The 57082-nt window shown below is 71.8% G+C and carries 50 protein-coding genes and 1 pseudogene (1 of these 51 cut by a window edge); 18 read left to right on the top strand and 33 right to left on the bottom strand.

Features of this window, described 5'->3' with window-relative positions:
- Positions 1-118: 118 nt before the first annotated feature.
- The 7 genes from truB to rimP form a co-directional block, all read right to left on the bottom strand.
- Entirely contained in the window at positions 119-1018 is a 900-nt protein-coding gene (gene truB / locus ACWD0Y_RS00005; RefSeq protein ID WP_450258205.1) for a tRNA pseudouridine(55) synthase TruB, read from the bottom strand.
- A complete protein-coding gene (gene rbfA / locus ACWD0Y_RS00010; RefSeq protein WP_450258206.1) occupies positions 1015-1485 on the bottom strand; it encodes a 30S ribosome-binding factor RbfA in 471 nt (156 codons plus the stop codon). Before rbfA ends, truB begins: the two co-directional genes overlap by 4 nt.
- A 27-nt stretch (positions 1486-1512) precedes the next feature.
- Entirely contained in the window at positions 1513-1806 is a 294-nt protein-coding gene (locus ACWD0Y_RS00015; RefSeq protein ID WP_450258207.1) for a DUF503 domain-containing protein, read from the bottom strand.
- A gap of 181 nt (positions 1807-1987) precedes the next feature.
- Complete coding sequence (infB, locus tag ACWD0Y_RS00020; protein ID WP_450258208.1) at positions 1988-5128, bottom strand: translation initiation factor IF-2; 3141 nt, start codon at positions 5126-5128, stop codon at positions 1988-1990.
- 147 nt (positions 5129-5275) lie between these two features.
- Positions 5276-5554 carry a YlxR family protein gene (locus ACWD0Y_RS00025; RefSeq protein WP_450258209.1) on the bottom strand — a complete coding sequence of 93 codons (279 nt, stop codon included), beginning with the start codon at positions 5552-5554 and terminating at the stop codon, positions 5276-5278.
- Positions 5555-5629: 75 nt separating this feature from the next.
- A complete protein-coding gene (gene nusA, locus ACWD0Y_RS00030) occupies positions 5630-6625 on the bottom strand; it encodes a transcription termination factor NusA (RefSeq protein ID WP_093798755.1) in 996 nt (331 codons plus the stop codon).
- Between the two features lie 2 nt (positions 6626-6627).
- Positions 6628-7125 (bottom strand): ribosome maturation factor RimP, encoded by a 498-nt coding sequence (gene rimP / locus ACWD0Y_RS00035; protein WP_450258210.1) that lies wholly within the window; start codon positions 7123-7125, stop codon positions 6628-6630.
- 154 nt (positions 7126-7279) lie between these two features.
- Here rimP and ACWD0Y_RS00040 point away from each other — a divergent pair, with 154 nt between their 5' ends.
- Genes ACWD0Y_RS00040 through ACWD0Y_RS00050 form a run of 3 tightly spaced genes read left to right on the top strand, consistent with a single transcriptional unit; the run spans position 7280 to position 9184 of the window.
- Complete coding sequence (locus ACWD0Y_RS00040; RefSeq protein WP_450258211.1) at positions 7280-7792, top strand: hypothetical protein; 513 nt, start codon at positions 7280-7282, stop codon at positions 7790-7792.
- Between the two features lie 17 nt (positions 7793-7809).
- Positions 7810-8250 (top strand): ferritin-like domain-containing protein, encoded by a 441-nt coding sequence (locus ACWD0Y_RS00045; protein WP_450258333.1) that lies wholly within the window; start codon positions 7810-7812, stop codon positions 8248-8250.
- Positions 8251-8284: 34 nt separating this feature from the next.
- On the top strand, positions 8285-9184 hold the full coding sequence (locus ACWD0Y_RS00050; protein WP_450258212.1) for an aminoglycoside phosphotransferase family protein: 900 nt from the start codon (positions 8285-8287) through the stop codon (positions 9182-9184).
- Between the two features lie 6 nt (positions 9185-9190).
- Here the strand turns inward: ACWD0Y_RS00050 and ACWD0Y_RS00055 are convergent, their stop codons facing one another.
- Positions 9191-10072 (bottom strand): NAD(P)-dependent oxidoreductase, encoded by an 882-nt coding sequence (locus ACWD0Y_RS00055; protein ID WP_450258213.1) that lies wholly within the window; start codon positions 10070-10072, stop codon positions 9191-9193.
- A gap of 89 nt (positions 10073-10161) precedes the next feature.
- On the opposite strand from ACWD0Y_RS00055, the gene ACWD0Y_RS00060 reads away from it, so the two are divergent.
- The gene (locus ACWD0Y_RS00060; RefSeq protein WP_450258214.1) at positions 10162-10767 is read left to right on the top strand and encodes a TetR/AcrR family transcriptional regulator; all 606 of its coding nucleotides are present in this window, start codon (positions 10162-10164) and stop codon (positions 10765-10767) included.
- Between the two features lie 60 nt (positions 10768-10827).
- Here ACWD0Y_RS00060 and ACWD0Y_RS00065 read toward each other — a convergent pair whose 3' ends face one another.
- The 7 genes from ACWD0Y_RS00065 to ACWD0Y_RS00095 form a co-directional block, all read right to left on the bottom strand.
- On the bottom strand, positions 10828-12534 hold the full coding sequence (locus ACWD0Y_RS00065) for a proline--tRNA ligase (protein ID WP_450258215.1): 1707 nt from the start codon (positions 12532-12534) through the stop codon (positions 10828-10830).
- Positions 12535-12604: 70 nt separating this feature from the next.
- Positions 12605-13177: a GNAT family N-acetyltransferase gene (locus ACWD0Y_RS00070; RefSeq protein WP_450258216.1), complete on the bottom strand. Its 573-nt coding sequence runs from the start codon at positions 13175-13177 to the stop codon at positions 12605-12607.
- A 25-nt stretch (positions 13178-13202) separates the two neighbouring features.
- A complete protein-coding gene (locus ACWD0Y_RS00075; protein WP_450258217.1) occupies positions 13203-14048 on the bottom strand; it encodes a GNAT family N-acetyltransferase in 846 nt (281 codons plus the stop codon).
- Positions 14049-14172: 124 nt separating this feature from the next.
- The gene (ispG, locus tag ACWD0Y_RS00080) at positions 14173-15351 is read right to left on the bottom strand and encodes a flavodoxin-dependent (E)-4-hydroxy-3-methylbut-2-enyl-diphosphate synthase (protein WP_093798762.1); all 1179 of its coding nucleotides are present in this window, start codon (positions 15349-15351) and stop codon (positions 14173-14175) included.
- 139 nt (positions 15352-15490) lie between these two features.
- The gene (locus ACWD0Y_RS00085) at positions 15491-16792 is read right to left on the bottom strand and encodes a M50 family metallopeptidase (protein WP_450258218.1); all 1302 of its coding nucleotides are present in this window, start codon (positions 16790-16792) and stop codon (positions 15491-15493) included.
- Positions 16789-18042, bottom strand: a complete 1254-nt coding sequence (gene dxr, locus ACWD0Y_RS00090; protein WP_450258219.1) for a 1-deoxy-D-xylulose-5-phosphate reductoisomerase — start codon at positions 18040-18042, stop codon at positions 16789-16791. Before dxr ends, ACWD0Y_RS00085 begins: the two co-directional genes overlap by 4 nt.
- Positions 18043-18089: 47 nt before the next feature.
- Positions 18090-18833 (bottom strand): hypothetical protein, encoded by a 744-nt coding sequence (locus ACWD0Y_RS00095; RefSeq protein WP_450258220.1) that lies wholly within the window; start codon positions 18831-18833, stop codon positions 18090-18092.
- A gap of 158 nt (positions 18834-18991) precedes the next feature.
- On the opposite strand from ACWD0Y_RS00095, the gene ACWD0Y_RS00100 reads away from it, so the two are divergent.
- Positions 18992-19498, top strand: coding sequence for a DinB family protein (locus tag ACWD0Y_RS00100; RefSeq protein ID WP_450258221.1), 507 nt, complete (start codon positions 18992-18994; stop codon positions 19496-19498).
- 50 nt (positions 19499-19548) lie between these two features.
- Here ACWD0Y_RS00100 and aroA read toward each other — a convergent pair whose 3' ends face one another.
- From aroA to ACWD0Y_RS00125, 5 genes are all read right to left on the bottom strand, one after another.
- Complete coding sequence (aroA, locus tag ACWD0Y_RS00105) at positions 19549-20787, bottom strand: 3-phosphoshikimate 1-carboxyvinyltransferase (protein WP_450258222.1); 1239 nt, start codon at positions 20785-20787, stop codon at positions 19549-19551.
- A gap of 205 nt (positions 20788-20992) precedes the next feature.
- Positions 20993-22933: an acyl-CoA dehydrogenase family protein gene (locus tag ACWD0Y_RS00110; RefSeq protein ID WP_450258223.1), complete on the bottom strand. Its 1941-nt coding sequence runs from the start codon at positions 22931-22933 to the stop codon at positions 20993-20995.
- A gap of 195 nt (positions 22934-23128) precedes the next feature.
- Complete coding sequence (locus tag ACWD0Y_RS00115) at positions 23129-24574, bottom strand: aldehyde dehydrogenase family protein (RefSeq protein ID WP_450258224.1); 1446 nt, start codon at positions 24572-24574, stop codon at positions 23129-23131.
- Positions 24575-24819: 245 nt separating this feature from the next.
- Positions 24820-26448: a PucR family transcriptional regulator gene (locus ACWD0Y_RS00120; RefSeq protein ID WP_450258225.1), complete on the bottom strand. Its 1629-nt coding sequence runs from the start codon at positions 26446-26448 to the stop codon at positions 24820-24822.
- 85 nt (positions 26449-26533) lie between these two features.
- Positions 26534-28927, bottom strand: coding sequence for an ATP/GTP-binding protein (locus tag ACWD0Y_RS00125; RefSeq protein ID WP_450258226.1), 2394 nt, complete (start codon positions 28925-28927; stop codon positions 26534-26536).
- 298 nt (positions 28928-29225) lie between these two features.
- Between ACWD0Y_RS00125 and gabT the strand changes: the two genes are divergently transcribed.
- Together gabT and ACWD0Y_RS00135 are read left to right on the top strand one after the other, a co-directional pair.
- Positions 29226-30560, top strand: coding sequence for a 4-aminobutyrate--2-oxoglutarate transaminase (gene gabT, locus ACWD0Y_RS00130; protein ID WP_450258227.1), 1335 nt, complete (start codon positions 29226-29228; stop codon positions 30558-30560).
- A gap of 83 nt (positions 30561-30643) precedes the next feature.
- A complete protein-coding gene (locus ACWD0Y_RS00135) occupies positions 30644-31504 on the top strand; it encodes a phosphatase PAP2 family protein (protein ID WP_450258228.1) in 861 nt (286 codons plus the stop codon).
- Positions 31505-31568: 64 nt separating this feature from the next.
- On the opposite strand, the gene ACWD0Y_RS00140 is transcribed toward ACWD0Y_RS00135, so the two are convergent.
- From ACWD0Y_RS00140 to ACWD0Y_RS00170, 7 genes are all read right to left on the bottom strand, one after another.
- Positions 31569-32987 carry an NAD(P)/FAD-dependent oxidoreductase gene (locus tag ACWD0Y_RS00140; RefSeq protein WP_450258229.1) on the bottom strand — a complete coding sequence of 473 codons (1419 nt, stop codon included), beginning with the start codon at positions 32985-32987 and terminating at the stop codon, positions 31569-31571.
- Positions 32988-33008: 21 nt separating this feature from the next.
- The gene (locus ACWD0Y_RS00145; protein WP_450258230.1) at positions 33009-33815 is read right to left on the bottom strand and encodes an ABC transporter permease; all 807 of its coding nucleotides are present in this window, start codon (positions 33813-33815) and stop codon (positions 33009-33011) included.
- A complete protein-coding gene (locus ACWD0Y_RS00150) occupies positions 33815-34750 on the bottom strand; it encodes an ABC transporter permease (protein WP_450258231.1) in 936 nt (311 codons plus the stop codon). The genes ACWD0Y_RS00145 and ACWD0Y_RS00150 overlap by 1 nt, the downstream gene beginning before the upstream one ends.
- Positions 34747-35919 (bottom strand): ABC transporter ATP-binding protein, encoded by a 1173-nt coding sequence (locus tag ACWD0Y_RS00155; protein WP_450258232.1) that lies wholly within the window; start codon positions 35917-35919, stop codon positions 34747-34749. Before ACWD0Y_RS00155 ends, ACWD0Y_RS00150 begins: the two co-directional genes overlap by 4 nt.
- Positions 35920-35974: 55 nt before the next feature.
- The gene (locus ACWD0Y_RS00160) at positions 35975-37222 is read right to left on the bottom strand and encodes an ABC transporter substrate-binding protein (RefSeq protein ID WP_450258233.1); all 1248 of its coding nucleotides are present in this window, start codon (positions 37220-37222) and stop codon (positions 35975-35977) included.
- 59 nt (positions 37223-37281) lie between these two features.
- A complete protein-coding gene (locus ACWD0Y_RS00165; RefSeq protein ID WP_450258234.1) occupies positions 37282-38796 on the bottom strand; it encodes a gamma-aminobutyraldehyde dehydrogenase in 1515 nt (504 codons plus the stop codon).
- A 402-nt stretch (positions 38797-39198) separates the two neighbouring features.
- Positions 39199-39921, bottom strand: coding sequence for a DUF4190 domain-containing protein (locus ACWD0Y_RS00170; protein WP_450258235.1), 723 nt, complete (start codon positions 39919-39921; stop codon positions 39199-39201).
- Between the two features lie 120 nt (positions 39922-40041).
- Between ACWD0Y_RS00170 and ACWD0Y_RS00175 the strand changes: the two genes are divergently transcribed.
- The 6 genes from ACWD0Y_RS00175 to ACWD0Y_RS00200 all read left to right on the top strand — a co-directional run bounded on the left by ACWD0Y_RS00175 (position 40042) and on the right by ACWD0Y_RS00200 (position 45240).
- Positions 40042-41070, top strand: a complete 1029-nt coding sequence (locus tag ACWD0Y_RS00175) for an adenosine deaminase (RefSeq protein ID WP_450258236.1) — start codon at positions 40042-40044, stop codon at positions 41068-41070.
- A gap of 19 nt (positions 41071-41089) precedes the next feature.
- Positions 41090-41806, top strand: a complete 717-nt coding sequence (locus tag ACWD0Y_RS00180) for a glycerophosphodiester phosphodiesterase (RefSeq protein WP_450258237.1) — start codon at positions 41090-41092, stop codon at positions 41804-41806.
- A 30-nt stretch (positions 41807-41836) separates the two neighbouring features.
- On the top strand, positions 41837-42040 hold the full coding sequence (locus ACWD0Y_RS00185; RefSeq protein ID WP_450258238.1) for an SAM-dependent methyltransferase: 204 nt from the start codon (positions 41837-41839) through the stop codon (positions 42038-42040).
- Entirely contained in the window at positions 42040-43269 is a 1230-nt protein-coding gene (locus ACWD0Y_RS00190) for a sensor histidine kinase (RefSeq protein WP_450258239.1), read from the top strand. The genes ACWD0Y_RS00185 and ACWD0Y_RS00190 overlap by 1 nt, the downstream gene beginning before the upstream one ends.
- Complete coding sequence (locus ACWD0Y_RS00195) at positions 43266-43997, top strand: response regulator (protein WP_450258240.1); 732 nt, start codon at positions 43266-43268, stop codon at positions 43995-43997. The genes ACWD0Y_RS00190 and ACWD0Y_RS00195 overlap by 4 nt, the downstream gene beginning before the upstream one ends.
- 73 nt (positions 43998-44070) lie before the next feature.
- A complete protein-coding gene (locus ACWD0Y_RS00200; protein ID WP_450258241.1) occupies positions 44071-45240 on the top strand; it encodes a serine hydrolase domain-containing protein in 1170 nt (389 codons plus the stop codon).
- Between the two features lie 10 nt (positions 45241-45250).
- On the opposite strand, the gene ACWD0Y_RS00205 is transcribed toward ACWD0Y_RS00200, so the two are convergent.
- A complete protein-coding gene (locus ACWD0Y_RS00205; RefSeq protein ID WP_450258334.1) occupies positions 45251-46414 on the bottom strand; it encodes a polyamine ABC transporter substrate-binding protein in 1164 nt (387 codons plus the stop codon).
- A gap of 105 nt (positions 46415-46519) precedes the next feature.
- Positions 46520-47959, bottom strand: coding sequence for a gamma-aminobutyraldehyde dehydrogenase (locus tag ACWD0Y_RS00210; RefSeq protein ID WP_344499797.1), 1440 nt, complete (start codon positions 47957-47959; stop codon positions 46520-46522).
- 165 nt (positions 47960-48124) lie between these two features.
- Between ACWD0Y_RS00210 and ACWD0Y_RS00215 the strand changes: the two genes are divergently transcribed.
- The 5 genes from ACWD0Y_RS00215 to ACWD0Y_RS00235 all read left to right on the top strand — a co-directional run bounded on the left by ACWD0Y_RS00215 (position 48125) and on the right by ACWD0Y_RS00235 (position 53372).
- Positions 48125-48631, top strand: a complete 507-nt coding sequence (locus tag ACWD0Y_RS00215) for an Lrp/AsnC family transcriptional regulator (protein WP_093798784.1) — start codon at positions 48125-48127, stop codon at positions 48629-48631.
- Positions 48616-49995, top strand: coding sequence for an aspartate aminotransferase family protein (locus tag ACWD0Y_RS00220; protein WP_093798785.1), 1380 nt, complete (start codon positions 48616-48618; stop codon positions 49993-49995). Before ACWD0Y_RS00215 ends, ACWD0Y_RS00220 begins: the two co-directional genes overlap by 16 nt.
- Before the next feature lie 208 nt (positions 49996-50203).
- Complete coding sequence (locus tag ACWD0Y_RS00225; RefSeq protein ID WP_450258242.1) at positions 50204-50932, top strand: ABC transporter ATP-binding protein; 729 nt, start codon at positions 50204-50206, stop codon at positions 50930-50932.
- A complete protein-coding gene (locus ACWD0Y_RS00230; RefSeq protein ID WP_450258243.1) occupies positions 50914-52086 on the top strand; it encodes a hypothetical protein in 1173 nt (390 codons plus the stop codon). Before ACWD0Y_RS00225 ends, ACWD0Y_RS00230 begins: the two co-directional genes overlap by 19 nt.
- Positions 52087-52232: 146 nt before the next feature.
- On the top strand, positions 52233-53372 hold the full coding sequence (locus ACWD0Y_RS00235; protein WP_450258244.1) for an LOG family protein: 1140 nt from the start codon (positions 52233-52235) through the stop codon (positions 53370-53372).
- Between the two features lie 111 nt (positions 53373-53483).
- On the opposite strand, the pseudogene ACWD0Y_RS00240 reads toward ACWD0Y_RS00235, so the two are convergent.
- The 4 genes and pseudogenes from ACWD0Y_RS00240 to ACWD0Y_RS00255 form a co-directional block, all read right to left on the bottom strand.
- Positions 53484-53882: pseudogene (locus tag ACWD0Y_RS00240) on the bottom strand (glycosyltransferase); the annotation flags it as partial.
- 222 nt (positions 53883-54104) lie between these two features.
- Positions 54105-55205 carry an ABC transporter ATP-binding protein gene (locus ACWD0Y_RS00245; RefSeq protein WP_450258245.1) on the bottom strand — a complete coding sequence of 367 codons (1101 nt, stop codon included), beginning with the start codon at positions 55203-55205 and terminating at the stop codon, positions 54105-54107.
- Positions 55206-56825: an ABC transporter permease gene (locus tag ACWD0Y_RS00250; RefSeq protein ID WP_450258335.1), complete on the bottom strand. Its 1620-nt coding sequence runs from the start codon at positions 56823-56825 to the stop codon at positions 55206-55208.
- 38 nt (positions 56826-56863) lie between these two features.
- On the bottom strand, positions 56864-57082 hold the 3' portion of the coding sequence (locus ACWD0Y_RS00255) for a thiamine ABC transporter substrate-binding protein (protein ID WP_450258246.1). It continues 885 nt past the right edge of the window; the window shows 219 of its 1104 coding nt (coding positions 886-1104); its start codon lies beyond the right edge, outside the window; the stop codon is at positions 56864-56866.

Here is a 57082-nt window from a genome sequence, read left to right on the forward strand (position 1 = left end):
GGCCTCGACTTCAACGCCCAGCGCCGCGCGGTGCTGGACAACCACGCACGGCGTACGGAAGAGCTCGCCGAGGACGTCGAGGCCCCCGGGCGGGCCGCTCCACGGTGACTTCGACGCGTCAGGCGAATACGGCGAGGCTCTTCGCCTTGCCCCGGCTCTCCTCGACGAGCGCGAGGAAACGCCCCTCGGGCCCGAAGACAGCGACCGGGCTGGTGTCGTACGCCGGCATGTCGAGCCGTACGCCGTTGGTCACCAGGCCCGCGCGCCTCTGGTCCACGTCCCAGCGCGCGAACGCGGCGGCCGCCGCGTCGGCGATCGGCATGACCGTGAGCTCCTCCTGGAGCTGCTCCAGCGTCTTCGCCGCGTCGAGCCCGTACGGGCCGACCCGGGTCCGGCGCAGCGCGGTCAGGTGCCCGCCCACGCCGAGCCCCGCGCCGAGGTCACGGGCGAGGGCGCGGATGTACGTACCGGAGGAGCAGACCACGGAGACGACGAGGTCGACGACGGGCGTCCCGTCCTCGGCCACCGCCTCGCGCACGTCGTACACCTGGAAGGACGAGACGGTCACCGGCCGGGCCGGGATCTCGAACTCCTCGCCCTCGCGCACCCGCGAGTACGACCGCTTGCCGTTGATCTTGATGGCGCTGACCTTGGACGGCACCTGCATGATGGCGCCGGTCAGCCCGGCGACGCCCGCGTCGATGCCTTCCCTGGTCACGCCGGACGCGTCGGTGGACGTGGTGATGTCGCCCTCCGCGTCGTCGGTGACCGTGGTCTGGCCGAGCCGGATCGTGCCCAGGTACTCCTTCTCGGTCAGTGCGAGGTGACCGAGGAGTTTCGTGGCCTTCTCGACGCCGAGGACGAGGACGCCCGTCGCCATGGGGTCGAGCGTGCCCGCGTGGCCGACGCGGCGGGTCTTGGCGATCCCGCGCATCTTGGCGACGACGTCGTGCGAAGTGAAGCCGGACGGCTTGTCGACGATGACAAGGCCGTCCGGCGTCGTGGTGGTGCGCTTCATCCCGCGGTTTCGCCCTCGTCCTCGTCGTCGGCGCCTTCGTCGGCGTCGTCCTCGGGCTTGCGGTACGGGTCGGCGTCGCCGGCGTACGTCTTGCCCGTCGAGACCTGGCGCACCTCGGCGTCCTTGGCACGCGCCTTGTCGAGGAGGTCCTCGATCGTGCGCGCGGTGTCCGGCAGTGCGTCCGCGACGAACGTCAGCGACGGCGTGTGACGCACCCCGGTCTGCCGGCCGACCTCGGAACGCAGGACGCCCTTGGCGCTCTCCAGCGCGGCGGCCGAAGCGGCGCGCGCTTCGTCGTCGCCGTAGACCGTGTAGAAGACCGTGGCCTCCCGCAGGTCACCGGTGACCCGGGCGTCCGTGATGGTCACGAACCCCAGTCGCGGATCCTTGATTCGCCGGTCCAGGGTCTCCGCGACCACGACCTGGATGCGATCGGCCAGCTTGCGGGCCCGCGCTTTGTCGGTCACCGGTCCGTCTCCTCTTTCTGCTGAACGTCAGTCTTCGTCACTGTGCAGCCGCCGTCTCACCGACAGCAGCTCCACCTCGGGCCGGGCGGCGACCATGCGCTCGCACCGGTCCAGTATGTCTGTGAGATGCCCCGTATCCCCTGAGACCACCGCCACGCCGATCTCGGCTCTGCGATAGACATCCTGGTCGCCGACTTCCGCCACGCTCACTGCGAATTTGCGGTGCAGCTCGGCGACGATCGGGCGTACTACGGAGCGCTTCTCCTTCAGCGACCGTACGTCGCCGAGGAGCAGGTCGAAGGACAGTGTCCCCACGTACATGTGTGTCCGGATGTCCCGCCGGTACGGGTTCGGGGGCCCGGGGGTCGTCCCCCGGACTGGCACGGCCGTGTCCCGCCGACCACTCGGCAGGGACACAAGAACCGTACACGCAACGGCCGGGGCCGCTCGACGGAAATAATCTCCGCCGAGCGGCCCCGACTGTACTGCGCAGCTACACGGCTCAGCCGCGCGGCTTCTCGCGCATCTCGTACGTCGCGATGACGTCGTCGATCTTGATGTCGTTGAAGTTTCCGAGGTTGATACCGCCCTCGAAGCCTTCGCGGATCTCGGTGACGTCGTCCTTGAAGCGGCGCAGACCCTGGATGTTGAGGTCCTCGGCGATGACCTTGCCGTCGCGGATGAGGCGCGCCTTGGTGTTGCGCTTGACCTCGCCCGAGCGGACCAGGACACCGGCGATGTTGCCCAGCTTGGACGAGCGGAAGATCTCGCGGATCTCCGCCGTGCCGAGCTCGACCTCTTCGTACTCCGGCTTGAGCATGCCCTTGAGGGCCGCTTCGATCTCTTCGATCGCCTGGTAGATGACCGAGTAGTACCGGACGTCGACGCCCTCGCGGTCCGCCATCTGCGCGGCGCGGCCGGCAGCTCGGACGTTGAAGCCGATGACGATGGCGTCGGAGCCCATCGCCAGGTCGATGTCGGACTCGGTGACCGCACCCACACCGCGGTGCAGGACCCGGATCTCAACCTCTTCACCGACGTCGAGCTGGAGCAGCGAGGACTCGAGAGCCTCCACCGAACCGGACGCGTCGCCCTTGATGATGATGTTGAGGTCCTGGACCAGACCGGCCTTGAGCACCTTGTCGAGGTCCTCGAGGGACACCCGGCGGGTGCGCTTGGCGAAGGCCGCGTTGCGCTCGCGCGCCGCACGCTTCTCGGCGATCTGGCGGGCCGTACGGTCCTCGTCGACGACCAGGAAGTTGTCGCCGGCGCCGGGGACGTTGGTGAGACCCAGGACCAGGACGGGGGTCGACGGACCCGCTTCCTCGACGTTGTTGCCGTGGTCGTCGAGCATCGCCCGGACTCGGCCGTACGCGTCACCGGCGACCATCGTGTCACCGACGCGGAGCGTTCCGCGCTGGACGAGCACGGTGGCGACGGCGCCGCGACCGCGGTCGAGGTGGGCCTCGATCGCAATACCCTGCGCGTCCATCTCCGCGTTCGCCCGGAGGTCGAGCGAAGCGTCCGCGGTCAGGACCACGGCCTCCAGCAGCTGATCGATGTTCAGCTCCTGCTTGGCGGAGATGTCGACGAACATCGTGTCGCCGCCGTACTCCTCGGCCACCAGACCGAACTCGGTGAGCTGACCGCGCACCTTGGTCGGGTCGGCACCCTCGACGTCGATCTTGTTGACCGCGACCACGATCGGCACGTCGGCCGCCTTGGCGTGGTTCAGCGCCTCGATCGTCTGCGGCATCACACCGTCGTTCGCCGCGACCACGAGGATCGCGATGTCGGTGGACTTCGCACCACGGGCACGCATGGCGGTGAACGCCTCGTGACCGGGGGTGTCGATGAAGGTGATGGCGCGCTCTTCACCGTTGACCTCGGTGGCGACCTGGTACGCACCGATGTGCTGCGTAATACCGCCGGCCTCGCCCGCGACGACGTTCGTCTTGCGGATCGCGTCCAGCAGTCGGGTCTTACCGTGGTCGACGTGACCCATGACGGTCACGACCGGCGGACGGGAGACGAGCATTTCCTCGCCGCCCTCGTCCTCGCCGAACTCGATGGAGAAGGACTCGAGGAGCTCGCGGTCCTCCTCCTCCGGGCTGACGATCTCGAGGACGAAGTTCATCTCTTCCGCGAGGAGCTTCAGCGTCTCGTCGGAGACGGACTGCGTGGCAGTGACCATCTCGCCGAGGTTCATCATCACGCCGACGAGCGACGCCGGGTTGGCGTTGATCTTCTCGGCGAAGTCGGTGAGCGAGGCACCGCGCGACAGGCGGACGGTCTGTCCGTTGCCGCGAGGCAGCATGACGCCGCCCACGGACGGGGCCTGCATGGCCTCGTACTCCTGGCGCCTCTGCCTCTTCGACTTGCGACCGCGACGAGCGGGCCCGCCGGGACGGCCGAACGCACCCTGCGTGCCACCACGGGCACCGGGACCGCCGGGACGGCCACCGAAGCCGGGACGACCGCCGAAGCCGCCGCCGCCACCGGGACGGCCCGCGCCGCCACCGCCGCCGGGACCACCGGGACGGCCGGCGAAGCCGCCGCCACCGCCACCGGGACCGGCCGGACGGCCGGCGAAGCCGCCGCCGGGACGACCGCCGCCGCCACCCGGACGGCCACCGGGGCCGCCGGGACCGCGGCCACCGCCGCCGGGACCGCCACCAGGACGGGGACCGGCAGCCGGACGCTGCGGCATCATGCCGGGGTTCGGACGGTTACCGCCGGGAGCACCGCCCGGACGCGGGGCGCCGCCCTGCGGACGGGGCATGCCACCGGGGGTCGGACGTGCGCCGCCCTGGCCCTGCGGACGCGGAGCGCCGCCGGGACCGCCCTGCGGGCGCGGGGCGCCACCGGGTGCCGGAGCACCGGCGCCGCCGCCCGGACGGGGCGCGCCGCCGGGACGGGGCGCCTGGGGGCGCGCCATGCCGGTGGAGCCGCCGGAGGTGAACGGGTTGTTGCCCGGACGCGGACCCGCGGGACGGGCACCGCCCGGACGCGGGGCCTGCTGGCCGCCGGGACGGGCGGGACGCTCGCCACCACGGCGGTCGTCGCGCTGGCCGCCGTCACGCTGACCACCGTCACGCTGACCGGCCGGAGCCGGACGGGCGGGACGCGGGCCGGGCGTGGCGCCCGTGGGGCGCGGGGCCTGCTGCGGCTGCGCGGGGGCAGCCTGCTGGGCCGGCTCGGGCGCGGAGAACTCCGCCGCGGGCACCGGTGCCGCCGGAGCGGGCTTGGCCGGTGCGGGCTTGGGGCCCGGACGCGGGGCGCCGGACGGCGCGGACGCCGCCGGGGCGCTCTTCGGAGCCTCGGCCGCGGCCGGCCTGGGGGCCGGGGCACCGGGCTTCGGGGCGCCGGGACGTGCTGCCTGCGCCGGGGAGGGCGCGGACGAGGGGGCCGTCGGGGACGGCTTTGCGGGCGTCGCCTTACGCGGCGCGCCCGGCTTGGCTGCGGACTTGCCGGCGTTGCCGCCGGGACCCTGCAGTGCGTCAGTCAGTTTGCGTACAACCGGCGCCTCGATCGTCGAGGACGCCGAGCGGACGAATTCACCAAGTTCTTGGAGCTTGGCCATGACGACCTTGCTCTCCACACCGAACTCCTTGGCGAGTTCGTATACCCGGACCTTTGCCACTTCGCTCCTTTGAGGTCCGGGTTACCGCCGGACCGTCGCTACTTCATGGGCGTACTCATCGCGTACTCATCGAGTGCTCATCGCAATCTCGACCTACTTCCAACTCGCGAGGTACCTGACCGCACGGTTATCCGTGCCGTTCTCTTCTTACGGTGTTGCCTGCTCGACAAACTGGCTCAGTGCCGTTGTGTCGAGCGGTGCCCGGCCCCGAAAGGCCCGGGGAAACGCCCGGCGGCGGACCGCCAGAGCGAGACAGGCAGGGGCGGGGTGAACGTACGCACCCCGGCCGGGCAGCGTACCGCGAGGATCGGGGACACACTCGCCCTCGACCACCACGATCCGCAGCAGTCCGCTCTTGGCCGCTCGCTCCCGGCATCCCACACAGGTTCGCTCAGGGCATACGCGGGCATGCGTCCGGCCAGACACTATTAAGTCTACCTCCCCGCAGCGACCTCACCCCATCGGGGCAAAAATCGAACGGTTGTTGTCGTGAAACCTGCCTCAGTCCCGGTCGTCCGAGGGCTGCTCGGTGTCGGGACGGATGTCGATGCGCCAGCCGGTCAGCCGGGCGGCGAGGCGGGCGTTCTGGCCCTCCTTGCCGATGGCCAGCGAGAGCTGGTAGTCGGGCACGGTGACCCGGGCGGAGCGGGTCGCCATGTCCACGATCTCGACCTTGCTGACGCGTGCGGGCGACAGCGCGTTGGCCACCATCTCGGCCGGGTCGTCCGACCAGTCCACGATGTCGATCTTCTCGCCGTGCAGCTCGGCCATGACGTTGCGCACACGCCCGCCCATCGGGCCGATGCAGGCGCCCTTGGGGTTCAGACCCGACCGCGTCGACCGTACGGCGATCTTGGAGCGGTGGCCGGCCTCGCGGGCGATGGCCTCGATGACGACCGAGCCGTCCGCGATCTCCGGCACCTCCAGGGCGAAGAGCTGCTTCACCAGGTTGGGGTGCGTACGTGACAACGTCACGGACGGGCCGCGCATTCCCTTGGCCACCCGTACGACGTACGACCGCAGTCGCAGGCCGTGCGTGTACTCCTCGCCGGGCACCTGCTCCTGCACGGGCAGGATGGCTTCCAGCTTGCCGAGGTCGACCAGGACGTTCTTGGGGTCCCTGCCCTGCTGCACGACGCCCGTGACGACGTCGCCCTCGTGGCCCGCGTACTCGCCGAAGGTCCGGTCGTCCTCGGCGTCGCGCAGACGCTGGAGGATGACCTGCTTGGCGGTGCTCGCCGCGATCCGTCCGAAGTCGGACGGGGTGTCGTCGAATTCCTTGGGCTCCTGGCCCTCTTCGAGATCCGCCGGGTCCTCCTTCGCCCAGACCGTCACGTGCCCGGTCTCGCGGTTGAGTTCCACGCGCGCGCGGCGGTGGCTTCCCTCGGTGCGGTGGTACGCGATGAGGAGGGCCGATTCGATCGCCTCGACCAAAAGGTCGAAGGAGATCTCCTTTTCTTTCGCCAAGCCCTTCAGGAGCTTTACGTCGATGTCCATGGCTACGCCTCCTCTTCCTTCTTGTCCTTGCGGTTGAACTCGATCTCCACCCGCGCCTTGGCGATGTCCGCGAAGGCGACCCGGCGGGCGGTGGGCTTGCGGCCCTTCACGCCCGGCACTTCGAGGTCGAGCCCTTCCTCGTCCACGGCCAGAATGCGCGCGACCAGCTCGGTGGCGTCGTTCAGCGTGAGCTTGGCGAGGCGTCCGGTGGCCCGTACGTAGTGGCGGCGCTCCGACAGCGGGCGGTCGGCGCCCGGCGAACTGACTTCGAGGACGTACTCGCCCTCGCCCATCGCGTCCGTCTCGTCGAGCTTCTCGGAGACGGCGCGGCTCAGCTCGGCGCAGGCGTCGAGTTCCACGCCCTCGTCGGAGTCGACGACGATCCTCAGCTGGCGGCGGCGGCCCGCCCGGGACACCTCGATGTCTTCCAGATCGAGGCCTTCTGCGCTGACCAGTGGTTCCAGGAGTGCGCGCAGCCTGTCGCTCTGGGTGGTGCTCATCCGGGTGACTCCTCGGCCGCGTGTGCTGTTGTGTGGATCGTCGCGTGTCAGATCAAAGGGTATCCGGTCCCGAGGGGTGTTGCCGTCCGCCCACCGCGCGGCCGCAGGTACGCTCGCCTGCGGTGATCACCGCAGAGGCCCGAGGGAGACACACGTGCGGCGCACGGAAACCACACGCAGGGGTGCGCTCGCGGCGACCGGGGCCGCGGCCGTCGCGCTGCTGGCCGGCGGGTGTACGGAGGGTTCGGCTCCGCGGGGCACGGAAGGCTCCGCCGCCGGGGCCGGGGCCGCGTCCGCGCGGACCGAGGCGAGGCTGCGGAAGCGTTCCGCGCGGGTGCGGCAGACGCTCCTGGCGCACTACGACGCCGTCATCGCCGCCCACCCCTCCACCGCCGGCCGGCTGGAACCGCTGCGCGAAGCGGTGGCCCGGCAGACGGACGCGCTGCGGGCCGGGGGCCCGGCGGGCCGCGCCTCCGCGCCGCCGGCCGTCGCCACCGAGCCGAAGGCCGCGCTGAAGGAGCTCGCCGCCGAGGAACGGCGCGGCGCCGACGCGCACACCGCGGCCCTCCTCGACGCGCCGGCGGAGCTGGCACGGCTGCTGGCGTCCGTCGCCGCGGCCGGCGCCGCGCACGTGTATCTGCTGACGACCGAGGGGAGCGACGGGTGAGCGGGACGCCGACCGGCATGCAGGCGGTGGAGGCCGTGCAGGCCGCCCTGGCCGCCGAACACGCCGCCGTGTACGGGTACGGGGTCGTCGGCGGCCGGATCGCCGACGAGCGCAGGGACGAGGCGCGGGAGGCATACGACGCCCACCGTGCGCGGCGCGACGCGCTGGAGCGGACCGTGCGCGACCTGGGCGCCACCCCGGTGGCCGCGGCCGCCGCGTACACCCTGCCGTTCCCGGTGCCCGACGCGGCCGCGGCGCTGCGGCTCGCCGCCGAGCTGGAGAACCGGGTGGCCGGCGTCTACTCCGATCTCGTACGCGCCGCCACCGGGCCGCTCCGGCGCGAGGCGGCGGGGGCGCTGCGGGAGGCAGCGGTGCGGGCGGTGCGCTGGCGGGGACGCGGCGTAGCCTTTCCTGGGCTCGCCGAGCTGACCACCCCGGCCACGAGCCGCAAGCAGTGAGCTTTGAGCCGGCCTTTGAAGGGGACCCACACGCATGCTTTTTGAAGCGCCGCCGCGTCTCGTACGAGCGCTGGGCGAGGCGTACGGAGACGCGGCGGCCGCCGACTGGCTCGGGAAGCTGCCCGAGCTCGCCGAGGAGGCCGTGTCCCGGCGGGGGCTGACCGTCGAGCGGGTGCAGAACCCCGGCGGCAGGAGCAGCCTGGTCGTTCTCGTACGGCAGCAGGACGGCACTCCGGCCGCGCTCAAGATCGCGCCCGAGGAGGCCGGCCCCGGCCCGGAGCGGGCGGCGCTGGCGCACTGGAACGGCTGGGGGGCGGTCCAGCTGCTCGACCGGGAGGAAGCGGGTGGCGGCGAGCTCCTCCTGGAGCGGCTGCACAGCGAGGTCTCACTGCGTTCCCTGCCGGAGGCCAAGGCGCTGCTCGAAGCGGCCGGGACCGTACGGCGGCTGTGGGTCGAGCCGCCCGCGGACCACCCCTTCGAGACCGTCGCCCAGCGCACGGCCCGCCAGGCGGCGGCGATGCGCTCCGCAGGCCCCTCGCTCGCCCCACTGGTCGAGGCGGCCCTCGCGGCGCGTGACGAGCTGACGGCGTCCGCCGGTGAACTCCTGCTGCTGCACGGCAACTTCCGGCAGGGCAAGGTGCTCGCCGGCGACCGGGCCCCGTGGCTGGCCGTCGGGCCCGACCCGCTGGTCGGGGAGCGGGCGTACGACCTGGCCCGGCTGGTCCGCGACCGGGTCGAGGACCTCGTCGCGACGGCGGCGGGCGCGTCCGTCACCCGCCGCCGGGTGAACAAGCTCGCCGACTCCCTGGACGTGGACCGGGCCAGGCTGCACGGCTGGACGCTGTTCCGTGCGGTGGAGTCGGGGGTACGGGCGACCGCGGCCGGCCGCCACCAGGACGCCGAACTGCTGCTGGAGTTCGCCGGCTGGCTGTAGCGTCCGTTATCGCGCCCCCGCCTTCCTGAAGACCTCGACCAGGCTGGTGACGCTGTCACCGGCGTGGCCGTCCGCCATGCCCCGCTCGAAGATGCCGAGCATCGCGGCGGGCAGCGCCGGGTCGACACCCGCGTCGCGCGTGGTGTGCAGGACGTGCGCGACGCTGGCCACCCCCATGGCGAGCCTGTCGACGTCGCCGGGGTGCTCCCTCGCGTCGATCCGCGGGGTGTAGAACCGGAGGAAGTCCGGCATCGAGGCGAACGTCTCCGAGGCGTGCGGCAGGAGCTCCTCGGCGCTGATGCCGTTCGCACCGGCCACCGCGAGGGCGTGCAGCCAACTGACCAGGCCGGTCCAGAACATGTCCATCTGGAGCTGGTAGTAGAGCGCGGCCAGGCCGGGGTCCTCGCCCTTGTAGTCCGTGCCGGTGAGCACCTTCAGGGTGTCCTGGTGGGCCTCGAAGACGTCCTTCGGGCCGCTGTAGTACGTCGACACGTCCGGCCCGCCGATGGTCGAGGGCGAGGACTGCACCCCGCCGGTGAGGTGGCGCGCGCCGTGCCCGGCGGCCCACTCGGCGGCCGCGCGGGCCTTGTCGGGGGTGTCGGAGCTGAGATTGACGAGGACCCGTCCGTTCAGCGACGCGGTGGCCGGCTCCAGGATGGCGTACATCGCGTCGTAGTCGGTGAGGCTGAGGACGACCAGTTCGTTGGCGGCGAGTGCCTCCTCGACCGTGGCCGCCCGGCGCGCCCCCCTCGCCACCAGTTCGTCGGCCCGGCTCGCCGTCCGGTTCCACACGGTCACCTCGTGGCCGGCGTCCAGGAACGCGCCCACCATCGCCTGCCCCATCGGGCCGAGGCCGATCACGGTCACGGACTGCTGCTGCTCACGCATGCGAAATCTCCCTCTAGAACGAACGCTCTATCCAGGAAGGAATCTAGCACAGACTCTGGAACGAACGCTCTATTTGGTAAGCTCGACGCGTGAAGACCAAGGCGGAGCAGAACACGGGAACGGGACCGGGGCCGGGTACGCGCGAGCGGATCGTCCGGACGACCTCACGGCTGATGCAGCGGCAGGGGTACGAAGGGACCGGGATCAAGCAGATCTCGCGGGAGGCCGAGGCCACGCTGGGATCCGTCTACCACTTCTTCCCCGGCGGCAAGCAGGAGCTGGCCGTGGCCGCCGTACACCACGGCGACCAGGAGTTCACCGACATCCTGCGCGAGACGTTCGAGGACCGGCAGGACCCGGCGAAGGCCGTCCTCGCCCTGACCGGGGCCCTCGCCGAGGGCCTGCGCGCCTCCGACTGGGCCGAGGGCTGCCCGGTGACCTCGACGGTCGTGGGTACGGCGGGGAGCGCCCCGGACATCCAGCGGGCCGCCGCCGAGGCGTTCGCACGCTGGCGGGCGGTGGTGTCGGACAGGCTGCGCGAGGCGGGCGTGGCCGAGGACGAGGCCCCCGCGCTCGCGTACACCGTGATCAACACGCTGGAGGGCGCCGAGCTGGCCGCCCAGGTCTCCCGGAGCGAGGAGCCGCTGGAGATCGCGGGCCGTCATCTGGCGAGGCTCATCGACTCGTACCGCTGACGCGAAAACGCGGCGAGGGCCCCGCGCGATCGCGCGGGGCCCTCGTGTGTCTGCTCTGCGTCAGGCGGTCAGGCGGGCAATCGCCTCGTCCACCGTCAGCTCCTCGCGCTCGCCCGTGCGGCGGTCCTTGAGCTCCACGACGCCCTCGGCGCTGCGGCGGCCCGCCACCAGGATCTTCGGTACGCCGATGAGCTCGGCGTCCGTGAACTTCACGCCCGGCGAGACGCCCGGACGCTCGTCGACCAGCACCCGCAGGCCGGCCGCGCCCAGCTTGTCGGCGACCTCGACGGCCAGCTCCGTCTGGAGCGCCTTGCCGGCGGCGACGACGTGCACGTCGGCCGGGGCGATCTCGGCCGGCCAGCACAGGCCCTTGTCGTCGGCGGACTGCTCGGCGAGGGCGGCGACGGCGCGGGAGACGCCGATGCCGTACGAGCCCATGGTCACGCGGACCGGCTTGCCCTGCTGGCCGAGCACGTCGAGCTGGAAGGTGTCGGCGTACTTGCGGCCGAGCTGGAAGATGTGGCCGATCTCGATCGCGCGGTCCAGCTTGAGGCCGGCGCCGCACTTCGGGCACGGGTCGCCCTCTTCGACGACGACGACGTCGAGGTAGTCGTCGACCTGGAAGTCGCGGCCCGCGACGACGTTCTTCGCGTGCTTGTCCTGCTTGTTGGCGCCGGTGATCCAGGCGGTGCCGGCGGCGACGCGCGGGTCCGCGATGTAGCGGACCTTCTCCAGGCCCTGCGGGCCGACGTAGCCGCGTACCAGGTCGGGGCGGCCCACGAAGTCCTCGGCCGTGACGAGCTCGACCACGGCGGGCGCCAGGTGCTCGCCGAGCTTGCCCAGGTCGACCTCGCGGTCGCCGGGGACGCCGACGGCGACGATCTCGCCGTCGACCTTCACGAGCAGGTTCTTCAGGGTCGCCGAGGCCGGTACGCCCAGGTGCTGGGCGAGGGTCTCGATCGTCGGGGTGTCGGGGGTGTCCAGCTCGACGACCGGGCCGTGCTCCGAGCCGTCGTACGCGGCGGCGACGGCCTCGGCGCTGAAGGTCACGGCCTCCGTGTTGGCCGCGTAGTCGCAGGACGGGCAGTCCACGAAGGTGTCCTCGCCGGCCGCGGCCGGGGCCAGGAACTCCTCGGACGCCGAACCGCCCATCGCGCCGGACACGGCGGAGACGATGCGGAAGTCGAGGCCGAGGCGCGCGAAGATCTTCTGGTACGCGGCGCGGTGCAGCGCGTACGACTCGGCGAGGCCCTCGTCCGTCGTGTCGAAGGAGTACGAGTCCTTCATCTGGAACTCGCGGCCGCGCAGCACGCCGGAGCGCGGACGCGCCTCGTCGCGGTACTTCGTCTGGATCTGGTAGAGCATCACCGGCAGGTCCTTGTAGGACGTGCACTGGTCCTTGACGGTCTGCGTGAAGATCTCTTCGTGCGTCGGACCGAGCAGGTAGTCGGCGCCCTTGCGGTCCTTGAGGCGGAACAGCAGGTCGCCGTACTCCTCCCAGCGGCCGCTCGCCTCGTACGCCTCCTTGGGCAGGAGCGCCGGCAGCAGCACCTCCTGGGCGCCGATCTCGTCCATCTCCTCGCGCACGACGCGCGAGATGTTCTCGAGGACCTTCTTGCCCAGCGGGAGCCAGGTCCAGATCCCCGCCGCGTTCCGGCGGACGTACCCGGCGCGCACCAGCAGCTTGTGGCTGAGCGTCTCGGCGTCCGCCGGGTCGTCACGCAGTGTCTTGACCATCAGACGGGACATGCGCTGGACCTGGGCCATGGTGAACTCCTGCGAAGAAAAGTGTGATGGCTAGGAGGTTAGCCGGGCAGTACAGGCACCGGGAAATCCGTTACGCGCCGTGACGGCGCAGCGGGAGCGGGGCGCCCATCACGGCGTACGGCCTGGGGGCGCTCGGGAAGTGCACCTGGCGGGCCAGGTCGGCGTAGCCCAGCGCGCGGTAGAGGCGGCGTGCCGGGCTCTCGATGTCGATCGCGGAGAGGATCGAACGCGACTGCGACGCGGTGTCGGTGATGGTGGTGATCAGCTCACGGCCGATGCCGCGTGCCTGGTGGGCGGGGTCGACGTGCAGTTCGGTGATGACGAAGGAGTCGTCGAGCCAGTCGTCGTTCCCGGCGCGGCGCAGGTACGGCTCGACGACCGTGGACCACCAGTGCGTACGGTCGTTGGGCATCCCGTAGACGAAGCCGACGAGCCGTCCGTCGGGCGTCGTCGCGCCGAGCGCCCGCGCACCGGGGTTCAGCAGGTGCCGCAGCACGATGTGACGGCGTACACCGATCTCCTCGTCGGTGAGCCCGAAGGCGAGGGCCTGGACGGCGAGCGCCTCGTCCACGCGCGCGGCGAGATCGACCGGCGCGACCACTACGGCGGGGCTGTGGGGTTCGCCCCCGGAAAGAGGTGCCATGGAGCGACCCTACTGGGCGGCAAGGTCAGAACAACACGCTCATGAACGCACCGACCTCGCGGAAGCCGACCCGGCGGTAGGAGGCGCGGGCCGCCGTGTTGAAGTCGTTGACGTACAGGCTGACGACGGGGGCGACATCGGCCAGCGCGTAGCGCAGTACGGCCGCCATGCCGGTCTCGGACAGGCCGCGGCCGCGGAACTCGGGGGCCACCCAGACGCCCTGGATCTGGCAGGCCCGGGGGGTCGCCGCGCCGATCTCGGCCTTGAAGACGACCTTGCCGTCCTCGATACGGGCGAACGACCGCCCGGCGGCGACCAGTTCGGCGACGCGCGCCTGGTAGAGCAGCCCGCCGTCACCGGCGAGCGGCGAGACGCCGACCTCCTCGGTGAACATCGCCACGCACGCGGGCATGATCACATCGATCTCGGTCTTGCGGATGCGCCGGACGCGCGGGTCCGGCCGGACCTCGGGCGAGGGCTCCTCGGTGACCATGAGCGGCTGGCGCGCGCGCACCTCGCGGGCCGGGCCCCAGCTGGGTTCGAGCAGCCGCCACAGCTGCCCGGTGGCCTCGGCGGGGCCGACGATCGACGAGCAGCGGCGGCCGGCCCTGCGGGCGCGGTCGGCGAAGGCGCGTACCGCTTCGGGGGGCGCGCAGATCGGGACGAGGTTGGCGCCGGAGTAGCAGAGCGAGCGGAGCCGGCCGTCCGCGTACCAGCCCCACATCTCGCCGCCGAGGCGCCAGGGGTCGAGTCCGGCGGCCTGGACGCGCGAGGTCACGAAGGCGTTGGCGACGGGCTCGCTCTCGAGGATGGCGAGTGCGGCGCCGAGATCGCCTGGGCCGAGGACCCGGGTAGTGGTCTGAGTCAACACGTGAGGGGCCTCACCGTACGGTCTTCTGATCTCCGCACTGTACCTGGCGTGTCCACGGGGTGTCGCAGAACGGCAGCGGAGCCCGGCCGGGGGCGGGGCTCCACTGCTGTCGGTCCGCGGGGCGTCAGCCGACGGAGACCTCGGGCTCACCCACCGCGTCGACGACCGGCGGGCCGGAGGGGACGCCGTCCTTCTCCATCTGCTCGGCGATCTTCAGCGCCTCTTCGATGAGGGTCTCGACGATCTTCGACTCCGGGACGGTCTTGATGACCTCGCCCTTGACGAAGATCTGCCCCTTGCCGTTGCCGGAGGCGACTCCGAGGTCCGCCTCGCGCGCCTCGCCGGGACCGTTGACGACACAGCCCATGACGGCGACGCGCAGCGGCACCTCCATGCCGTCGAGACCGGCGGCCACCTGGTCGGCGAGCTTGTACACATCGACCTGGGCGCGCCCGCAGGACGGGCAGGACACGATCTCCAGACGGCGCTGCTTGAGGTTGAGCGCCTCCAGGATCTGCAGGCCGACCTTGACCTCCTCGGCCGGCGGGGCCGACAGCGAGACCCGGATGGTGTCACCGATGCCCTCGCTCAGCAGCGCGCCGAAGGCGACCGCGGACTTGATGGTGCCCTGGAAGGCCGGTCCGGCCTCCGTCACACCGAGGTGCAGCGGGTAGTCGGACTGCGCGGCGAGCTGACGGTAGGCGTTGACCATCACGACCGGGTCGTTGTGCTTGACCGAGATCTTGATGTCGCCGAAGCCGTGCTCCTCGAAGAGGGAGGCCTCCCACAGGGCGGACTCGACCAGTGCCTCCGGGGTGGCCTTGCCGTACTTCTGCAGCAGGCGGGCGTCCAGCGATCCGGCGTTGACGCCGATGCGGATCGGGGTGCCGGCGGCGGAGGCCGCCTTGGCGATCTCCTTCACCTTGTCGTCGAACTGCTTGATGTTGCCCGGGTTCACCCGGACCGCCGCGCACCCGGCGTCGATCGCGGCGAACACGTACTTCGGCTGGAAGTGGATGTCCGCGATCACCGGGATCTGCGACTTGCGGGCGATGGTGGCCAGCGCGTCCGCGTCGTCCTGGGTGGGGCAGGCCACCCGTACGATCTGGCAGCCCGAAGCGGTCAGCTCCGCGATCTGCTGAAGCGTCGCGCCGATGTCGGACGTCCTGGTCGTCGTCATCGACTGCACCGAGATGGGTGCGTCCCCGCCGACCGCCACCGACCCGACCTGGATCTTGCGGCTGACCCTACGGTCGGCGAGCTTCGTCGGAACGGACGGCATTCCGAGAGAAATTGCAGTCATCTGCTGTGCAACCCCAAGGTGTGGATCAAGGTCCCGAGATCGGCGGGCTCCGGGGATCGAGGTTACGTCACCTCGAAACCCCGGGGCACACCACGTCGACAAAACCACCCCATTGTGGGCGGTCGGCAAGTCCCCCGTGTCAGGAAATCCGGACGGGGTTCACTACGTCCGCCACCAGGACGAGGGCGGTGAAGCAGATGAAGATCCCGGCGACGACGTACGCCACCGGCATCAGTTTGGCGACGTCGAAGGGGCCCGGGTCGGGCCGTCGGAAGACCTTCGCCACATTGCGCCTCAGCGACTCCCACAGGGCCCCCGCGATGTGTCCGCCGTCGAGCGGCAGGAGCGGCAGCATGTTGAAGAGGAAGAGGGAGAGGTTGAAGCCCGCGATGAGGAACAGCATCATCCCGACGGTGTTCTCCATGGGCAGTCCGAGCCCGAGGATCTCGCCGCCGACGCGGGCCGCGCCGACCACGCCCATGGGGGAATCGGCCTTGCGCTCCTCGCCGTTGAACGCGGCGTTCCACAGGTCGGGGACCTTGGACGGCAGGGCGATGAGCGAGTCCACGCCGGACTCGATCATGACGCCCATCCGGTCCACCGAGTCGCTGAAGGACAGCGGGGTGACGGCCATGCCGGGACCGAAGCCCAGGTAGCCCGCCTCGACGTACTCGTCGGCGATCGGCTGGCCCTGGGCGTCCTTCTTGGCCACCTTGTTGGCGATCAGCTCCGCCTGGAGGACCTTCTCCCGGCCGTCGCGCTCGACCGTGATCGAGGCAGGGCCGATGGTGTCGCGGATACGCTCCGAGAGCGTGGCCCAGTCCTCGACGGGCTTGCCGTCGAAGGCGACGATCCTGTCGCCCTCCCGCAGGCCGGCGGCCTTGGCGGGCGACGCGGGGTCGCTCTTGCGGCAGTCGCGGTTCTCGCTCTGCGCGACCACGCAGGGGACGACCTGGTCGACCGTGGTCGTCTGCTGGTTCAGGCCGATCGTCATGAAGACGCCGAGGAAGATCGCCACGGCGAGGATCAGGTTCATGAAGGGGCCGGCGAACATCACGATCACGCGCTTCCACGGCTTGCGCGTGTAGAAGAGGCGAGTCTCGTCGCCGGGCCGCAGTTCCTCGTACGCCGCCGAGCGGGCGTCCTCGATCATGCCGCGCCACGGGGAGGTCGACCTGGCCTCCACCTTCCCGTCGGCCCCGGGCGGGAACATCCCGATCATGCGGATGTAGCCGCCGAGCGGGATCGCCTTGATGCCGTACTCCGTCTCGCCCTTGTGGCGCGACCAGATGGTGGGGCCGAAGCCGACCATGTACTGCGGCACGCGGACACCGAAGAGCTTGGCGGTCGAGAGGTGACCGAGCTCGTGCCAGGCGATCGAGAAGAGCAGCCCGGCGAAGAAGATGACTATCCCGAGGACCGTCAACAGGATCGTCGTCATGCGCGAGCCTCCGCTGTTGCCTGTTCTGCGATTTCACGGGCCCGGGCTCGTGCCCAGACCTCGGCTTCCAGGACGTCCGCGACCGTGAGCGAGGTTCCCGCACGCGGGGTGCCGTGCTCGGCCACGACTGCGGCGACCGTATCCACGATTCCTGTGAACGGCAGCCGCCCGGCGAGAAACGCGTCGACGCACTCCTCGTTGGCGGCATTGAACACCGCGGGAGCCGTGCCCGCGAGCGTACCGACGTGGCGGGCGAGTCCCACCGAGGGGAACGCGTCCTCGTCGAGCGGGTGGAACTCCCAGGTCGAAGCCTTGGACCAGTCGAAGGCGGGGGCGGCGTCCGGGACGCGCTCGGGCCAGCCGATGCCGATGGCGATCGGGCCACGCATGTCGGGCGGTGTCGCCTGGGCGAGTGTCGAGCCGTCGGTGAACTCCACCATCGAGTGAACGTACGACTGGGGGTGGACGACGACCTCGATGCGGTCGAAGGGGATGTCGTAGAGGAGGTGCGCCTCGATGACCTCCAGCCCCTTGTTGACCAGGGTGGCGGAGTTGACCGTGATCACCGGACCCATGGCCCAGGTGGGGTGGGCGAGGGCGTCCTCGCGGGTGACGTGGGCGAGCTCGGCCTTCGTACGCCCCCGGAAGGGGCCTCCGGAGGCGGTGACGACGAGCTTGCGGACGTCGGCGCGGGTGCCGCCGGCCAGGGCCTGGAAGAGGGCGGCGTGCTCGGAGTCGACCGGGATGATCTGGCCGGGCTTGGCGATCGCCTTCACCAGCGGGCCGCCGACGATCAGCGACTCCTTGTTCGCGAGGGCGAGGGTGCGGCCCGCTTCGAGGGCGGCGAGGGTCGGGGCGAGACCGATGGATCCGGTGATGCCGTTGAGCACGGTGTGGCACGGGGAGGCGGCGAGCCGGGTGGCGGCGTCCGGTCCGGCCAGGATCTCGGGGAGGGGCTCGCCGCTGCCGTACTGCTCCCCGAGCGCCTCGCGCAGGGCGGGCACGGCGTCTTCGCGGGCGACCGCGACGGTGTGGACGCGCAGCTGCCGCGCCTGCTCGGCGAGCAGGCCGACCCGGCCGCCGGCCGCGGAGAGCGCGGTGACGCGGAAGCGGTCGGGGTTACGGAGCACCAGGTCGATGGCCTGGGTGCCGATGGACCCGGTGGAGCCGAGGACGACGAGGTCCCGGCGGCCTTCGGACGGATCGAAGGCGATGTGCGGGTCGGCGAGGGGGGCTGGGCTGTCGCTCATGCCCCCCATTGTTGCCGCAACGTCTCACCGGCCGGACAGCACCCGGATCAATTGGCGCCGGTCGCCGCCCGGAACTTCTCCCACTGGGCGTCCAGGACTTCCCGCGGCACTCCCCCGATGTCCTCGGTGCCGAGGATGTCGCCGCGGAAGGAGAGAGTGGTCGAGCCGGACCGTACGACCGTGAGGTAGTCGTGGAGTTTGAGCTTCCCCTTCACGTCGAGGATCGTGAAGCGGTACGCCTCGGCCTCGTCCGCGCCGGCCCCGAAGCCGGGCGTCTCGACGGGCTCGACCTTGAGGTACTTCCCCCGGGCGACGGCGCGCTCCTCGGTGAAGCCGTCGGCGCACTCCTCGCCGGCCTTGTCGAGGTCCTTCATGACGCGGGCCGCGTCGCCGCCTCCGTACGAGCGGAGCTGGACGTCGACGGTGGGGCCGGGCGTCTCGCCGGGGACGTCGACCTTGCGGCTGACCTCGGTCCTCAGGTCGTAGTCGGTGACGTCGGCGGCGAGGCTGACGAGGGGCTGGCAGACGGCGGGGTCGGCGGTGTACTCGTCGCCATGGGGAGCGCCGAGGGTGAACTCGGACGCGGTGTACCTGCCGATCGTCTCCCCGTCGGTGAAGGAGGCCGCGGTGAGCTGCGCCTCGGTGAGCACCTCGGGCCCGCTCGCGCTCGCGGTGGCCCCGGCCCTGTCGCCGCCGGCCCTGTCCCCGGGCTTCTTGTCGTCCTGGCCGCCGTCACCGCCGCCGTCACCGCCGCCGCACGCGACCGCACCCGCGAACAGGAGACCGCCCATGGCGAGAGCCGCCCCGCGCCGCCGCCTGCCTTGCTTGCCCGCCCCGAACATGCCTGACCTCTGGTTCTGTTGATGCGTGAGTGACCGCACGATGGTGGTCCACGGGGCGGCCGGCTCCACGGCTCCGCCCTCCGGTCCCGTACAGAGAGGCCTTCCCCTTGAACACCGAACGAATCGGTCCGCCCCTGACCGCGGGTGAGCGCGAGACGCTGCGCGCCTTTCTCGACTTCCACCGCGCGACACTCGCCATGAAGTGCGACGGGCTGACCGACGAGGAGCTGCGCCGGCGGTCGATGCCGCCGTCGACGCTGTCGCTGCTGGGTCTGGTGCGTCACATGGCCGAGGTGGAGCGGGCGTGGTTCCGGCGGGTGATCAATGGCGAGGACATACCACTGGTGTGGTCGGACGAGGGCGACTTCCAGGTGGCGTACGACGCCGGTTCGGCCACGCGGTCGGAGGCGTTCGCGGCCTGGCGGGCGGAGGTGGAGCACGCGCGCCGCATCGAGCGGGAGGCGGAGTCGCTGGACGTGACCGGCCACCAGGCGAAGACGGGCGAGGACGTGTCGCTGCGGCTGGTCATGCTGCACCTGATGCACGAGTACGCCCGGCACAACGGCCACGCCGACTTCCTCCGGGAGGGCATCGACGGGGCCGTCGGGGCGTGAGGCGGGCGGCGGGCCCGGCGCGTGGCGCGTGGCACGGCCTCGGCCGCGGGCTACCAGGCCCGCCGAAGCGCGGCGAAGGTCTCGTGGAAGGCCGGGAAGGTCTTCCGTACGCAGCCGGGGTCGTCGAACGTGACACCGGGGGCGGTGCGCAGTGACGTGACGGCGAAGGACATCGCCATGCGGTGGTCGCCGTGCGTCGCGATCTCGGCGGGGCGGGGCGTGCTGGGGTGGATCTCGATCCAGTCGGGGCCGGTGGCGACCGTGACGCCCATCCGGCGCAGGTTCTCCGCGCACGCCTCCAGCCGGTCGCACTCCTTCACGCGCGTGTTGGCCACGTCTTCGATACGGACCGGTCCTGCGGCGTACGGCGCCACGGCCGCCAGCGTCGGCATGGTGTCGGAGATGTCACGCATGTTGACCGTGAGACCGTCCAGGGTGCCGGTGCCCCGGACGGTGGTGCTGTCCGCGGTGACGCGGACCTCGGCGCCCATCCGCTCCAGTACGTCGACGAAGCGCAGGTCCCCCTGGAGCGCGCCGGCGCCGAGCCCGGGGACCGTGACCTCGCGGCCGGGTGAGATCGCCGCCGCCGCGAAGAAGTAGCTCGCGGTGGACGCGTCGGGTTCGACGGCGTACGTCGTCGCGCGGTAGCCGCCGGGCAGGACCGTGAAGGTGTCGCCCTCGCGCGTCACCTCGGCGCCGAAGCCGCGCATCATCGCGAGCGTGATCTCGACGTACGGCGCCGAGACCAGGTCGGTGACGGTGATGCGCAGGCCCTCCGCGGTGAGCGGGCCGAGCATCAGGAGCGCGGTGAGGTACTGGGACGACTCCCCCGCGTCCAGGGTCACTTCGCCGCCCTTGATGCCGGCGGCGGTGACGCGGAGGGGGTGGTGGCCCTCCGCCTCCTCGTGGCGCAGGTCGACGCCGAGCGCGCGCAGCGCGTCGGTGAGCGGGGCGAGGGGGCGGCGGCGCATCTGCGGGGACGCGTCGAAGCGGTACGTACCGGATGCGCCCGCGGCGGCGAGCGTGGGCAGGAAGCGGGCGGTGGTGGCGCCGTCGCGGCAGTAGACGTCGGCCTCGCCGACGGCGGGGCCCGCCGGGCGGCCCTCGACGCGCCAGGCGTCCGGCCCGCGCTCCAGCCGGTACCCGAGCCTGCCCAGCCCTTCGGCGAAGCCCTCGGTGTCGTCCGAGCGCAGCGGGCGCAGGAGGGTGGTGGTTCCGGCGGCCGCGGCGGCGAGGAAGAGGGCGCGGGCGGTCACGGACTTGGAGCCGGGGATGTCTACGACGGTCACGGGGCCCCATCCTGCCGGGTGCGGCGCGGCAGGGGCGGGCTGTTCCGCCCTGTGGACATGCCGGTGCCCGCCGCCACGGCGGGCGGCTTCGGCGTTCTCCCGCGCGGGGAGAACCACCGCCGGTGACCGCGGGGCGGGGCATGCGCCGTCCGGTGGGGCGGCCGGCCTTGCGGCAGCCGCCCCACCGGGCTCCGGGCGCGGTTCCTCAGCGGATCGGGCGGTGGACGTTCTCCTTCTGCGAGGGGCCGGGGGCGGCCTCGGCGATCCAGGGGCCTTCACCGCTCGGGTCGACGATGCCGTCCTCCAGCCAGGTGTACGTACCGGACAGGACGCCCTTGACGACCTTGTGGTCGAGGTCGTCGGTATTGGTCCACAGCCGGTTGAAGAGCTCTTCGGTGCGGATGCGCGACTGGCGGCAGAAGACGTCGGCCAGTTGGTACGCCTCGCGGCCGTGATCCCCTGTCGTACGCAGGAGTTCGGCGCGTACGCAGGCCGCGCTCATCGCGAAGAGCTCCGCGCCGATGTCGACGACGCGGCCGAGGAAGCCCTGCTTCGTCTCCATGCGGCCCTGCCAGCGGGACATGGCGTAGAAGGTGGAGCGGGCCAGCCTGCGGGCCGTGCGTTCGGCGTAGCGGAGGTGGACCGAGAGGTCCGGGTGGCCCGCCGGGTGGAACTCGGCGTACGAGCGGGGGAGCTGGCCCGGGCCGGTGACCAGCTTCGGGAGCCACTTGGCGTAGAAGCCCGCCGCGTTCACCCCCGCCTTCGCCTTCGCCGACAGGGGCTTGTCGGGGTCGATGATGTCGCCCGCCACCTTCAGGTGGGCGTCGACCGCCTCGCGCGCGATCAGCAGGTGCATGATCTCGGTCGAGCCCTCGAAGATCCGGTTGATGCGCAGGTCGCGCAGGATCTGCTCGGCGGGGACGGCCCGTTCGCCGCGCGCCGCCAGGGAGTCCGCCGTCTCGAAGCCCCGGCCGCCGCGGATCTGGACCAGCTCGTCGGCCATCAGGCAGGCCATCTCGCTGCCGTACAGCTTGGCGAGGGCCGCCTCGATGCGGATGTCGTTGCGGTCCTCGTCGGCCATCTGCGAGCAGAGGTCCAGGACGGCTTCGAGCGCGAAGGTGGTGGCGGCGATGAAGGAGATCTTCGAGCCGACGGCCTCGTGGAGGGCGACCGGCTTGCCCCACTGCTCGCGCACCGACGACCACTCGCGGGCGATCTTCAGGCACCACTTGCCCGCGCCGACGCACATCGCGGGCAGGGACAGACGGCCGGTGTTGAGCGTGGTGAGGGCGATCTTGAGGCCGGCGCCTTCCGGGCCGATGCGGTTCGCGGCGGGGACCCGTACCCGGTGGAAGCGGGTGACGCCGTTCTCCAGGCCGCGCAGGCCCATGAAGGCGTTGCGGTTCTCGACGGTGATGCCCGGGGAGTCGGCCTCCACCACGAAGGCGGTGATGCCGCCCTGGTGCCCCTCGGACCGCGGGACCCGCGCCATGACGACGAGCAGGTCGGCGACCACCCCGTTCGTCGTCCAGAGCTTCACGCCGTCCATGACGTACGCGTCGCCGTCGGGCACCGCCGTCGTCGCGAGCCGGGCCGGGTCGGAGCCCACGTCGGGCTCGGTGAGGAGGAAGGCGGAGATGTCGGTGCGGGCGAGGCGCGGGAGGAAGGCGTCCCTCTGCTCCTGCGTGCCGAAGAGTTTGAGCGGCTGCGGTACGCCGATCGACTGATGCGCCGACAGGAGGGCGCCGATGGCCGGGCTCGCCGAGCCGACGAGCGCGAGGGCCTTGTTGTAGTACACCTGGGTGAGGCCGAGACCGCCGTACCTGGTGTCGATCTTCATGCCGAGCGCGCCGAGCTCCTTGAGCCCGTTGATCACCTCGTCGGGGATCTTCGCTTCGCGCTCGATCCGCGCGCCGTCGATCCTCGTCTCGCAGAAGTCCCGCAGTTTGGCGAGGAACGCCTCGCCGCGCGCGGTGTCGTCCGGCGGCGGCATCGGGTGGGGATGGATCAGGTCGAGCCGGAGGCGGCCGAGGAAGAGTTCCTTGGCGAAGCTGGGCTTGCGCCAGTCCTGTTCGCGCGCGGCCTCGGCGACCTGGCGTGCTTCGCGCTCGGAGACCTTGGGCTGCTGGGTCGGTTGTGCGGACATGAGGAGCTCACCTCGCCGCGAGTCGGGGCCCGGCCGGTCGCATTACCGCCCGGTTTACTCGTCCGTATCTACCCGATTCCCGGCATCCTCACCACCCCTGGCACACCGATCGGCACTCGGCCGGACCCCGGGCAAGGGGAACGGCCGGAGCCCCCGCACAGTGGGCTCCGGCCGTGGTCCAGGTGTCGTACGGGATCAGAGGGCGAGGCCGGTGAGGACCATGACCCGCTCGTACGTGTAGTCGTCCATCGCGTACCGCACGCCCTCGCGGCCGACGCCGGACTGCTTGACGCCGCCGTACGGCATCTGGTCCGCGCGGTACGACGGGACGTCGCCGACGACCACGCCGCCGACCTCCAGCTCGCGGTGGGCGCGGAAGGCCGTCTGGAGGTCGTGCGTGAAGACGCCCGCCTGGAGGCCGTACTTGGAGTCGTTGACCGCGGCGAACGCCTCGGCCTCGCCGTCGACCCTGCGCACCGTCAGGACCGGGCCGAAGACCTCCTCGCAGGAGATCGTGGCGTCGGCCGGTACGTCGGCGAGGACGGTCGGGGCGTACGAGGCGCCCTCGCGCTTCCCGCCGGTGAGCAGGGACGCGCCCGCCTTGACGGCCTCGTCGACCCACGACTCGACGCGCTTGGCGGCGTCCTCGCTGACCAGCGGGCCGACGTCGGTGGCGGCGTCGTTCGGGTCGCCGGTCACCTGGGCCTCGACGGCCGCGACGATCTTCGGGACGAGACGCTCGTACACGGACGCGTCGGCGATCACGCGCTGCACGGAGATGCAGGACTGGCCGGCCTGGTAGTTGGAGAAGGTCGCGATACGGGTCGCGGCCCAGTCCAGGTCCTCGTCCGAGGCCCAGTCGGCCAGGACGACGGCCGCGCCGTTGCCGCCGAGCTCCAGGGTGCAGTGCTTGCGCGGCACCGAGTCCATGATCGCGTAGCCGACGGTCTCGGAACCGGTGAAGGAGATGACGGGGAGGCGCTCGTCCTGGACCAGCGCCGGCATCTTGTCGTTGGCGACGGGCAGGACGGACCAGGAACCGGCCGGGAGGTCGGTCTCGGCGAGCAGCTCACCCAGGATCAGGCCGGACAGGGGCGTCGCGGGCGCCGGCTTGAGGATGATCGGGGCGCCGACGGCGATGGCCGGGGCGACCTTGTGGGCGCACAGGTTCAGCGGGAAGTTGAAGGGCGCGATGCCGAGGACGGTGCCACGGGGGAAGCGGCGCGTCAGGGCGAGGCGGCCGACGCCGCCGGCGTCGGTGTCGAGGCGCTGGGCCTCGCCGCCGTTGAAGCGGCGGGCTTCCTCGGCTGCGAACCGGAACACGGAGACGGCGCGGCCGACTTCGCCACGGGCCCACTTGATGGGCTTGCCGTTCTCCGCGGAGATCAGCTGGGCGATCTCTTCGGTGCGCTCGACGAGGCGCTTGCTGACGTGGTCGAGGGCGGCGGCGCGGGCGTGCGCGGGGGTCGCCGCGAACTCGGCCTCGACGGCGTACGCGGCCGCGACGGCCTCTTCGACCTGCTCGTCGGTGGGGATGCTCACCGAGGCGACGAGCCGGCCGTCCCAGGGGGACGTGACGTCGAACGCGTCCTCGCCGGTGGCCTGGCGGCCGGCGAGCCAGAAGGCGTGGGGGGAAGTCATGTCGTTTCCGGCCCTTCCGAGGGGGTGGGTGCTGATGTCCCCCACGGTAGGGGTGCGGAGGCGGGAGGTCGTTTGTCCGAGGTGGAGTGCTGCGGGCGCGCGGGACGCCGCTTTGGAGGACGACATGTCCGTACGCCCCGGCCGGACGGGGCGGTACGGGTGCGGAAGCCGGGCGCGGGGCGGGATTTCCCCTGCCCGCCCCTTTCCGGGACCGGGGCTGCGCCCCCGGCCCCGGCACCACCCGCTCAGCCCGCCCCCGGCCCCGCCGTCGCCTTGAGCGCCAGCCACAGCTCCATCCGCACGTCCGCGTCGTCCAGCGAACGGCCCAGGATCTCCTCCACCCTCCGCATCCGGTAGCGCAGCGTGTGACGGTGGACGCCCAGGTCCGCCGCCGCCGCGTCCCACTGCCCGTGGCGCGAAAGCCACGCCCGCAGGGACGCGATCAGGTCGCCCCGGCCCTTCGCGTCGTGCTCGCGCAGCGCCCGCAGCATCCCGTCGGCGAAGGACCGCACCGCGTCGTCCGCCAGCAGCTGCATCACCGAGCCCGCCGCCAGCTCCTCGTGCTCGACCAGCGCACGCCCCCGCCGCCGCGCCACCGACAGCGCCTGTTCCGCCTGCTTGTACGCCCCGACCGCCGCGATCGGCCCCGCCGGTGCCGACAGGCCCACCACCAGCTCGTCCTCGCCCGCCGGCTCGTGCGGCCGCGCCGCGTCGCCGCGCTGTGCCTCCGTGTGGGCGAGGCAGGCGTCCACCGCGTCGCCCCCGTCCGCCGCGAGCACCACCAGCCGGTCGCCGTCCGGCACCACCAGCACCGGCTCGCCCGCCCGCAGCGCCGCGGACTCCATCGCGTCGGCCAGGCTCTGGAGCGGGTCGGACACGCCCCCGGCGGACGTGCCCTCGGGCTCCGCGGCCGCCGGCTCGGCGATGAGGAGACGGAACGGGGCGTCGAGCAGCGCCCCGTACAGATCGCCGGCGACGGCCCGCGCGTGGTCCGGCTCGCCCGCCAGCAGCATCCGCAGCACCGCCGCGCCCAGCCGCTGCTCGGCCGCCTGCAGGGAGCGCGACCGCTCGGTGGTCAGGGTCAGGAGCGCGATCGCCGAGTGCACGGCGTACCGCTCCGCCGTCCCCAGCGGAGCCCCCGTCCCGACCGCCAGTACGGCCCGCACGCGCCGCCCCGCGCCCAGCGACTGCAGTTCGACCCGGTCGTCCGCCTCGGCGTCGCCGTCCGTCCCGCCGCCGCCCACGACGGAGCTCGCGGGCGCCGGCCGCTCCCGCAGCCGTTCGACGTCGGCGGTGAGCCGGGCGGCGCGGCGGGCGGCCCAGTCGGGCGCGGCGGCGACCACCGCGCCGGAGACGTCGTACAGCGCGGCCCACCCCTTCACGTGCGACGCGAGGCGGGCCAGCAGGTCACCGGGGCCGTCTCCCGACAGCGCCGCCTTCGTCAGCTCGCGCTGCGCCTCGAAACCGGCGGTCACCGCGCGGTACTGGTCGGCGGCGTTCGCGGCGGAGACGGCCTTGCTGATGGCGAGGAAGGGCGTACGGCGCGGCACTTCCAGCAGCGGCAGGCCCTCCTCCTTCGCGGCGTCGACCAGTGCCTGCGGAATGTCGTCGTAATGGACGCCGATGGCGAAGCCGAGCCCCACCACACCGGCGCCGGCCAGCCGCCGCACGTACCGGCGCATGACCTCGGGGTCCTCGGCCTCCAGCTTCACCGCGGTGACGAGGAGCAGCTCGCCGCCCTCCATGTACGGCACGGGGTCGGGGAGCTCGCTGACATGGGCCCAGCGCACCGGTGTGTCCAGCCGGTCCTCCCCGGCGCGGACGGTGAGCTTGAGCGCCGAGTGGTGGACGAGGGAGGCGAGGGTGGGCGGCATGGACGGTCGAACCTTAAGGAAGAGGATTTCGCCGTCCTGTACGAACGGCGTACTTCAATTCTGCCAGGACGTACGACAAGGAGCGTCACGACCGCAGATCGACCAGGAGCGGAGGGGTGCTTTCCCCCCGTACGCCGCTCAGGGAGAGCACCGCGTGCCCGGCGGGCACGGCATGCGCCAGGTCGGAAGCCGACCAGCGCTCCCGCTCCACCTCGCGCACCGTGATCGCCTCGGCCGTCGCCGCCTTGCCGGTCACCAGGCGCCGCATGAAGTGCAGCACCTTGGTGAGCGGCTCGTCGGAGACGATCTGCCGGTTGGTGACGTCCCGGGTCTGCACCCACTCGGTGCCCCACGCCTGCGCGAACCGCCCGCCGTCCCAGGGCGCGACCCCCGCGAACGCCATCCGGCAGCCGACCGCGCCGAGCAGCGGCCCGCGCAGCGCCTCCGGCACGTCCTCCAGGGTGCGCAGCGCGAGGACGACGCCCGCGTGAGCGGCGCGCAGCCGCTGGATGGCGCGTACGGATTCGGCGGTGACCGCGTACGTCGCGTCGTCCAGGACCAGGCAGGCGAACAGTGACCGGTCGGAGCGGCCGAGGGCGGCGTCGGTGAACTGGGCGAGCAGCAGCCGGGTGATGATCCGGGACGCCTCGGCGTGACCGCGCTCGGGCAGGTCGACGCGGACGCGCACCGGGTGCTCGATGCCGCGCGGCGAGAACCGCGGGCCGCTTCCGTCGGTGCGGAAGAACCGGGCGAAGACCGGCCGGTCCAGGAAGGCGATCCGCTCGGCGAGCAGCACCCCGACGTCGTCGCCGCGCTCCGACTGGCGCGCCCGGGCGTCGAGTTCGCGCAGCTGCGCCGGGTCGCCGGCGACCGCGGAGCGCAGCCGGCCGAACGTCTCGGGCGCGCCGCCGAGCAGCTCGCGCAGCTCCGGTACGGCGGGGAAACGCCCGTAGGCGGCCCGGTACGGTCCGATGAGCTGGGCCAGCGCGGTGGCGGCCCGCCGGCTGTCCGGCACCAGGTCACCCACCAGCGCCTCCGCCAGCACCCGGGCGGCCTCGTCCGGGTCGTCGGTGCCGCCGTACAGGTCGAGGTCGTGGCTGGAGTCGGGGCGGCCGACGGCGACCACCACGTCGAACGCCTCGTCGGGGGCGAGTGCGGCGCCCTGCCCGGTGACGGCGATCACCGCGGCGCGGTTCGCGAGCGCCTGGAGGCACAGCGACTCGACGACCGGCCGGGTCAGCCGCATGGTCTTGCCGGACCCGGCCGGGCCCACCGCGACCAGCGAGGTGCCGAGCAGTCCGGGTTCCAGGGCGACACCGGTGGTGCGGCGGACGTACGGGTTGCGCGGGCTGTCGGCGACGGTGCCGATCCTCACCTGGGCGGTGACGAGGTCGTGCGCGGCGGTACGGACGGGCAGGTCGCGGATGCCGGAGGGGTGGGCGCAGGCGGCGGCGCCCCGGGTGAGCACCGCGCCGTTGAAGGCGGCGAGCTGCTCGGGCCGCGCCCGTACGCCCTGCCATGCCCGCTTGATGCGGGCGTAGTCCACTTCACCGAGGGCGCCCGACCGGGTGGCCTCGGCGAGCCGCGCGGCGGCCTCCGGCAGGCCGGCGTCCCGCAGCTCCGGCCAGTCGGCGGGGTCCTGGCGGGGCTCCGCCCCCTCCTGCCCGCCTCCGGCCTGCCACCGCCTCAGCGGCGGCCAGGCGGCCGCCCTGCGGAGGGCCGCCGCCGGTCCCGGCCTGGTGGCGTCGAGCCGGTCCGCCAGCGCCAGGGCGGCCGCCGGAAGCCTCGGCCAGGCACCCGCCCTGCCGACGACCGCGACGACGGCCGCCGTCAGGAGGAGGTAGTAGAGGGTCGAGGCCCAGTCGAGCCACCAGACCGTGGTCGGCATCTCCCGCCAGAACCCGGGCATCAGCACGAACAGCGGCCAGAGCGGCACGCCGTACCGGCGCCAGAGCTCGTTCCAGTTGCCGACCCGCCCCATGCCCACCGCGATCAGGGTGAGCACCAGGGCGTAGTAGAGGTAGGCCACCATGACGAAGAACGGGTGGTCGGGGTGGTTCTCGTTCATCCAGGCGTCGGGCACCAGCATGCCCATGGGCAGCGTCCACCAGCTGTCGATGAAGATCCACCACCCTTCGAGGTAGCGGTTCCAGAGCAGGGACCAGAGCAGCCAGCCGCACAGGAAGGCGATCAGCGCGCCGCTGAGCAGTTGGCGCATGGGCACGGCGTCGGGTGCTTCCTCCGCCCGCGGACGGTGGTCGAGCCGCCAGATCCCGGGCTCCGCCTCGGGCCGGGGCCTGCGCAGCCATTCGGCCGTCGCCCCGCCGCGGGCGGAGACGGAGGCGGACGCGGACGCGCCGGCTCCGCCGACGGGCTCCGCCGGGCGGGGCACGGAACGGCGCGCGCCCTCCACGTGGCGTCCGGAGCGGCCGTCGCCCGCGCGTGCGCCGTGGGTGTGCTGTGTGCCTTCGGTATCCATGAACCCCTGCCCCCTGACCAACCAGGTCGCGCCCTTACGCACCGTCAATCTAGTGCCGACGGCAACCGGACGTCAGTCACCGCCGCGCTCCGCGGCACGCACCCGGTGATTTCCGGATCTGCTCCCCGCACCACTCGGCGGCCCGCCCGCCGTGGCCCGGCGGGGCGCCCGCCCCCCGCTATGTCCGTCGCGGACAACGACTCGCCCCCACTTCTCCCGAACGGAACATGCCACCCCCTGCCCACCACCCCTAGCCTGCGAAGTGAAGAAGCGTCCGGAATACCCCCAGGAGCCCCCCATGACCGCAATCCCGCAGGAGCGCCGCGTCGTCACCGCGATTCCCGGCCCGAAGTCGGCAGAGCTGCAGGCCAGGCGTACCGCCACGGTCGCCGGTGGCGTGGGCTCCGTGCTGCCCGTCTTCACCGCGCGCGCGGACGGCGGCATCATCGAGGACGTCGACGGCAACCGCCTGATCGACTTCGGCTCCGGTATCGCCGTGACGTCGGTGGGTGCCTCCGCCGAGGCCGTCGTACGCCGCGCCTCCGCGCAGCTCCAGGACTTCACCCACACCTGTTTCATGGTCACGCCGTACGAGGGCTACGTCGAGGTCTGCGAGGCGCTCGCCGAGCTGACGCCGGGCGACCACGCCAAGAAGTCCGCGCTGTTCAACTCGGGCGCCGAGGCCGTCGAGAACGCCGTCAAGATCGCCCGCGCCTACACCAAGCGCCAGGCGGTCGTCGTGTTCGACCACGGCTACCACGGCCGCACCAACCTCACGATGGCGCTGACCAGCAAGAACATGCCGTACAAGAACGGCTTCGGCCCGTTCGCCCCCGAGGTCTACCGCGTCCCGGTCGCCTACGGCTACCGCTGGCCGACCGGCGCCGAGAACTGCGGCCCCGAGGCCGCGGCCCAGGCCATCGACCAGATCACCAAGCAGGTCGGCGCCGACAACGTCGCCGCGATCATCATCGAGCCGGTGCTCGGCGAGGGCGGCTTCATCGAGCCGGCCAAGGGCTTCCTGCCGGCGATCGTGAAGTTCGCCAACGACAACGGCATCGTCTTCGTCGCCGACGAGATCCAGTCCGGCTTCTGCCGCACCGGCCAGTGGTTCGCGTGCGAGGACGAGGGCATCGTCCCCGACCTGATCACCACCGCCAAGGGCATCGCGGGCGGCCTGCCGCTCGCCGCCGTGACCGGCCGCGCCGAGATCATGGACGCCCCGCACGGCGGCGGCCTGGGCGGCACGTACGGCGGAAACCCGGTCGCCTGCGCCGGTGCGCTCGGCTCCATCGAGACGATGAAGGAGCTCGACCTCAACAAGAAGGCGAAGCGCATCGAGGAGGTCATGAAGGGCCGTCTGGCCGCCATGGCCGAGAAGTTCGACATCATCGGCGACATCCGTGGCCGCGGCGCCATGATCGCCATCGAGCTGGTGACGGACCGCGAGACCAAGGAGCCGAACGCGGCCGCGGCCGGCGCGCTCGCCAAGGCGTGCCACGCGGAGGGCCTGCTGGTCCTGACCTGCGGCACCTACGGAAACGTGCTGCGTTTCCTGCCGCCGATCGTCATCGGCGAGGACCTGCTCAACGAGGGCCTGGACATCATCGAGGCGGCTTTCGCCGGGGTGTGACCTGTGAAGAAAGGGTGGGGGGCCAATGGCGGGATGGGGATCCTCCTGTCGGTCCCCCACCCCCTGCCGTACGGTTTCTGCAGATGAGAGAAACACCCCGCTCGCAGGAGACTGCGGGCGGCTCCAGGTCGGAGCCCCCCCTGCCCCGCCCTGGTCGTGCCTTCGCGCACGCGGCTGGAGCCTTCGGCTCCGGAACTCCTCACCGATCGGACGGCCGCCCGCCCCACACCCCCCGGGGCGCGCGGCAGCCCGGTCAGGGCGGCTGCCCCGGAACTACCCCCCCTGTTCCGGGGCAGCCGTCTTTCCTCTCCAAGAACCCCGGGCCCTTCGCCCTCTGCGGGCTCTTCGGGCTCCTCTTCGCGCTGATCACCTGGCAGGTCGCCGCCGCCGGCCCCCTGCGCCGCGCCGACGAGCGGATCGGCCGGGCCCTCGTGGGCCACGGCCCGGTCCCCCTCACGGAATTCCTCGCCGATCTCGGCAACACGGCGGTCGCGCTGCCCGTACTGGCCGCGGCCGTCGTCTGCGCGCTGTGGCGCGACGGCCGGGGCGCGCTCGCCCGCGCGACGGCCGCCGTGCTCGCCATGGCGGCGGTGCCCGCGCTGGTCGTCCCGCTCAAGTCCTGGATCGCCCGCCCGGGCCCGCTCACGCAGGACACCGGCTACTACCCGTCCGGGCACACGGCGACAGCGGCCGTCGCCTACTGCGGCGCGGCCCTGCTCCTGGGCGCGTACGTACGCCGCCACCGGTGGTGGCCGCCGGCCCTCGCGCTCGTGCTCGCGCTCGCCACCGGCGCCGGCCTGGTCCTGCGCGGCTACCACTGGCCGCTGGACGTCCTCGGCAGCTGGTGCCTGTGCCTCGTGCTCCTTCTGCTCAGCCACCGTCTTCCGGCGCGGTACGCACGGCCGCCCCGCGCCTCCCGGGCTCCGGCGGCGCCGGACCGGTGAGCGTCCCGGCCCGTCCGGCAGGACGGGCCGGGCACGGCGGGGATCATTCCCCGGGACCGGTCACTCAGCTGTCGAAGCCGAGTCCCAGCCTGTCCATGGCCTTCAGCCACAGGTTGCGGTGGCCGCCGTTGTCGTCCGACCGGGCGAGCGACCACTTGGTGATGCCGATGCCGGCCCAGGCGAAAGGTTCCGGCGGGAAGGGCAGCGGCTTGCTGCGGACCATCTCCAGCTCCGTACGCTCGGTCCGCCCGCCCGCGAGCAGGTCGAGCATGACGTCCGCGCCGAAGCGGGTGGCCCCGACGCCCAGGCCGGTGTACCCGGCGGCGTACGCCACCCTGCCCGCGTGGGCCGTGCCGAAGAAGGCGGAGAAACGCGAGCAGGTGTCGATCGCGCCGCCCCACGCGTGGCTGAAGTTCACGCCCTCCAGCTGCGGGAAGCAGCGGAAGAAGTGCTCGGCCAGCTTGAGGTACGTCTGGGGCCGGTGGTCCATCTCGGCGCTCAGCTTGCCGCCGAAGGGGTAGACGGCGTCGTAACCGCCCCACAGGACGCGGTTGTCGGCGCTCAGCCTGAAGTAGTGGAACTGGTTGGCGCTGTCGCCCAGCCCCTGGCGGTTCTTCCAGCCGATCGACGCGAGCTGGTCGTCGGTGAGCGGCTCGGTCATCAGCGCGTAGTCGTAGACCGGGACGGTGTACGGGCGGACCCGCTTGACCAGCGACGGGAAGATGTTGGTGCCGAGCGCGACCCGGCGGGCGAAGACCCGGCCGTACGGCGTGCGCACGGCCATGCCGGCGCCCGCCGACGCCAGGTCCAGGCCCCGGGTGTGCTCGTAGATCCGTACGCCCAGACCGAGGCACGCCTGCTTGAGTCCCCATGCCAGCCTGGCCGGGTTCAGCAGGGCCACGCCCCGCCGGTCGAGCAGCCCCCCGAGGAAGGTCGGCGAGTCGACCTCGGCGCGCACCGCGTCCCGGTCGAGCAGTTCGAGATGGCCGGCGAAGCCGAGCTTGCGGGCCTCCTCGTACGTCTCCCGCAACTCTTCGAGCTGGTGCGGCTCGGTGGCGACGTCGATCTCGCCGGTGCGCTCGAAGTCGCAGTCGATGCCGTACGCCGCCACGGCCGCCTCGATCGCGTCGAGGTTGCGCTCGCCGAGCTCCTCCAGCTTCGCCAGTTCGCCGGGCCAGCGGGTGATGCCGTTGCTCAGACCGTGGGTGAGGGAGGCGGCGCAGAATCCGCCGTTGCGGCCCGAGGCGGCCCAGCCCACCTCGTGCCCCTCGATCAGTACGACGTCCCGTCCGGGGTCGCGCTCCTTGGCGAGGAGCGCGGTCCACAGTCCGCTGTATCCGCCGCCGACGACGAGCAGATCGCAGCGCTCGTCGCCGGTGAGGGCGGGCCGTGGTGCGGGCTTTTCGGGATCGTCCAGCCAGAACGACACCGGCTTCGCGCCGGAAAGGGATTGTGCGGCACTACGCATGGCAACTGGGGCCATGGTTTCCAACTCCTTCAGGGCTTACTGGGGCTGTGCGCTTTTCTTCCGGCGGCTCGCGACGAGCTGACCGCCGAGAACCATCAGCACGGCGAGGGCGAACATGGCCGTGCCGATGACGTTGATCTGTACGGGCGTGCCGCGCTGCGCCGATCCCCACACGAACATCGGGAAGGTGACGGTCGAGCCCGCGTTGAAATTGGTGATGATGAAATCGTCGAAGGAGAGCGCGAAGGCGAGCAGCGCTCCCGCCGCGATTCCGGGCGCCGCGATCGGCAGGGTCACCCGTACGAACGTCTGTACCGGACCCGCGTAGAGATCACGGGCGGCCTCTTCCAGGCGGGTATCCATCGACATCACGCGCGCCTTGACCGCCGTCACCACGAAGCTCAGGCAGAACATGATGTGCGCGATGAGAACGGTCCAGAAGCCCAGCTCCGCGCCCATGTTGAGGAAGAGCGTCAGCAGCGAGGCGGCCATCACCACCTCGGGCATCGCCATCGGCAGGAAGATCAGCGAGTTGATCGCGCCACGCGCCCGGAAGCGGTAGCGGACCAGCGCGAAGGCGATCATCGTGCCGAGCACGGTGGCGCCGGCCGTCGCCCAGGCGGCGATCTGGAGCGAGAGGGAGAGCGAGCCGCACAGGTCGGCGACGCCGCACGGGTCCTTCCACGCGTCCAGGGAGAACTCCTGCCAGGCGTAGTTGAAGCGGCCCTTCGGGTTGTTGAAGGAGAACACCATCACGACGATGTTCGGCAGGATCATGTAAGCGAGCGTCAGCAGCCCGGCGATGACGACGAGATTGCGCCGTATCCGGCGAAGCACAGACATCAGACCAGATCCTCCGTCCCGGACTTGCGGATGTACACGGTGACCATGGCCAGCACGATCGCCATCAGGATGAAGGAGAGTGCGGCCGCCGTCGGATAGTCGAGCACCCGCAGGAATTGCGACTGGATGACGCTGCCGACCATTTTCGTGTCGGTGGATCCGAGGAGTTCCGCGTTGACGTAGTCACCGCTCGCCGGAATGAAGGTGAGCAGCGTGCCCGAGACGACACCCGGCATGGAGAGCGGGAAGGTCACCTTGCGGAAGGTGGTCGCCGGGGTGGCGTAGAGGTCGCCGGCCGCCTCGTGCAGCCTGCCGTCGATGCGCTCCAGGGAGGTGTAGAGCGGCAGGATCATGAAGGGCAGGAAGTTGTACGTCAGGCCGCAGACCACGGCCATCGGTGTGGCCAGCACCCGGTCGCCCTCGGTCCAGCCGAGCAGGCTGGTGACGTCCAGGACGTGCAGGGTGTCCAGCACGTCCACCACCGGGCCGCCGTCCGCGAGGATCGTCTTCCAGGCGAGCGTACGGATCAGGAAGCTGGTGAAGAACGGCGCGATGACCAGCACCAGGACCAGACCGCGCCACCGGCCCGCCTTGAAGGCGATCAGGTACGCGAGCGGGTAGCCCAGCAGCAGGCACAGCAGGGTGGCGGTGCCGGCGTACAGCAGCGAGCGTACGAACTGGGGGGAGTACTCCGTCAGCGCGTCCCAGTACGTCCGGAAGTGCCAGGTGACCTCGAAGCCCTTCTCCAGCGAGCCGGTCTGCACCGAGGTCGACGCCTGGTAGACCATCGGCAGCGCGAAGAAGACGACCAGCCACAGGATGCCGGGGAGCAGCAGCCAGTACGGTACGAGCCGCTTGCGGGCGGAGGCCTTGCGCGGGGCGGGCGGCTCCTCGGCCGGTGCGGGCGCCAGGGGCGGCGCGTCGGTGACGCTCACGCGCTCTCCTCCACCGTCTCCACGCCGGCGGAGCCCACTGTCCCGGCAAGCAGGGACTGGCCGGCGTCGAGCCCGAAGGTGTGCGCCGGATTCCAGTGCAGGACGACCTCGGCGCCGGGCACCAGCCGCGTGTCGCGCTCGATGTTCTGGACGTACACCTCGAAGTCGGAACAGGCCGGGCTGTCGACGATGTACTGGGTCGAGACGCCGATGAAGCTGGACGCCACGATCCGGCCGGTGATCTTGTTGCGGCCGTCCGCGACCGCGCCCGCGTCGTCGGCGTGCGCGACCGAGACCTTCTCCGGGCGTACGCCGACGAGCAGCTTGCCGCCGCTGCGGGGCTGCGAGGCGCACCGCCCGCCGGGCAGGCGCAGCTTGGAGCCGCCGCAGGTGACCACGGTGTCCTGGCCCGAAGCCTCGACGACCTCGGCCTCGATGAGGTTGGAGGTGCCGAGGAAGTTGGCGACGAACGTCGTCCTCGGGTTCTCGTAGAGGTCGGCGGGGGCGCCGAGCTGCTCGACGCGGCCGCCGTTCATCACCGCGACCTGGTCGGCCATGGTCATGGCCTCCTCCTGGTCGTGGGTGACGTGCACGAAGGTGATGCCGACCTCGGTCTGGATGCGCTTGAGCTCCAGCTGCATCTGGCGGCGCAGCTTGAGGTCGAGCGCGCCGAGCGGCTCGTCGAGGAGCAGGACCTGGGGGTGGTTGATGAGCGCGCGGGCCACGGCGACGCGCTGCTGCTGGCCGCCGGAGAGCTGGTGCGGCTTGCGGCCGGCGAAGGCTCCGAGCTGGACGAGGTCCAGCATGTCGTCGACCTGCTTCTTCACGGACTTGACGCCGCGCCGGCGCAGGCCGAAGGCGATGTTCTCGAAGACGCTGAGGTGCGGGAAGAGCGCGTAGCTCTGGAAGACGGTGTTGACCGGGCGTTTGTACGGCTGGAGGTCGGTGACGTCCTTGTCGCCGAGGAAGACCGTGCCGGTGGTCGGGTCCTCAAGACCGGCGATCATCCGCAGGGTGGTGGTCTTGCCGCAGCCGGACGCGCCGAGCAGGGCGAAGAAGGAGCCCTGCGGAATGGTGAGGTCGAGCGGGTGCACGGCCGTGAAGGAGCCGTAGGTCTTGCTGATCCCGGAGAGGCGGACGTCGCCGCCTTCTGTCGTCTTCTGCGTCATGGGGTGTGGTCCCAGGGGTGTCGGGTGGGGAGCGGGAGCGGGAGCGGACGGCGGCTCAGGCGCCGATGAGCTTGGCGAACTTCTCCTCGTACGCCGTCTCTTCCTTGCCGCTGAGCGAGCGGAAGGCGTGGGACTTGGCGGCCATCGCCTTGTCGGGGAGGATCAGCGTGTTGGAGGCCATCGACTCGTCGATCTTCGCCAGCTCCTCGCGCACGCCGTCGACCGGACAGACGTAGTTGATGTACGCGGCGAGTTCGGCGGCCACGGGCGGCTCGTAGTAGTAGTCGATGAGCTTCTCGGCGTTGGCCTTGTGCCGTGCCTTGGCCGGGACCAGCAGGTTGTCGCTGGAGGTGATGTAACCGGCCTCCGGGATCACGTACTTGATGTCCGGGTTGTCCGCCTGGAGCTGGATGACGTCACCGGCCCAGGCGAGGCAGGCCGCGAGGTCGCCCTTGGAGAGGTCCGCGGTGTAGTCGTTGCCGGTGAAGCGGCGGATCTGCTTCTTGTCGACGGCCTTCTGCATCCGGGCGACGGCCGCGTCGTAGTCGTCGTCGGTGAACTTCCCCGGGTCCTTGCCCATGTCGAGCAGGGTCATCCCGACGGAGTCGCGCATCTCGGAGAGGAAGCCGACCTTGCCCTTGAGCGCGGGGTCGTCCAGCAGCTGGCCGACGCTTTCGATCTTCTTCCCGCCCGTCGCCTTGGCGTTGTAGGCGATGACGGTGGAGATGCCGGTCCACGGGTACGAGTAGGCGCGGCCCGGGTCCCAGTCGGGGGAGCGGAACTGCGCGGAGAGGTTGGCGTACGCGTTCGGCAGGTGCGCCGGGTCGAGCTTCTGGACCCAGCCGAGCCGGATGAGCCGGGCGGCCAGCCAGTCGGTGACGCAGATCAGGTCACGTCCGGTGTCCTGGCCGGCCGCGAGCTGCGGCTTGATCTTCCCGAAGAACTCGACGTTGTCGTTGATGTCCTCGGTGTACTTGACCGTGATCCCGGTGCGCCTGGTGAACGCCTCCAGGGTGGGCCGGCTCTTCTCGTCCTCGCTGACGTCCATGTACTCGGTCCAGTTGGAGAAGGCGATCCGCTTCTCCTCGGCCGAGTGGTCGTCGGAGGCCGGCGCGCCGCCCTCCCGCCTGGCGGGCGGGATGCCGCACGCGCTCAGCGTGCCCAGGCCGCCGACCGCCAGCGCGCCGACGCCCGAGGCGCGCAGCAGCGAGCGGCGGGTGAGGGCTCCCCTGCCGGTGCTCAGGCTGCGGCGCACGGCGGCCATCTGGGCCGCGGAGAGGCGGTCGGGCTCGTACTGCTCCATGCGTGAGTGCCCTTTCGGGTGGGTGGGGCCGCTGGTCGTGCGGCGCAGTGGCTGAGTGACTACCGGTCCCCGAAGATCGTGCGGTGCCAATCCTTGCGGGCGACCGCGGTGTTGTCGTACATCACATGCTTGACCTGCGTGTACTCCTCGAAGGAGTACGCCGACATGTCCTTGCCGAAGCCGCTGGCCTTGTAGCCGCCGTGCGGCATCTCGCTGATGATCGGGATGTGGTCGTTGACCCAGACGCAGCCCGCCTTGATCTCGCGGGTGGCGCGGTTCGCGCGGAACACGTCGCGGGTCCAGGCCGAGGCGGCGAGGCCGTACGGGGTGTCGTTGGCGAGCCCGATGCCCTCGTCGTCGGTGTCGAAGGGCAGCACGACGAGGACCGGGCCGAAGATCTCGGCCTGGACGATCTCGCTGTCCTGCGGGGCGTCGGCGACGAGCGTGGGGCGGTAGTACGCCCCCTTGGCGAGGTCGCCGGCGGGCGCTTCGCCCCCGGTCACCACCCGGGCGTACGCACGGGCGCGCTCGACGAAACCGGCGACCCGGTCGCGCTGGGCGTGGCTGATGAGCGGACCGAGGTCGGTGGAGGGGTCGAAGGGGTCGCCGAGCCGCACGCTCTCCATCAGCTCGGCGACGCCCGCGACGAAGGCGTCGTAGAGCGGGCGCTGGACATAGGCGCGGGTCGCGGCCGTGCAGTCCTGCCCGGTGTTGATGAGCGAGCCGGCCACCGCGCCGTGCACCGCGGCTTCGAGATCGGCGTCGTCGAAGACCACGAAGGGCGCTTTGCCGCCGAGTTCGAGGTGGAGGCGCTTGACGGTGGAGGTGGCGATCTCGGCGACGCGCCTGCCGACGGCGGTCGACCCGGTGAAGGAGGTCATGACCACGTCCGGATGTCCGACGAGGTGCTCGCCGACGTCCTTGCCGGCGCCGGTGACGATGTTGATCACACCGTCCGGGATGCCGGCCTCCTTCGCCGCCTGCGCGAACATGACCGAGGTCAGCGGCGTGATCTCGGCGGGCTTCAGGACGATGGTGTTGCCCGCCGCGATCGCCGGCAGGACCTTCCAGGCGGCCATCTGGAGAGGGTAGTTCCAGGGGGCGACGGACCCCACGACACCGATCGCCTCACGCCGTACGTACGAGGTGTGGTCGCCGGAGTACTCGCCGGCCGCCTTGCCCTCCAGGTGACGGGCCGCGCCCGCGAAGAAGGCGGTGTTGTCGACACTGCCCGGCACGTCGAACCCGGCGGACAGCTTGATCGGCTTGCCGCACTGGAGCGACTCGACGTACGCGAAGTCCTCGGCCTGCTCGGCGAGTACGGCGGCGAAGCGGTGCATCGCATCGGAGCGCTCCCCCGGGGTGGCTCCCGACCAGCCGGGGAACGCCGCGCGCGCGGCCGCGACCGCCGCGTCGACGTCGGCGGTGGACGCCAGCTCGTACGCGTAGACCTTCTCGCCGGTCGCGGGGTCCACGACGGTGTGTGTCCGGCCCGAGGTGCCCGCGCGCAGCTGTCCGGCGATGTACTGCGCACCGTCCGCGAATCGGTCCTGCACCGGGAAGCGGTTGACCATGACGCTCTCCTCCGCCGTTCTCCCCGCTCAGCGGGTGTCGGCGTAGCTCCAGCTGGATTTGAGTGCCGATCCTGACAGAGGCACACAAGAGCAACAAGGGATTCCGTTGTTGCCTTTTGGTTACGCGACGGAATCGGTCGACCATGTGTCGCGTCGAGGAGGAAATACCGTACGGAGTGTCCGTGGCGCGCGCCGAATCGGCGTGGCATGGCCGCTTTACCGGGCGAAACCCCAGGTGAAGCGGGTGTCTGCGGCGCTTTCCTCTCCTCGCGCCCGGCCGGACGCCCCCGGACGTCCCGAACGCCCCCGAACGCCGGACGGGCCGGATTCTCCGGGTGAGAATCCGGCCCGCGGGGTGTCCGGGAGCGGTACGGGGGAAAGGAGAACCGGCCGGACGTCGCCCTAGCCCCGGGCGGGGGCCTCGACCACCAGCGAGGAGTGCGCGTAGGGGTCGTACGAGTCGAGTTCCCTGTCGCGCTCGTTCTCGGACTGGACGATCGCCCAGACGATGACCCCGATGAACGCCGCGCTGAGCACGAAACCGACGATGCCGAGGATGATCCCCGCCAGGGCCATGCCGCTGTTCGTCGCCTCGCCGCGCTGGACGCGCTTGCGGCCGAGGATGCCGAAGATCAGCGCGAGGATGCCGAGGATGATGCCGAGGCCGTAGGCACAGAAGAACGTGACGGAGATGATGCCGAGCACCATCGCGGTGATGCCGAAGCCGTTCGCCGGGCCCTGCTGTCCGGCCCAGCCGGCCGGGCCGCCGTATCCCGGATACCCGGGGTAGCCGCCGGTGCCGTACGGGGTCTGGGCCTGCGGGGCGGCGTAGGCCGGGTAGCCGTACTCGCCGGGCGGGGTCTGCGCCGGGCCGGTGGGGGCGGGAGGCGGCGGCGGTACCGCGCCCTGTTCCGGGGCCGCGCCCGTTCCCGGGCCCGTTCCCGTGCTCGGGCCGAAGCCCGGCGCCGGTTCCGCGGCCGGCACCGATGTGACCGTCTGCTGGTGGTGCACCGGAGGCGGGCCGGGCTGCGGCTTGTCCAGCGGCACCGCGTGCTCGGGCGGCGCCCAGGGGTCCCGCGGCCGCTCGGGCGGCGGGCCCGAGGGGTGCTGTGCGTTGTCTGACATGTGCCTCCCCCATCGTGGTTCCGCCATGCTACGGCCTGCGTTCCGGGCCGTACCGCCCGCCTACGATGATCCCTGAACCGCCCCCCGGGGCCCGTAGACCCCGTACATCCGGAGGATCCGATGACCGATCTGCACCCCTTCATCGCGGGGCTGCCCAAGGCCGAACTGCATGTGCACCACGTCGGATCCGCCTCGCCCCGCATCGTCGCCGAACTGGCCGCCCGCCACCCCGACTCCAGGGTCCCCACCGACCCCGAGGCGCTCGCGGACTACTTCACCTTCACCGACTTCGCGCACTTCATCGAGGTCTATCTCTCCGTCGTGGACCTGATCCGCACCCCGGAGGACGTCCGGCTGCTGACCTTCGAGGTCGCCCGCGACATGGCCAGGCAGAACATCCGGTACGCCGAGCTGACCATCACGCCGTTCAGCTCGACCCGCCGGGGCATCGACGAGAAGGCCTTCATGGAGGCGATCGAGGACGCCCGCAGGGCGGCGGAGGCCGAGCTCGGCACCGTACTGCGCTGGTGCTTCGACATCCCCGGCGAGGCCGGCCTGGAGTCGGCGGAGGAGACGGCGAGGCTGGCCGTGGACCTGCGCCCCGAGGGCCTGGTGTCGTTCGGTCTCGGCGGCCCCGAGATCGGTGTGCCGCGCCCGCAGTTCAAGCCGTACTTCGACCGGGCGATCGCGGCCGGGCTGCGCTCCGTCCCGCACGCCGGCGAGACGACCGGGCCCGGGACGATCTGGGACGCGCTGAACGACCTGCGCGCCGAGCGCATCGGCCACGGCACCAGCGCCGTCAAGGACCCACGGCTGCTGGCCCACCTGGCCGAGCACCGCATCCCGCTGGAGGTCTGCCCGACGTCCAACATCGCGACGCGCGCCGTGGCCACGCTGGACGAGCACCCGCTGAAGGAGATGGTGGACGCGGGCGTGCTGGTCACCATCAACAGCGACGACCCGCCGATGTTCGGCACCGACCTCAACAGCGAGTACGGGGTGGCGGCCCGCCTGCTCGGCCTCGACGAGCACGGGGTCGCCGGCCTCGCCAAGAACGCCGTGGAGGCGTCCTTCCTCGACCCGGCGGGCAAGGCGCGGATCGCCGCCGAGATCGACGCGTACACCGCGGACTGGCTCGCGCGGCGGTAACGCCCCGGACAATGGGGCCATGTTCCTCTCCCCCTCCACGCGGTCCCCGCGCACCGTCACCGCCGTGGCCCACCGCGGCGACCCGTACCGGTTCCGTGAGAACACCCTCGCCTCGCTCCGCTCCGCGGTGGAGCGGGGCGCGGACGCCGTCGAGATCGACGTCCGGCCGACCCGCGACGGCGTCCCCGTACTGCTGCACGACGACTCGCTCAAGCGGCTGTGGGGCCACGACCGGCTGCTCGGGACCCTCACCGAGAAGGACCTGCGCGAGCTCACCGGCGGCGGCGTGCCCACCCTGCGCGAGGCACTGCACGCCGCCGGCGACCGCCGCCTCATGATCGACCTGCCGGGCGCCACCGCCGAGTCGGTGCGCACGGTGGTCGGCGTCGTCCACGAGTCCGGGGCCGGCGAGCGCGTGTACTACTGCGGGGGCGTCTCCGCCATGGCGGCCGTACGCGCCGCCGACCCCGGCGCCGAGATCGCCATGACCTGGACGACCCTCACCCCGCCCCGCGCCACGCTGCTCGACGCGGTGAAGCCCCGCTGGCTCAACTACCGGTTCGGCCTGGTCGGCCGCGACCTGACGGACCGCGTGCACCGGGACGGTCTGCTGGTCTCCGCGTGGACCGCCGACACCGGGCTCACGATGCGCCGCCTGATCGGCCGCGGCGTCGACTCCATCACCACCAACCGGATCGACGTCCTGAGCGCGCTCACCAGAACTCCCCGCCGGTAGGCGGGTCAGCCCTTACGGCATGATGGCCGAATGGACAGAATCCGCATGGGCATCGCACACAGCGTCCGCGTCCGGAGCTACTGGCCCGGCGGCAAGGACAGCTGTCCCGTCGACCGCGCGGTGGGCGGCCGGGTCACCGGCATGCACCCCGGCACCGTGTCCTGTGCGCGCCGGCGCGCCGAGGAGAGCGCGCCGGAGGTGGCCCAGTTCGGCGCGGTGGCCCGCAAGCCCTGATGGCCGTAAGGGAGCCGGGCGCCGTACGCGCCCCGGGCGCCGCGGCACGCGGTCCGGGCGCACGGCTGCGTGACGCCGGCCCGTGGGCGACGGACGTGGGGGTCGCCCTGCTGGTGCAGGCGGCGATGACCATGCCGTGGGTGATTCCGCGGGACCCCGGCCTGCCGGAACCGACCCTGACCGCGTATCTGCTGACCACGCTCACGGTGGTGCCGCTGGTGTGGCGGCGCAGGGCGCCGGTCGGCGTGCTGTCCGTCATCGGGGCGGCCCAGGCGGTCTACGGGTTCGCCGTCGACGGCCCCGGCCAGACCCTTCCGTACAACGGCCTCGTCGCCCTGTACACGGTCGCCGCCCTGTCGCCCGCGCCCCGGCGCCAGATCACCGGGGCGCTGGTGATCGCGGCCGTCTTCCCCTCGGTGGCGCTGAACACGGGCGAGGCGCGGGAGCTGGTCTTCTCACTCATCGTCTTCGCCGCCGCGTACGCCATGGGCCGGCTGACCCACACCCGTCAGGCGTACACCGCCGCCGTGGAGGACCGCGCCGCGCAGCTGGAGCGGGCCAACCGCATCGAGGCGGAGCAGGCGGCGGCGCGCGAACGGGCCCGTATCGCCCGGGAGATGCACGACGTCCTCTCGCACGCCGTCAGCATCATGATCGTCCAGGCGGAGGCGGGACCCGTCGCCGTCCGCAGCGCGCCCGAGCGCGCCGAGGCCGCCTTCGAATCGATCTCGGAGACGGGACGGGACGCGATGGTGCAGTTGCGCCGGATGCTGGGGGTCATGCGGGAGGGCGAGCGGGCGGACGCTCCGCGCGAGCCGCAGCCGGGCCCGGCCGGACTGCCGGATCTGGTGGAACGGGTGGGGCGCAGCGGCCTGAGGACCGGATACGAGACCACCGGCCATGTCCGCCCGCTCCCGCCCGACACCGGAGCCACGGTCTACCGCATCGTCCAGGAGGCGCTGACGAACGCCGTCCGGCACGCCGCCGCGCAGAACGTGTCCGTACGGCTGGCGTACGGGCCGGACGCCCTGGACATCACCGTCACCGACGACGGGCGCGGCCCGGGAACGCGCACCGCTTCCGTCCCCGGCCACGGCCTGATCGGTGTCCGTGAGCGGGCGGCGGCCCACGGCGGCACGGCCCGCAGCGGCCCTGGACCCGGCGGCAGGGGCTTCGAGGTGCACGTCACCCTTCCCCTAGTAACCTCCGTGCCGGAGGTGGGGAGTTGACGATCCGTGTGGTGGTGGCCGACGACCAGGAGCTGGTCCGCAGCGGCTTCGCGATGATCCTGGACGCGCAGCCCGGCATCGAGGTGGTCGCCGAGGCCGGTGACGGCGCGCAGGCGCTCGACGCGGTGCGACGGCTGGCCCCCGATGTGGCACTGCTCGACATCCGCATGCCGGTCATGGACGGCATCGACGCCTGCCGTGCCATCTGCGCGCAGACCGCCTGCCGGACGGTCATGCTCACCACCTTCGACGCCGACGAGTACGTCTACGAGGCGCTGCACGCGGGTGCGAGCGGCTTCCTCCTCAAGGACGTGCGCCGCGACGACCTGGTCCACGGGGTACGGGTGGTGGCGGCCGGCGAATCGCTCCTCGCCCCTTCCGTCGCGCGCCGTCTGATCGCCGACTTCACGGCGGCGCGTCCGGCCGCCGTCGCCGCAGGGCCCTCGCCCCGCCTCGACGTCCTCACCGCCCGCGAGCGCGAGACGCTGCTGCACCTCGCGCGCGGCCTGTCCAACGCGGAGATCGCCGCCGCGCTGGTCGTCAGCGAGCACACCGTCAAGACACACGTCGGCAACGTCCTCGCCAAGCTGGGCCTGCGCGACCGCATCCAGGCGGTCATCTGCGCGTACGAGACCGGGCTGATCTCTCCCTCCCCCGGGGGAGGAACCGTTCCCCACTCCCCCGTACAGGCGAGGAAACAGCGCGGCGAGGACCGCTCGCTCCGGTGATCCGCCACGGCCTCCCCTTCCCCAGGATGGACTCCGTCAGCAGGTACGGATTCCACGCCCCGGAGGCCCCACGATGAACGCCCGCACCCGCACCCTTCTCGCCACCGCCCTGGTCCTCGGCATCGCGGCCGGTCCCGCCGCCTCCGCCTCCGCCTCCACGGACTCCCCCGTGGCGTCCGCCCCGTCGTACGACGCACCCGACGCCAAGGCGCTGCGCGCCGCCATCACCGGCCTGCGGGACCGCCGGGCGACCGCGGCGCTCGTACGGGTCTCGGGCACGGACGGCACCTGGCGCGGCAGCGCGGGTGTCCACGACCTCAGGACCGGCCGCGCGGCCGACCCGGACGCCCGTTTCCGGGCCGGCTCGGTGACCAAGGTCTTCACGGCGGCGGTGGTCCTCCAGCTCGCCTCCGAGCGGAAGGTCGACCTCGACCGCTCCGTCCGCGCCTATCTGCCGGAACACATCCCGGCGGCGTACGAGAAGGTCACCGTGCGCCAGTTGCTGAACCACACCAGCGGTCTGCCGTCCCCCGTCTTCGAGGGGACGACCGTGGAGGAGTGGTACGCGAACCGCTTCCACGTCCACACGCCGACGGGGATGGTTGCCTCGGCGGTGTCACGGAAGGAACTGTTCCCGGCCGGCACGCAGCAGCACTACAGCAACATCGGTTACACCATTGCGGGCCTGCTGGTCGAGAAGCTCACGGGCCGCTCGTACGAGGACGAGGTCACCCGGCGCATCATCAAGCCCCTCGCCCTGCACAGCACTTCGTTCCCCGGCACCGACCCCCGCATCCACGGCCCGCACAACCACGGCTACCAGACCATGAGGCTGGCGGACGGCAGCACCGGGCTGCGTGATGTCAGCGTGTGGAGTCCCACCGACGGCTGGGCGGCGGGAGACGTCATTTCCACCAGTGCCGACCTGGAGCGCTTCACGCACGCGCTGTTCGGCGGGCAGGTCGTGCGAGGACCGCTGCTGGAGGAGATGTTCACGCTGCCTCGGCTCACGGAGGGCGAGGCGACGTACAGCGCCGGCCTGACGTCCTGGAAGCTCGGCGGCCGCCAGGTGTGGGGCAAGACGGGCGGTCGCTGGGGCTACAACGCGGGCATCGGCGGCACCCGCGACCGCTCCCGCATCCTCGTCTACAGCGTCAACTCCACCGATGCGAAGGGCCAGGACAGGAACCCGGTCGTGACGGACCTGGTGCAGGCGGCCTTCGGCGCGGTGGACAAGAGCTGATCCACCCGGGCTACAGCCCCACGACCGCGTTCCACTTCTTCGCGAACCCGACACGCTCCTGCGCCGTGATGTCCCGCGCGATCGCCAGCCGCTCCCGCATCGCGTCGTCGGGGAAGATCAGCGGGTCCTCGGCGAGGGCGGCGGTCTCCCCGTCCTTGGCCGAGGCCAGGACGTCGCGCGCCGCCGGCACCGGGCAGACGTAGTTGACCCAGGCGGCCAGTTCCGCCGCGACCTCGGGCTCGTAGTAGTGGTCGACGAGCTTCTCCGCGTTGCGCTTGTGGCGGGCGAGGTTGGGGATCATCAGGCTCTCCGCCCACAGCTCCGCCCCCTCCTCCGGCACCACGAACTCGATGTCGGGGTTGTCGGCCCTGAGCTGGATGACGTCGCCCGAGTACGCCTGGCACGCCAGGACGTCGCCGCTCGCCAGGTCCTTGATGTAGTCGTTGCTGGTGAAGCGCCTGATGTGCCTGCGCTTCACCAGCTTCTCCACCTGCTCGCACACCGTGTGGAAGTCGTCGGCGGTCCAGCGCGTGACGTCGGCGCCGTTGCCCTGCATCAGCAGGGCGAAGCTCTCGTCGAGTCCGGAGAGGAGCGTCACCCTGCCGCGCAGGTCGTCGGCCCACAGCTGGGAGGTGGAGCGGATCTCGTGACCGAGTCTCCTGCGGTTGTACGCGATGCCGGTGATCCCGGACTGCCAGGGCACGGAGTGCAGCCGCCCCTCGTCGAAGGCGGGTGTACGCAGCTGCGGGTCGAGGTACCTGGCGACGTTCGGCTGCTGCGCACGGTCCATCTCCTGCACCCAGCCCAGGCGTACGAACCGGGCGGCCATCCAGTCGCTGACGACGATCAGGTCGCGGCCGGTCTCCTGGTGGTTCATCAGCGCGGGGCTGATCTTCCCGAAGAACTCGTCGTTGTCGTTGATCTCTTCGGTGTAGCGGACGGATATCCCGGTCCGCTCGGTGAAGGCGTCGAGGGTGGGCCGCCGCGACGTTTTCTCGTCGTCGGTGTCGATGTAGAGCGGCCAGTTGGCGAACCGAAGACTGCGGTCGCGCTCCGACCGGTCGGCGGCGGCCCGGTCGCCCGGTTCGACGTACGCCGCCGGCACCCCGCATCCGGCGAGCGCGGCCAGCGCGCCCGCCGCCGGGAATCCGCGGAGCAGCGTACGACGCGACACACGAGCACGACCGAGATCACTCATGGCGCCCACTCTCGTCCCGCACGGCGAAGGCGGGCAATAGACAGTCTGTCTACCGCCCGCCTTCGCGGAACAGCGTCCTGATCAGCCCTCGATCGAGGTCATCACGTGCTTGATGCGCGTGTAGTCCTCGAAGCCGTACGCCGAGAGGTCCTTGCCGTAACCGGACTTCTTGAAGCCGCCGTGCGGCATCTCCGCGACCAGCGGGATGTGGGTGTTGATCCACACGCAGCCGAAGTCGAGGTTCTTGGACATGCGCATCGCCCGCGCGTGGTCCTTGGTCCACACCGAGGACGCCAGCGCGTAGTCGACGCCGTTGGCCCACTCCAGGGCCTGCGCCTCGTCCGTGAAGGACTGGACGGTGATGACGGGGCCGAAGACCTCGTTCTGGATGATCTCGTCGTCCTGCTTGAGGCCGGAGACGACGGTCGGGGCGTAGAAGTAGCCCTTGTCGCCGACCCGCTCGCCGCCCGCCTCGACCTTGGCGTGCGCCGGGAGGCGCTCGATGAAGCCGCTGACCTGCTTGAGCTGGTTGGCGTTGTTGAGCGGGCCGTAGAGCACGTCCTCGTCGTCCGGCTGCCCGGTCTTCGTGTCGGCGGCGGCCTTCGCCAGCGCGGTCACGAACTCGTCGTGGATCGACTCCTGTACGAGCACGCGCGTCGCGGCGGTGCAGTCCTGGCCGGCGTTGAAGAAGCCCGCGACCGAGATGTCCTCGACGGCCTTGGCGATGTCGGTGTCGTCGAAGACGACGACCGGCGCCTTGCCGCCGAGCTCCAGGTGGACGCGCTTGACGTCCTTGGCTGCGGACTCGGCGACCTGCATGCCGGCCCGTACGGAACCGGTGATGGAGGCCATCGCCGGGACCGGGTGCTCGACCATCGCGCGGCCGGTGTCACGGTCGCCGCAGACGACGTTGAAGACGCCCTTGGGGACGATCGAGCCGATGATCTCGGCCATCAGGACGGTGGACGCCGGGGTCGTGTCCGACGGCTTCAGGACGACCGTGTTGCCCGCGGCGAGCGCCGGGGCGAACTTCCACACGGCCATCATCATCGGGTAGTTCCACGGCGCGACCTGTGCGCAGACGCCGACCGGCTCGCGGCGGATGATGGAGGTCAGGCCCTCCATGTACTCGCCGGCCGAGCGGCCTTCGAGCAGCCGGGCCGCGCCCGCGAAGAAGCGGATCTGGTCGACCATGGGCGGCAGTTCCTCGGTCCGCGTGAGACCGAGCGGCTTGCCGGTGTTCTCGGACTCGGCCGCGATCAGCTCCTCGGCGCGCTCCTCGAAGGCGTCCGCGATCTTGAGCAGTGCCTTCTGGCGCTCCGCGGGCGTGGTGTCGCGCCAGGCCGGGAAGGCCGCGGCGGCGGCGGCCATGGCGGCGTCGACGTCCTCCTGGCCGGAGAGCGGCGAGGTGGCGTACACGTCGCCCGTGGCCGGGTTGACCACGTCGATGGTCCGCCCGTCGGCGGCGTCGCGGAACTCTCCGTCGATGTAGTTGCGCAGGCGGCGCAGTTCGGTGGTCACAGCCACCCCTTCCCTGGTCGGATGTCCGATTGCTGAGATGCCCACCCTAGTCGCTCGGGTATCGCTTTCGACATACCCGCATACCGGGAACTTCGGATTCAGCAAGATCCGACGCTTCAAACAACGGATTTCATCGGTTTGGGGTTGCGGAACAGTCGAGACGTCGTGCACAGTGAAGACGTGGCCAGTAGAAGCGCAGATTCCAGAACCGGGAACGGCTCGTCCCCAACGGTCGATGCCGTGTCTCTGGCGATCATCGAGCAGCTCCAGGAGGACGGACGCCGTCCTTACGCCTCCATCGGCAAGGCCGTGGGCCTCTCCGAGGCGGCCGTGCGCCAGCGCGTGCAGAAGCTGCTCGACCAGGGCGTGATGCAGATCGTCGCCGTCACCGACCCGCTCACCGTGGGCTTCCGGCGGCAGGCCATGGTCGGCATCAACGTCGAGGGCGACCTCGACCCCGTCGCCGAAGCGCTGACAGCCATGGCCGAGTGCGAGTACGTGGTGATGACCGCGGGCTCCTTCGACCTCATGGTGGAGATCGTCTGCGAGGACGACGACCACCTGCTCGAAGTGATCAACAAGAGGATCCGCACGCTCCCCGGCGTGCGTTCCACCGAGAGCTTCGTCTACCTCAAGCTGAAGAAGCAGACCTATATGTGGGGAACCCGATAGTCGTGAGCCAGGACCTCTCCAAGACCGCGTACGACCACCTGTGGATGCATTTCACCCGCATGTCGTCCTACGAGAACGCACCCGTGCCCACCATCGTGCGTGGTGAGGGCACCTACATCTACGACGACAAGGGCAAGAAGTACCTCGACGGCCTCTCCGGCCTGTTCGTGGTGAACGCCGGCCACGGCCGCCACGAGCTCGCGGAGACCGCGTACAAGCAGGCGCAGGAGCTCGCCTTCTTCCCGATCTGGTCGTACGCGCACCCCAAGGCCGTCGAGCTGGCCGAGCGCCTCGCGAACTACGCACCGGGCGACCTCAACAAGGTCTTCTTCACCACCGGTGGCGGCGAGGCCGTCGAGACCGCGTGGAAGCTGGCGAAGCAGTACCACAAGCTCACCGGCAACCACACCAAGTACAAGGTGATCTCCCGCGCGGTGGCCTACCACGGCACCCCGCAGGGCGCCCTGTCCATCACCGGCCTGCCGGCCCTCAAGGCCCCCTTCGAGCCGCTCGTACCGGGCGCGCACAAGGTGCCGAACACCAACATCTACCGTGCGCCGATCCACGGCGACGACCCGGAGGCCTTCGGCCGCTGGGCCGCCGACCAGATCGAGCAGGAGATCCTCTTCGAGGGCCCGGAGACGGTCGCGGCCGTCTTCCTGGAGCCGGTGCAGAACGCCGGCGGCTGCTTCCCGCCGCCGCCCGGGTACTTCCAGCGGGTCCGCGAGATCTGCGACAAGTACGACGTGCTGCTCGTCTCCGACGAGGTCATCTGCGCCTTCGGCCGCCTCGGCACGATGTTCGCGTGCGACAAGTTCGACTACGTACCGGACATGATCACCTGCGCCAAGGGCATGACGTCGGGCTACTCCCCGATCGGCGCGTGCATCATCTCGGACAAGCTGGCCGAGCCGTTCTACAAGGGCGACAACACCTTCCTGCACGGCTACACCTTCGGTGGCCACCCGGTCTCCGCGGCGGTCGGCTGCGCGAACCTCGACATCTTCGAGCGCGAGGGCCTCAACCAGCACGTGCTCGACAACGAGGACGCGTTCTTCTCGACGCTGAAGAAGCTCAACGACCTGCCGATCGTCGGCGACGTCCGCGGCAACGGCTTCTTCTACGGCATCGAGCTGGTGAAGGACAAGGCCACGAAGGAGACCTTCACGGACGAGGAGACGGAGCGCGTGCTCTACGGCTTCCTCTCCAAGGCCCTCTTCGAGAACGGCCTGTACTGCCGCGCCGACGACCGTGGCGACCCGGTCGTCCAGCTCGCCCCGCCGCTGATCTCCAACCAGGGCACCTTCGACGAGATCGAGGGCATCCTGCGTCAGGTGCTCACGGAGGCATGGACCAAGCTCTGAGTCAGAGTGAGCCTGCTCTGATCGTATGACCCAATCGCGGCCCGGATTCGCCCGTTCGAGTGAGAACGGACGTATCCGGGCCGCGCGCTTGCCACGCCACCACGTCATGAATCCTTACGGTGCCCAGTGACCGATCGGCCCCGTCTTCGTTCCCCCGTACGGGGGAACGGGATATCTGCTGTGACACTCAAGACGTGAGGTGTACGCCATGGTGGCCCCACCCGACAACGATGTGCTCTGGGCACGCTCCCTGCACTACTCGTACAGCGGCTCCCCCGCCCTCACCGGCGTCTCGCTGGGCGTGCGCGAGGGCGAGATCCTCGCCGTCAACGGCCCGCGCGGCAGCGGCAAGACGACCCTCCTCCAGTGCCTCTCCGGCCAGCTGGTCCCCGAGGAGGGCGAAGTATGGTTCGACAGCGCGCCCGTGCACACCATGAGTCCCGTGCTGCGCGAACGGCTGCGCCGTGACCGGTTCGGCTGGATCGACCCCGAACCCCGGCTCCTGCCGGAACTGAGCGCCTGGGAGAACGCGGCCCTGCCGCTCCTCCTCCACGGCATCGCGCACCGCGCCGCGAAGAAGACCGCGATGGAGTGGCTGGAGCGGCTCGACATCGGCGCGGTCGCCCGCAAGCGGCCCGCCGCGCTCCTGCAGTCCCAGCGCCAGCGGATCGCCATCGCCCGTTCGCTGGTCAACACGCCGGCGGTGCTGTTCGCGGACGAACCGACGGCGCCGCTGCACCGCAAGGACCGCGCCCAGGTGCTGCGTACGCTCACCGCCGCGGCCCGCTCGCACCGCATCACGGTCGTCCTCGCGACGCACGACGCGGAGGTGGCGATGCTCGCGGACCGTACGGTGTCGCTGCTCGACGGGCAGCCCGTCAACTCCGTACAGGTGGACGGTGCGGAAGGCCGGGCCGCGTGCTCGCTCTCCGTCTAGCCCGCGGCACCCACCCGCTGGTCCTGCTGCGGCGACTGCTGGTCGCGGTGGCATCGGGCGGCGTAGGTTTCCTCCTCCTGTGCACCCTGGGTCACGCGATGGGTCATCCCGCGCAGTCCGGGGACTCCGCGCTGCGCCTGCTCTGGTGCCTGGCCCCGCTCGCGGCCACCGTGTACTTCGCGGCGGCGGTGGCCCGCGCCGACCCCGGTACGAGCCCGCCGCGCGCGGGGCTCTCCGCCGTCGGCCTCGGCCCGGCCCGCCTCGCGGCGCTCGCGGCCGTGTCCACGGCGGTCTCCTGCGCCCTGGGCAGCGTGCTGGCGCTCCTCCTCTTCCTCCACCTGCGCGGCGGCGGCCGGGGCCGCCTGCCCCTCGACGGCGCGGCGGCCGGGCTGCTGGCCGCGGACCAGCCGTTGCCGTCGGCCGCCGTGCTCACCCTGCTGAGCCTGGCGCCGGTCACGGCGGCGGTCGCGAGCGCCGTGGCACTGCGCCCGCGCCGCCCGAAGCGCTCCGGTGGACAGGGTTCCGGTGAACAGTCCTCCGCGCCCCTGTCCCCCGCCGGCCTGCCCTGGGGAGTGGCCCTCGTCGCCGCGGGCCTCGCGGTCGAGACCTACGCGAGCCGCGGCGTCCCCGGCACGCCGCTCCCGCTGCCGGGCCGGCTGGACGTGGCCCCGCCCGGCGTCCTGGCCGGCTGGGCCCTGACCGCCCTCGGCCTCGCCCTCGCGGGCCCCGGGCTGACCCACCTCGCCGGCCGCCTGCTCCAGTGCGTGCGCCCGGGCGCGGTGCGGCTGCTCGCGGGCCGCGTCCTGATGGACGAGGCCCGCCGGATCGGCCGCCCGCTGGGCGTGGTGTGCGCGGTGGCGTCGGCGGCGATCGCCACGGCGACCCTGCCCGACGCCGGCTCCGCCGCCCCCTTCGGCCCCCTGACCGGCCTGGGCGCGGCGCTGGTGGCGGGCTGCACGGTCGGCACGCTGCTGATGGCGGCCCTGGAGGCGAAACACGCCCGCACGGCCACCGCGGACACCCTGGCCCGCATGGGCGCCCCCTCCCAGACCCTCCGTACGGCGGCGGCCCTGAGAGCGACAGCCGTCCTGACCGTCTTCACCCCCGTGACCTGCGTCCTGGCAGTCCTGGCGGCCCTCCCCCTGACCTCCTGACCCCCGCCCGGCCCGAGTCCCGCCCGGCCCGAGTCCCGCCCGGGCAGCCCGCGCGGAACAGGGCGGCCCCCGCCGCGGGGCCGGCCCCGTTCCCGGCCCCGCTCCCCCGGCAACACGCCGTACCGCCCACCGCCTAGCATCGTCGCGTGCCTCACCTCACGGACCCCGACGCCCGCCACGACCGCGACCACGACCACGACCACGAGATCGAGACCCTCGCCGAGTTCGACGCCGCCGTCGCGCGCGGCTCGCTCGGCGGCTACCGCGTCCAGGCCGTCGACCTGACGGCCCGTACCCCCGACCTCCTCGCCGTCGCCACATCCGGGGCCGTGTTCCTCGGCTGCCCCATGCACCCCGACGGCCTCGCCAAGGTCCGCGCGGACGGCGCCCTCGTCTTCCCGCCCGTCCCCGACCTGCCCTTCGACCCGTACCGCGGGCTGCTCTACACCGCCGACACCCTCTTCGAGCACCTGGAGCAGGGGTACGACGCCACCCCCGACGCCCTCGCGTACGCCTGGTTCCAGCGCACCAAGGCCGACGGCGACATATTCGCCTCGATGCTCCGCTCCATCCACGACGACGCCGTCTCGGACGCCCTCGACGAACACCTCGCCGGCGCCCGCGTCGTCGGCGTCATGGGCGGCCACGCCATGGCCCGCGGCACCACCGCCTACGCCGGCGCCGCACGCCTCGGCCGCACCCTCGCCCGCAGCGGCGTGACCGTCGCCACCGGCGGCGGCCCCGGCGCGATGGAGGCGGCGAACCTCGGCGCCTACCTGGCTCCCCTCCAGGACGACGCCGTACTCGACGACGCCCTCCAGCTCCTCGCCAAGGTCCCGTCCTTCACCCCCTCCATCACCGACTGGGCCCGCACCGCCTTCGAGATCCGCGACCGCTGGCCGTCCGGCGGCGACTCCATCGGCATCCCCACCTGGTTCTACGGCCACGAGCCCCCGAACGCCTTCGCCGGCCACATCGCCAAGTACTTCGCCAACGCCACCCGCGAGGACGGCCTCCTCGCGCGCTGCAACGCCGGTGTCGTCTTCCTGCCCGGCGCGGCCGGCACGGTCCAGGAGATCTTCGACAACGCGACCCCCAACTACTACGAGTCACGCGGCGAACCGACCCCCATGGTCCTGGTGAACCGCGCCCACTGGACCGAGCGGCTCCCCGCCTGGCCCCTGCTCCAGTCCCTGGCCCAGGGCCGCCCGATGGAGTCCCGCATCGCCCTGGTGGACACCGTCGACCAGGCCCCGGCGGCGCTGGCCCGGCTGGCCGCCGAGTAACCCGGCCGGCCGCTCGTACGACCGGTCCCGGCTGCACTCCGTACGCACCCGGTGCCGCCCCTTCTCGCCCGTCGCCCGGGCGGGAAGGGGGCCGTCGAACATCCGCGCCGGCCGCTCCGCGACAGCCGCCCCCGACCGCCCGCCGACGGCGTGTCCCGTCTCCCCGTCCCGTACGGCGTCCGGCGCACCGCCCGAGTCGCCCACCGGCACCGGCGGTCCGGCGGCGGCCGCCTCCAGGAAGACGGTGCCGGGCCCCTCCACCTCCCGCCCGCGCCTTCGCGTGCGGCACGGCATCGCGAAGACATCGGCGGCGGCGTAGAAGGAGGGCATGGCCCCGTGCGGATGACCGCCCGCGAAGACCCGGGCGTCCGTGCCCCCGTGCTCGGCCGCCGTCCGGCGCAGCCGGCGCTCGTACGGCCCGTCGCCGACGAGCAGCAGCACGGCGCCGGGCACGTCGCGCCGTACCCTCCCCAGCGTCCTGATCAGCGTGTCCTGTCCCTTGCGGGCCACGAGCCCGGCGGCGCACAGGATCCCCGGCCGGTCGGCGGGGCCGTACCTTTCCCGTACCGGTGCCGCGTCGAGGCCGGACCGGGCCGGAAGACGGTGGTGCCCACCTCCGGAGCGAGCCGTTCCAGCCGCCCGCCGGACCCGAGGGCCGCCGCGACCGGGGTACGGGTGCTCGCCCCGAGGTACGTCACCGTGCCGGACCCGGGTCCGCCGGCGGTGGAGCGGTCAGGCGCGTCGACCGGTCCTGAGCGGTCCGCCGTGATCGCCGGCGCTCCGGGAGTCGTCGTCATCTGACGAACCCGGCGCCAGGGGCTCCAGCACCACGACGTCCTCCGCGGCGAAGGCGACGCCCACCTGCGCCCCCTCCTCGGGCGCGTCCCGCAGCGTGCACTCCGCCTCCAGCTGCGGCCCGCCCGCGGGCCGCAGCAGTACGGCGACGTGGTTGCCCCGGAAGGTGCGCGCCGTGACCGTGCAGGGCAGCCCGTCCGTGGCCGGGACCATCCTGACGCCCGCCGGCCGGACCAGCAGACGGCTCTCGCCCTGCGCCGATCCGGCCGGGACGGGGATCTTGCCCCACACCGTGTCGGCGGCCTCGCCGCCGACCGTCGCCGCGACGACGTTGTCGAAGCCGAGGAAGCGGGCGACGAACTCGGAGGCCGGCCGCTGCCAGACCTCCAGCGGCGTACCGGCCTGCGCGATCCGCCCGTCGCGCATGACCACCACCCGGTCGGCGAGCGCGAAGGCCTCGCCCTGGTCGTGCGTGACGGCCAGTACGGTCGTGCCCAGCCGCCCGAAGAGCTGTCGCAGCTCGACGACGAGGTGTTCGCGCAGGCCGCGGTCGAGCTGGCCCAGCGGCTCGTCGAGCATCAGCAGCTTCGGCTGCGGAGCGAGCGCCCGCGCCAGCGCGACCCGCTGCTGTTCACCGCCCGACAGGGTGCTGACCGCCCGGCGCCCGGCGCCCGGCAGGCCGACCATCTCCAGCAGCTCGTCGACCCGCCGGGTCCGTTCCGCCTTGCCTTCCCCCCGCATCCGCAGCCCGAAGGCGACATTGCCGCCGACGTCGCGCTGCGGGAAGAGCTGGTGGTCCTGGAACATCAGGCCGACCCCGCGCCGGTGCACCGGCACCCCGCGCTGGTCGCGCCCGTCGAGCAGCACCCGCCCCGCGTCCGCCGGCTGAAGGCCCGCGACGACCCGCAGCAGCGTGGACTTCCCACTGCCGCTCGGTCCGAGCACGCACACGATCTCGTGGTCGGCGACCTCCAGGTCCACGGCGTCCAGTGCCGCCCGCTTCCCGAACCGCACGGTCGCCCCGTCCAGCCGCAACATTCAGAACTCCCCGGATCCGGATCGGTCGGGCCGCGCACGTTCGAGAACCAGCAGCGACACCGCGCACACCACCATCAGAATCGTGCTCAGGGCCATCGCCTGCCCGTAGTTGAGGTCCCCGGCCCGCCCGAGCAGCCGCGCCACCGCCACCGGCAGCGTCGGGTTGTCGGGCCGCGCGATGAAGACGGTCGCCCCGAATTCGCCCAGCGACACGGCGAAGGCGAACCCGGCGGCGACGAGCAGCGCCCGCCGCACCATCGGCAGGTCGACCTCCCGCCACGCCCGCAGCGGCGAGGCCCCCAGCACGGCCGCCGCCTCGCGCAGCCGCCCGTCGACCGCCCGCAGGACGGGCAGCATGGTGCGTACGACGAAGGGGACGCCCACCAGCGCCTGGGCGAGCGGCACCAGGATCCACGACGTCCGCAGATCGAGCGGCGGCCGGTCGAGCGTGATGAGGAAACCGAAGCCCACCGTCACGGCCGACACGCCCAGCGGCAGCATCAGCAGCGCGTCGAAGCCGCGCACGAGCCGCCCGGCGCGCCGGGTCAGGGCCGCCGCCGCGAGCCCGCCGACGACCAGCGCGACGGCGGTCGCCACCAGGGCGTACTCCAGCGAGTTCCACACCGCCTCCAGCGGCGGCACGAGGAAGGTGCCCCCGCTCGCACCCGTCGACCGGAGGGCGCGGTAGTAGCCGAACCCGTACCCGTCCGGCCCGTCCAGCGACCGCTCGACGAGCACCCCGAGCGGCACCAGGACCAGGAGCACCACCGTCGCCAGCACGCCACCCAGCAGCGTCCACTGCCCGGCGCCGCGCGGCGGCCGCGAGGTCCGCGCCGCGTCGACGAGCTTCAGGGCGCTCTCCCTGCGCCGTACGGTCCACGCGTGCACGGCGAGGATCGCGCCCACCGCCGCGAACTGCACCAGCGTCAGCACGGCGGCAGTCGGCAGGTCCAGGAGCTGCGCGGTCTGCCGGTAGATCTCCACCTCCAGGGTGGAGTAGGCGGGTCCGCCGAGGATCTGCACGACGCCGAAGGAGGTGAAGGTGAAGAGGAAGACCATCAGCGCGGCGGCGGCGACGGCGGGCACGAGCGCCGGCAGCGTCACCCGCCGCCAGGCCGCGAAACGCCCGGCCCCGAGGACCCGCGCGGCCTCCTCCTGGCGCGGGTCGAGCTGCGACCACAGGCCGCCCACGGTCCGTACGACGACCGCGTAGTTGAAGAAGACGTGCGCGAGCAGGATCGCCCACACGCTGGTGTCGAGCCGTACGCCCCACACCTCGTCCAGCAGCCCGCCCCGCCCGAGCAGCGCCAGGAACGCCGTTCCGACGACGACCGTCGGCAGCACGAAGGGCACGGTGACCACGGCGCGCAGCAGCTGCTTGCCGGGGAAGTCGAGCCGGGCGAAGACGTACGCCGCCGGAAGCGCGATCAGCAGGGTCAGCGCCGTCGAGGCGAGCGCCTGCCAGGTGGTGAACCACAGCACGTCGAGGATGGCCGGATCGGCGAGCACCTCGCCGATCCGGCCGAGCCGCCAGACGCCGTCCACCTGGAGCCCGCGCCCCACGATCGCGGTCACGGGGTAGGCGAAGAAGACCGCGAAGAACGCGACGGGCGCGGCCATCAGGCCGAGCCGCACCACGCTCCCCCGCATGTTCTTGGCTACTTCAGGACGAGCGAGGACCACGACTTGACCCACTGCTCACGGTTGTCGGCGATCCTGTCGGGGGCCACGGTCTGCGGCTTGTCGACGACCACACCGTGCTCCGTGAACAGCTCCGGCAGCTTCGCGTCCTCGACCACCGGGTTCACGAACATGTTCAGCGGCATGTCCTCCTGGAACTTCTTCCCGATGAGGAAGTCGATGAGCGCCTTGCCGCC

It is taken from the genome of Streptomyces altiplanensis, from assembly GCF_053591575.1.

Excerpts from the sequence above, each read along its gene's own strand:
- truB (WP_450258205.1), bottom strand. The coding sequence starts at position 1,018 with ATGAAGCGCACCACCACGACGCCGGACGGCCTTGTCATCGTCGACAAG.
- ACWD0Y_RS00015 (WP_450258207.1), bottom strand. The coding sequence starts at position 1,806 with ATGTACGTGGGGACACTGTCCTTCGACCTGCTCCTCGGCGACGTACGG.
- nusA (WP_093798755.1), bottom strand. The coding sequence starts at position 6,625 with ATGGACATCGACGTAAAGCTCCTGAAGGGCTTGGCGAAAGAAAAGGAG.
- rimP (WP_450258210.1), bottom strand. The coding sequence starts at position 7,125 with ATGAGCACCACCCAGAGCGACAGGCTGCGCGCACTCCTGGAACCACTG.
- ACWD0Y_RS00045 (WP_450258333.1), top strand. The coding sequence starts at position 7,810 with ATGCAGGCGGTGGAGGCCGTGCAGGCCGCCCTGGCCGCCGAACACGCC.
- ACWD0Y_RS00050 (WP_450258212.1), top strand. The coding sequence starts at position 8,285 with ATGCTTTTTGAAGCGCCGCCGCGTCTCGTACGAGCGCTGGGCGAGGCG.
- ACWD0Y_RS00055 (WP_450258213.1), bottom strand. The coding sequence starts at position 10,072 with ATGCGTGAGCAGCAGCAGTCCGTGACCGTGATCGGCCTCGGCCCGATG.
- ACWD0Y_RS00065 (WP_450258215.1), bottom strand. The coding sequence starts at position 12,534 with ATGGCCCAGGTCCAGCGCATGTCCCGTCTGATGGTCAAGACACTGCGT.
- ACWD0Y_RS00070 (WP_450258216.1), bottom strand. The coding sequence starts at position 13,177 with ATGGCACCTCTTTCCGGGGGCGAACCCCACAGCCCCGCCGTAGTGGTC.
- ispG (WP_093798762.1), bottom strand. The coding sequence starts at position 15,351 with ATGACTGCAATTTCTCTCGGAATGCCGTCCGTTCCGACGAAGCTCGCC.
- ACWD0Y_RS00085 (WP_450258218.1), bottom strand. The coding sequence starts at position 16,792 with ATGACGACGATCCTGTTGACGGTCCTCGGGATAGTCATCTTCTTCGCC.
- dxr (WP_450258219.1), bottom strand. The coding sequence starts at position 18,042 with ATGAGCGACAGCCCAGCCCCCCTCGCCGACCCGCACATCGCCTTCGAT.
- ACWD0Y_RS00095 (WP_450258220.1), bottom strand. The coding sequence starts at position 18,833 with ATGGGCGGTCTCCTGTTCGCGGGTGCGGTCGCGTGCGGCGGCGGTGAC.
- ACWD0Y_RS00110 (WP_450258223.1), bottom strand. The coding sequence starts at position 22,933 with ATGTCCGCACAACCGACCCAGCAGCCCAAGGTCTCCGAGCGCGAAGCA.
- ACWD0Y_RS00115 (WP_450258224.1), bottom strand. The coding sequence starts at position 24,574 with ATGACTTCCCCCCACGCCTTCTGGCTCGCCGGCCGCCAGGCCACCGGC.
- ACWD0Y_RS00120 (WP_450258225.1), bottom strand. The coding sequence starts at position 26,448 with ATGCCGCCCACCCTCGCCTCCCTCGTCCACCACTCGGCGCTCAAGCTC.
- ACWD0Y_RS00125 (WP_450258226.1), bottom strand. The coding sequence starts at position 28,927 with ATGGATACCGAAGGCACACAGCACACCCACGGCGCACGCGCGGGCGAC.
- gabT (WP_450258227.1), top strand. The coding sequence starts at position 29,226 with ATGACCGCAATCCCGCAGGAGCGCCGCGTCGTCACCGCGATTCCCGGC.
- ACWD0Y_RS00135 (WP_450258228.1), top strand. The coding sequence starts at position 30,644 with ATGAGAGAAACACCCCGCTCGCAGGAGACTGCGGGCGGCTCCAGGTCG.
- ACWD0Y_RS00140 (WP_450258229.1), bottom strand. The coding sequence starts at position 32,987 with ATGGCCCCAGTTGCCATGCGTAGTGCCGCACAATCCCTTTCCGGCGCG.
- ACWD0Y_RS00145 (WP_450258230.1), bottom strand. The coding sequence starts at position 33,815 with ATGTCTGTGCTTCGCCGGATACGGCGCAATCTCGTCGTCATCGCCGGG.
- ACWD0Y_RS00155 (WP_450258232.1), bottom strand. The coding sequence starts at position 35,919 with ATGACGCAGAAGACGACAGAAGGCGGCGACGTCCGCCTCTCCGGGATC.
- ACWD0Y_RS00160 (WP_450258233.1), bottom strand. The coding sequence starts at position 37,222 with ATGGAGCAGTACGAGCCCGACCGCCTCTCCGCGGCCCAGATGGCCGCC.
- ACWD0Y_RS00165 (WP_450258234.1), bottom strand. The coding sequence starts at position 38,796 with ATGGTCAACCGCTTCCCGGTGCAGGACCGATTCGCGGACGGTGCGCAG.
- ACWD0Y_RS00170 (WP_450258235.1), bottom strand. The coding sequence starts at position 39,921 with ATGTCAGACAACGCACAGCACCCCTCGGGCCCGCCGCCCGAGCGGCCG.
- ACWD0Y_RS00175 (WP_450258236.1), top strand. The coding sequence starts at position 40,042 with ATGACCGATCTGCACCCCTTCATCGCGGGGCTGCCCAAGGCCGAACTG.
- ACWD0Y_RS00180 (WP_450258237.1), top strand. The coding sequence starts at position 41,090 with ATGTTCCTCTCCCCCTCCACGCGGTCCCCGCGCACCGTCACCGCCGTG.
- ACWD0Y_RS00185 (WP_450258238.1), top strand. The coding sequence starts at position 41,837 with ATGGACAGAATCCGCATGGGCATCGCACACAGCGTCCGCGTCCGGAGC.
- ACWD0Y_RS00190 (WP_450258239.1), top strand. The coding sequence starts at position 42,040 with ATGGCCGTAAGGGAGCCGGGCGCCGTACGCGCCCCGGGCGCCGCGGCA.
- ACWD0Y_RS00200 (WP_450258241.1), top strand. The coding sequence starts at position 44,071 with ATGAACGCCCGCACCCGCACCCTTCTCGCCACCGCCCTGGTCCTCGGC.
- ACWD0Y_RS00225 (WP_450258242.1), top strand. The coding sequence starts at position 50,204 with ATGGTGGCCCCACCCGACAACGATGTGCTCTGGGCACGCTCCCTGCAC.
- ACWD0Y_RS00245 (WP_450258245.1), bottom strand. The coding sequence starts at position 55,205 with ATGTTGCGGCTGGACGGGGCGACCGTGCGGTTCGGGAAGCGGGCGGCA.
- ACWD0Y_RS00250 (WP_450258335.1), bottom strand. The coding sequence starts at position 56,825 with ATGGCCGCGCCCGTCGCGTTCTTCGCGGTCTTCTTCGCCTACCCCGTG.